This window comes from Novosphingobium pokkalii (genome assembly GCF_014652855.1).
Lineage (GTDB): Bacteria > Pseudomonadota > Alphaproteobacteria > Sphingomonadales > Sphingomonadaceae > Novosphingobium > Novosphingobium pokkalii.
This window is the reverse complement of record NZ_BMZP01000009.1, coordinates 1-57,671: the sequence shown is the minus strand read 5'-3', so window position 1 is coordinate 57,671 and position 57,671 is coordinate 1. Positions and strand designations below refer to the sequence as shown.

Annotated in this window: 37 protein-coding genes (1 of these 37 running past the window's edge); 22 read left to right on the top strand and 15 right to left on the bottom strand. The window is 66.8% G+C overall.

Annotated features, from left to right (window positions below):
* Positions 1 to 588, top strand: the 3' portion of a protein-coding gene (locus IE191_RS11305; RefSeq protein ID WP_191324465.1) for a CocE/NonD family hydrolase. It extends 1,341 nt beyond the left edge of the window; 588 of the gene's 1,929 nt are visible here — the last part of the coding sequence; its start codon lies beyond the left edge, outside the window; it ends in the stop codon at positions 586 to 588.
* A gap of 140 nt (positions 589 to 728) precedes the next feature.
* Here the strand turns inward: IE191_RS11305 and IE191_RS11300 are convergent, their stop codons facing one another.
* The 5 genes from IE191_RS11300 to IE191_RS11280 all read right to left on the bottom strand — a co-directional run bounded on the left by IE191_RS11300 (position 729) and on the right by IE191_RS11280 (position 7,324).
* On the bottom strand, positions 729 to 1,625 hold the full coding sequence (locus IE191_RS11300) for a LysR family transcriptional regulator (RefSeq protein WP_191324573.1): 897 nt from the start codon (positions 1,623 to 1,625) through the stop codon (positions 729 to 731).
* Positions 1,626 to 1,728: 103 nt separating this feature from the next.
* Positions 1,729 to 2,724, bottom strand: a complete 996-nt coding sequence (locus tag IE191_RS11295; protein ID WP_191324464.1) for an aldo/keto reductase — start codon at positions 2,722 to 2,724, stop codon at positions 1,729 to 1,731.
* Between the two features lie 100 nt (positions 2,725 to 2,824).
* Complete coding sequence (locus IE191_RS11290) at positions 2,825 to 3,280, bottom strand: DUF3429 family protein (protein ID WP_191324463.1); 456 nt, start codon at positions 3,278 to 3,280, stop codon at positions 2,825 to 2,827.
* Between the two features lie 59 nt (positions 3,281 to 3,339).
* The gene (locus IE191_RS11285; RefSeq protein ID WP_191324462.1) at positions 3,340 to 5,727 is read right to left on the bottom strand and encodes a membrane-bound PQQ-dependent dehydrogenase, glucose/quinate/shikimate family; all 2,388 of its coding nucleotides are present in this window, start codon (positions 5,725 to 5,727) and stop codon (positions 3,340 to 3,342) included.
* 79 nt (positions 5,728 to 5,806) lie between these two features.
* On the bottom strand, positions 5,807 to 7,324 hold the full coding sequence (locus tag IE191_RS11280; protein WP_191324461.1) for a glycerol-3-phosphate dehydrogenase: 1,518 nt from the start codon (positions 7,322 to 7,324) through the stop codon (positions 5,807 to 5,809).
* A 142-nt stretch (positions 7,325 to 7,466) separates the two neighbouring features.
* On the opposite strand from IE191_RS11280, the gene glpK reads away from it, so the two are divergent.
* The 4 genes from glpK to IE191_RS11260 all read left to right on the top strand — a co-directional run bounded on the left by glpK (position 7,467) and on the right by IE191_RS11260 (position 14,751).
* A complete protein-coding gene (gene glpK / locus IE191_RS11275; protein ID WP_191324460.1) occupies positions 7,467 to 8,966 on the top strand; it encodes a glycerol kinase GlpK in 1,500 nt (499 codons plus the stop codon).
* Positions 8,963 to 10,258 carry an alpha/beta hydrolase family protein gene (locus IE191_RS11270; RefSeq protein WP_191324459.1) on the top strand — a complete coding sequence of 432 codons (1,296 nt, stop codon included), beginning with the start codon at positions 8,963 to 8,965 and terminating at the stop codon, positions 10,256 to 10,258. The genes glpK and IE191_RS11270 overlap by 4 nt, the downstream gene beginning before the upstream one ends.
* Positions 10,255 to 12,138, top strand: coding sequence for a tetratricopeptide repeat-containing sulfotransferase family protein (locus tag IE191_RS11265; RefSeq protein WP_191324458.1), 1,884 nt, complete (start codon positions 10,255 to 10,257; stop codon positions 12,136 to 12,138). Before IE191_RS11270 ends, IE191_RS11265 begins: the two co-directional genes overlap by 4 nt.
* 138 nt (positions 12,139 to 12,276) lie before the next feature.
* Positions 12,277 to 14,751 (top strand): TonB-dependent receptor, encoded by a 2,475-nt coding sequence (locus IE191_RS11260; RefSeq protein ID WP_229815265.1) that lies wholly within the window; start codon positions 12,277 to 12,279, stop codon positions 14,749 to 14,751.
* Between the two features lie 126 nt (positions 14,752 to 14,877).
* Here the strand turns inward: IE191_RS11260 and IE191_RS11255 are convergent, their stop codons facing one another.
* Positions 14,878 to 15,540 (bottom strand): TetR/AcrR family transcriptional regulator, encoded by a 663-nt coding sequence (locus IE191_RS11255; RefSeq protein WP_229815264.1) that lies wholly within the window; start codon positions 15,538 to 15,540, stop codon positions 14,878 to 14,880.
* 138 nt (positions 15,541 to 15,678) lie between these two features.
* A complete protein-coding gene (locus IE191_RS11250; protein WP_191324456.1) occupies positions 15,679 to 16,899 on the bottom strand; it encodes an MFS transporter in 1,221 nt (406 codons plus the stop codon).
* A 124-nt stretch (positions 16,900 to 17,023) separates the two neighbouring features.
* Between IE191_RS11250 and IE191_RS11245 the strand changes: the two genes are divergently transcribed.
* The 5 genes from IE191_RS11245 (at position 17,024) to IE191_RS11225 (ending at position 23,095) form a co-directional block, all read left to right on the top strand.
* Positions 17,024 to 18,136 (top strand): Gfo/Idh/MocA family protein, encoded by a 1,113-nt coding sequence (locus tag IE191_RS11245; RefSeq protein WP_191324571.1) that lies wholly within the window; start codon positions 17,024 to 17,026, stop codon positions 18,134 to 18,136.
* 28 nt (positions 18,137 to 18,164) lie between these two features.
* Entirely contained in the window at positions 18,165 to 19,217 is a 1,053-nt protein-coding gene (locus tag IE191_RS11240; protein WP_191324455.1) for a sugar phosphate isomerase/epimerase family protein, read from the top strand.
* Positions 19,218 to 19,330: 113 nt separating this feature from the next.
* On the top strand, positions 19,331 to 19,948 hold the full coding sequence (locus IE191_RS11235; RefSeq protein ID WP_191324454.1) for a gluconate 2-dehydrogenase subunit 3 family protein: 618 nt from the start codon (positions 19,331 to 19,333) through the stop codon (positions 19,946 to 19,948).
* Between the two features lie 58 nt (positions 19,949 to 20,006).
* Positions 20,007 to 21,692: a GMC oxidoreductase gene (locus IE191_RS11230; protein WP_191324453.1), complete on the top strand. Its 1,686-nt coding sequence runs from the start codon at positions 20,007 to 20,009 to the stop codon at positions 21,690 to 21,692.
* 2 nt (positions 21,693 to 21,694) lie between these two features.
* Complete coding sequence (locus IE191_RS11225) at positions 21,695 to 23,095, top strand: MFS transporter (protein ID WP_191324452.1); 1,401 nt, start codon at positions 21,695 to 21,697, stop codon at positions 23,093 to 23,095.
* A 45-nt stretch (positions 23,096 to 23,140) separates the two neighbouring features.
* Here IE191_RS11225 and IE191_RS21035 read toward each other — a convergent pair whose 3' ends face one another.
* Positions 23,141 to 26,923 (bottom strand): GH39 family glycosyl hydrolase, encoded by a 3,783-nt coding sequence (locus IE191_RS21035; protein WP_229815263.1) that lies wholly within the window; start codon positions 26,921 to 26,923, stop codon positions 23,141 to 23,143.
* A 190-nt stretch (positions 26,924 to 27,113) separates the two neighbouring features.
* Here IE191_RS21035 and IE191_RS11215 point away from each other — a divergent pair, with 190 nt between their 5' ends.
* Positions 27,114 to 29,000, top strand: a complete 1,887-nt coding sequence (locus tag IE191_RS11215; protein WP_191324451.1) for a sialate O-acetylesterase — start codon at positions 27,114 to 27,116, stop codon at positions 28,998 to 29,000.
* 11 nt (positions 29,001 to 29,011) lie between these two features.
* On the opposite strand, the gene IE191_RS11210 is transcribed toward IE191_RS11215, so the two are convergent.
* A complete protein-coding gene (locus IE191_RS11210) occupies positions 29,012 to 31,462 on the bottom strand; it encodes a glycoside hydrolase family 3 protein (RefSeq protein ID WP_444544241.1) in 2,451 nt (816 codons plus the stop codon).
* A 122-nt stretch (positions 31,463 to 31,584) separates the two neighbouring features.
* On the opposite strand from IE191_RS11210, the gene IE191_RS11205 reads away from it, so the two are divergent.
* From IE191_RS11205 to IE191_RS11180, 6 genes are all read left to right on the top strand, one after another.
* Complete coding sequence (locus IE191_RS11205; protein WP_191324449.1) at positions 31,585 to 32,649, top strand: LacI family DNA-binding transcriptional regulator; 1,065 nt, start codon at positions 31,585 to 31,587, stop codon at positions 32,647 to 32,649.
* A gap of 534 nt (positions 32,650 to 33,183) precedes the next feature.
* Positions 33,184 to 36,192, top strand: a complete 3,009-nt coding sequence (locus tag IE191_RS11200; RefSeq protein ID WP_191324448.1) for a TonB-dependent receptor — start codon at positions 33,184 to 33,186, stop codon at positions 36,190 to 36,192.
* Between the two features lie 100 nt (positions 36,193 to 36,292).
* Positions 36,293 to 37,786, top strand: coding sequence for a tryptophan halogenase family protein (locus IE191_RS11195; protein ID WP_191324447.1), 1,494 nt, complete (start codon positions 36,293 to 36,295; stop codon positions 37,784 to 37,786).
* Between the two features lie 17 nt (positions 37,787 to 37,803).
* A complete protein-coding gene (locus tag IE191_RS11190; protein WP_229815262.1) occupies positions 37,804 to 39,342 on the top strand; it encodes a tryptophan halogenase family protein in 1,539 nt (512 codons plus the stop codon).
* A gap of 157 nt (positions 39,343 to 39,499) precedes the next feature.
* Positions 39,500 to 41,836 (top strand): glycoside hydrolase family 31 protein, encoded by a 2,337-nt coding sequence (locus IE191_RS11185; RefSeq protein WP_191324446.1) that lies wholly within the window; start codon positions 39,500 to 39,502, stop codon positions 41,834 to 41,836.
* On the top strand, positions 41,836 to 43,461 hold the full coding sequence (locus tag IE191_RS11180) for an alpha-L-fucosidase (protein WP_191324568.1): 1,626 nt from the start codon (positions 41,836 to 41,838) through the stop codon (positions 43,459 to 43,461). Before IE191_RS11185 ends, IE191_RS11180 begins: the two co-directional genes overlap by 1 nt.
* Here IE191_RS11180 and IE191_RS11175 read toward each other — a convergent pair.
* The 4 genes from IE191_RS11175 to IE191_RS11160 all read right to left on the bottom strand — a co-directional run bounded on the left by IE191_RS11175 (position 43,458) and on the right by IE191_RS11160 (position 49,682).
* The gene (locus tag IE191_RS11175; protein WP_191324445.1) at positions 43,458 to 44,924 is read right to left on the bottom strand and encodes a PepSY-associated TM helix domain-containing protein; all 1,467 of its coding nucleotides are present in this window, start codon (positions 44,922 to 44,924) and stop codon (positions 43,458 to 43,460) included. The two genes, IE191_RS11180 and IE191_RS11175, sit on opposite strands and share 4 nt — an antisense overlap.
* Positions 44,921 to 45,514: a hypothetical protein gene (locus tag IE191_RS11170; protein WP_229815260.1), complete on the bottom strand. Its 594-nt coding sequence runs from the start codon at positions 45,512 to 45,514 to the stop codon at positions 44,921 to 44,923. Before IE191_RS11170 ends, IE191_RS11175 begins: the two co-directional genes overlap by 4 nt.
* Positions 45,511 to 47,802 (bottom strand): TonB-dependent receptor, encoded by a 2,292-nt coding sequence (locus IE191_RS11165; RefSeq protein WP_191324444.1) that lies wholly within the window; start codon positions 47,800 to 47,802, stop codon positions 45,511 to 45,513. The genes IE191_RS11170 and IE191_RS11165 overlap by 4 nt, the downstream gene beginning before the upstream one ends.
* 119 nt (positions 47,803 to 47,921) lie before the next feature.
* Positions 47,922 to 49,682 (bottom strand): DUF5597 domain-containing protein, encoded by a 1,761-nt coding sequence (locus IE191_RS11160; RefSeq protein ID WP_229815259.1) that lies wholly within the window; start codon positions 49,680 to 49,682, stop codon positions 47,922 to 47,924.
* Between the two features lie 154 nt (positions 49,683 to 49,836).
* Between IE191_RS11160 and IE191_RS11155 the strand changes: the two genes are divergently transcribed.
* The 4 genes from IE191_RS11155 to IE191_RS11140 are packed head-to-tail and all read left to right on the top strand — an operon-like array spanning position 49,837 to position 54,090.
* Complete coding sequence (locus IE191_RS11155) at positions 49,837 to 50,967, top strand: fumarylacetoacetate hydrolase family protein (RefSeq protein ID WP_191324443.1); 1,131 nt, start codon at positions 49,837 to 49,839, stop codon at positions 50,965 to 50,967.
* Positions 50,964 to 51,779 (top strand): D-xylose 1-dehydrogenase, encoded by an 816-nt coding sequence (xylB, locus tag IE191_RS11150; protein ID WP_191324442.1) that lies wholly within the window; start codon positions 50,964 to 50,966, stop codon positions 51,777 to 51,779. Before IE191_RS11155 ends, xylB begins: the two co-directional genes overlap by 4 nt.
* Entirely contained in the window at positions 51,770 to 52,654 is an 885-nt protein-coding gene (locus IE191_RS11145) for an SMP-30/gluconolactonase/LRE family protein (RefSeq protein WP_191324441.1), read from the top strand. The genes xylB and IE191_RS11145 overlap by 10 nt, the downstream gene beginning before the upstream one ends.
* Positions 52,655 to 52,677: 23 nt before the next feature.
* On the top strand, positions 52,678 to 54,090 hold the full coding sequence (locus tag IE191_RS11140; protein ID WP_191324440.1) for a sugar porter family MFS transporter: 1,413 nt from the start codon (positions 52,678 to 52,680) through the stop codon (positions 54,088 to 54,090).
* Positions 54,091 to 54,113: 23 nt separating this feature from the next.
* Here the strand turns inward: IE191_RS11140 and IE191_RS11135 are convergent, their stop codons facing one another.
* Both IE191_RS11135 and IE191_RS11130 read right to left on the bottom strand, forming a co-directional pair.
* The gene (locus IE191_RS11135; RefSeq protein WP_191324439.1) at positions 54,114 to 55,238 is read right to left on the bottom strand and encodes a glycoside hydrolase family 5 protein; all 1,125 of its coding nucleotides are present in this window, start codon (positions 55,236 to 55,238) and stop codon (positions 54,114 to 54,116) included.
* Between the two features lie 274 nt (positions 55,239 to 55,512).
* Positions 55,513 to 56,142 (bottom strand): hypothetical protein, encoded by a 630-nt coding sequence (locus tag IE191_RS11130; protein ID WP_229815258.1) that lies wholly within the window; start codon positions 56,140 to 56,142, stop codon positions 55,513 to 55,515.
* A 289-nt stretch (positions 56,143 to 56,431) separates the two neighbouring features.
* Between IE191_RS11130 and IE191_RS11125 the strand changes: the two genes are divergently transcribed.
* Positions 56,432 to 57,616: a GGDEF domain-containing protein gene (locus tag IE191_RS11125; protein WP_191324438.1), complete on the top strand. Its 1,185-nt coding sequence runs from the start codon at positions 56,432 to 56,434 to the stop codon at positions 57,614 to 57,616.
* Positions 57,617 to 57,671 lie beyond the last annotated feature (55 nt).

Below are 57,671 nucleotides of genomic sequence, written 5' to 3'. Positions count from 1 at the left end.
CCGTTCATCCCGCGCCCGATCGACATGGACGATGGCGCGCAGTGGAAGCCGTGGCTGGTGCATGACCAGCGCTTCGTGTCGGGCCGGCCCGACGTGGCCGAATGGCAGACCGCCGCGCTCGACAAGCCGGTGCACATCATGGGCGCGCCGGAGGTGGACCTCTATGCCGCGACCACCGGCACCGACAGCGACTGGGTGGTCAAGCTGATCGATGTCTATCCCAACGACGTGCCCGAATCCGCCGACCAGGGCGGGCGCCCGTCGATGGCCGGCTATGAACTGCCCATTGGCATCGAGATATTCCGGGGCCGCTATGCGAAAAGCTTTGCCCAGCCCGCCGCGCTCAAGCCGGGGCAGGTGGTGCATTATCACTGGGCCCTGCCCAACGTGAACCACGTGTTCCTGCCCGGTCACAAGCTCAAGGTGCAGGTGCAGTCCACGCTGTTCCCGCTCTATGATCGCAACCCGCAGACTTTCGTGCCCAACATCATGTTTGCCAAGCCGGCCGATTATCGCAAGGCCACGCAAAGCGTGTGGTTTGGCGGCGACAAGGCGAGCGCCGTGGTGCTGCCGGTGGTGGCGGAGTAAGGGTTCGAGGGCGGTGCTGGCCGCCCTTCGACAGGCTCAGGACAGGCCCTTCGACAAGCTCAGGGCGAACGGCTCTTGAACTGGGATTTCCGTTCGGGCTGAGCTTGTCGAAGCCCCTTGCAGGCAAGCGCCGCGCGCGGTCAATCGCCGCGATGGCGCAGGGCGTCGACCAGCAGGGCAAAGGCCGGCGAAGCCTGGCGCCGGCTGGGATAATAGAGGTGATAGCCGGCAAACGGCGGGCACCAGTCTTCCAGCACGCGCACCAGGCTGCCGTCGGCCAGGGCATCGGCGACCAGGCCATCGAGGGTCATGGCCAGGCCCAGGCCCGATTGCGCGGCGCGCACCAGCATGCCCGATCCGGCAAACGTCACCTGTCCTTCCACGCGCACGTTCATCACCCGGCCGTCGCGCTCGAATTCCCAGGCATAGAGCCCGCCGGTGCTGGGCATGCGCAAGTTGATGCAGGTGTGCCGGGCCAGGTCGTGCGGCGTCTGCGGCACCGGATGCCGCGCGAAATAGGACGGCGCGCCCACGCAGGCCATGCGCATCGGCGGGCCGACACGCACGGCGATCATGTCGCGGGCGATTGCCTCGCCCAGGCGAATGCCGGCGTCGAAGCGTTCCTCCACGATATCGACGAAGCCGTTGTTGAGGCTGATTTCGACATGGATGTCGGGATAATCGGGCAGGATCCGCTCCAGCGCCGGCCACAGCACGGTGCGTGCGGCATGCTCCGACGTGGTGATGCGGATCGTGCCGGCGGGCTTGTCGCGCAGCCGGGTGATATCCTCGATGCCATAGTGGATCTGGTCGAGCGCCGGCGCCAGCGTGGCGAGCAGGCGCTCTCCGGCCTGCGTTGTCGCCACGGAGCGCGTCGTGCGGGTGAGCAGGCGGACCCCCAGCTTCTCTTCCAGCTTGCGCATCGCGTGACTAAGAGCCGATTGCGACACCCCCAGACGCGCGGCGGCGCGGGTGAAGCTGCGCTCTTCGGCCAGCGTGGCAAAGGCGGCCAGATCGGCGAGGTCGTTGCGACCGATGGACATGGGTGGAACAGGTCTTTCACAGGCGCACGGCCATGCCGGCGAGTGGGGCAGGCTTGCACCATGCCCCACCCTGGCCCTGGCCGCAAAGGCGGTGTGGTTACAGGCCGGTCATGGCTTCGGCCGCCGGGGTATAGCGCGCGCCCCGGACGGGAATGGCCGCCAGGCTTTGCGCGATGCGAGAGAGTTCCTCGGCGGACAAGACGATGTCGGCCGCGCCCAGGTTTTCCTCCAGCCGGTGCAGCTTGGTCGTGCCGGGAATGGGCACGATGAACGGCCGCTGCGCCAGCAGCCAGGCCAGGGCGATCTGCGCCGGGGTGGCGCCGCGCTCGGCGGCAATCGTCTTGAGCCGCTCGACCAGCGCGAGATTGGCTTGCAGGGCCTCTTGCTGGAAACGGGGCAGGCCGGCGCGGAAATCGCCGCTGGCCATGTCTGCCGTCGACGTGATCGCGCCGGTCAGGAATCCCTTGCCCAGCGGCGAATAGGGCACCAGGCCGATGCCCAGCTCGTCGCAGGCCGCAAGGATGCCGTTGTCTTCCACCTGTCGCGTCCACAGCGAATATTCGTTTTGCAGCACGGCCACCGGCTGCACTGCATGGGCCCGGCGCAGGGTGGCGGCGCTCGGCTCGCTCATGCCGAAATGGCGGACTTTGCCTTCGGCGATCAGATCACGCACGGTGCCGGCCACGTCCTCGATCGGCACCTTGGGATCGACGCGGTGCTGGTAGAACAGATCGAGCGTTTCCACGCGCAGCCGCTTGAGCGAGGCTTCGGCCACGGCGCGGATGCGTTCGGGGCGGCTGTCGACGCCGCGCATGGTGCCGGTGTCAGGGTCGATGTCGAACCCGAACTTGGTGGCGATCACCACCTCGCCCTTGAAGGGCTCCAGGGCTTCGCCCACGGTTTCCTCGTTGGTCCAGGCGCCATAGACTTCGGCCGTGTCGAAGAAGGTCACGCCCCGTTCTACGGCGGCGCGGATCAGCGCGATGCCATCGGCGCGGGGCACGGTTTTGCCATAGCCGAAATCCAGCCCCATGCAGCCAAAGCCGAGGGCGGAAACCACCGGGCCACGCTGGCCCAGGTTGCGTGTGTTCATGGCTGTTCTCCTTGCGATTGCGGTGTCGAAGGCGCTTCTATCGCAAGGTGCTTTGATGCATTAGCCGGTTAAATCGGCATAATCTTATGGCTCTGAATCATCAATAGCCGGCCAATACGCCGATCACGACGGTCAGGGTGCCCAGGCCCGTGGCCATCATCGCCCGCAGTGCCAGCCAGCCGGGGGGCAGCGCCATGACCCGCGCAAGCGCCTTGTCGGCCAGCGGGCTGGCCAGGATCAGCAGGCCCAGCGTCACCAGTTCCGGCCCCGGCCAGGGCGCGCCGACGCACCAGGGCAGCAGCATGGCCCAGCCGACCAGGCTGGGCAGCACGGCCAGCAGGTGAAACCAGGGTGCCTTCACCCCGCCGAGCAGGCCGGCCATCCACCACAGCCCGCCCAGGAACGAGAGGATCAGCGCGGCATAGCAGCAGGCGGCGGCCAGCGCCGTCCAGCGGGCTTCGCCGCCAGACAGCGCCATGAACAGGCAGAACGCCTGGGGCAGGATGCCGGCAAGGCCAAGGACAACAAGCGGGCGGGGCAGGGATGCGATGGACATGGTCCTGAGCAAAGCACTATCGGAGCCAACCCCGGCAAGCTGACCTTTCGACATGCGCGTCACGTTCTGGGCAGGGCATAGGCGATGATCGAATCGCCCAGCTTCGTGCCGAGAGATCCGTGGCCGCCAGCCACGACCACCACGAACTGCCGCCCGCTGGCCGGCGACCGATAGGTCATCGGCGTGGCCTGCGCCCCGGCGGGCAGGCGCGCGCGCCACAGCACGCGGCCGGTGGTGGTGTCATAGGCGCGCAAGTAATAGTCGAGCGAGGCGGCCATGAACGACAGGCCACCGCCGGTCATCATCGGCCCGCCGAGCGAGGGCACGCCCAGCTTGAGCGGGATCGGCAGCGGCGTTTCATCGCGGATCGTGCCATTGGCGTGGCGCCAGGCGACCTTGCCCGTCACCAGGTCGATCCCGGCGACATAGCCCCAGGGCGGCGACTGGCAGGGAAGCCCGAGCCGCGACAGGAACGGCCCCATCGACACCGCATAGGGCGCCCCGGCATTGGGGCTGTTGCCATGTTCGGCCGAGCCACCGCGATCCGAAGCGCCAGACGGGCCACCCTTGCCGCCCTTGGTGCCGGGGCCTTGCGGGATCAGGCGATCGACGAAGGCCATGTAGTTGGGGTGGGCAAAGGCCACCTGGCGCACCGGGTCGATCGCCAGCCCGCCCCAGTCCATCACCCCGAAATTGCCGGGAAAGACCAGCGTGCCGCGCGTGGAAGGCGGGGTGAACGGCCCTTCGTGGCGATAGCGGCGAAAGGCGATGCGGCAGGCCATCTGGTCAAACAGCGTGGCGCCCCACATGTCTGCCTCGCGGATGCGCGGCGGCATCAGCGAAATGGCCGAGACCGGCTGCGTGGGCGAGGTGAAATCGCCCGGCGCCGCGCCACCGGGCACGGGCACTTCGCGCACCGGCTGGATCGGCTGGCCGGTGCGGCGGTCGAGCACGAAGATGTTGCCGGTCTTGGTCGATTGCACCAGCGCGGGCACACGACCTTTTCCGGGAATGGTCAGGTCCACCAGCGCGGGCTGGGCGGGTACGTCCATGTCCCACAGATCGTGGTGCACGGTCTGGAACACCCAGCGTGGGTGGCCGGTCTTGATGTCGAGCGCCAGGATCGAGGTGGCGAAGCGTTCGGTTTCGGGCGTGCGGCGCCCTCCCCACTGGTCGATCGCGCCCATGCCCATCGGCAGGTAGAGCAGGCCGAGGTCTTCGTCGGCCGCAGCCGTGCTCCAACTGTTGGGGGTGGAAGGCACGGGCGGATGGTCAGGCCCGAGCGGCGCGGTGTCTTCCGGGCGGCCGGGATCGAAAGCCCAGACCGGCTTGCCGCTGGCCACGTCGAACGCCTGGATCGCGCCCGAGGGCATGTGGACCGAAGCGTTGTCATAGATCGCGCCACCCACCACGACGAGACCGCGGGTGACCAGCGGGGCCGAGGTGAACTGGAACCAGCCGGGCTGGAGCCCCGGGCCGGTGACGGCAAGGTTGACCGCGCCGCCCTGGCCAAAGCCTGTGCACAGCCGCCCGGTGTGCGCGTCGAGCGCGATCAGGCGGGCGTCGGCCGTGGCCATGATGATGCGCTGCGGGCACGAGCCATCGGCGCTGCGCGTGGCGCCCGGCCAAGTGGCATCGTGATAGGAAACGCCCCGGCAGGTCAGGTGCTGGACATGGGCCGGAACCTTCAGGTGCGGATCGAACCGCCAGCGTACCGCGCCGGTTTCGGCGTCGAGCGCCAGCACCATGTTGTGCGGCGTGCAGGCATAAAGCGTGTCGCCCACCTTGATCGGAGTCAGCTCATAGGTGATTTCTTCGGGGTCACCGGCCCGGCGGGTGTCGCCGGTGTCCACGCGCCAGGCTTGCTTGAGGCCGGTGACATTGGCCGGGGTCAACTGCGCCAGGGGCGACCACTTGGTGCCGGCCCAGGTGTGGCCATAGGCGAGCCAGTCCCCCGCGTCGGTGCCTGCCGCGAGCGCCGGGGCAGGGCCGCGCGCGCCGGGCAGGCTGCCGTCCCATTCATGCGGGCTGCGCGTCATCGCGGCCACGCCGACGGCGCCCGCGAGCAGCAGCGCCAGCGCCAGCGGCCCGGCCTTGCGCCACCAGCCCGGCTGTCCTGCCGGCAGTGCGCGGGTGATCCACGGCATCAGCAGCAGCACGCCGAGAACGAAGATCACGTCGCCGCGCGGGACCAGTGCCCACCAGTCAAGCCCGGTTTCGGCCAAGGCCCAGCCGAGTGTCGCCAGTACCAGCAGGGCAAAGAGGTGGAGCGCAGCCACCTGGCGCCGCCATAGCAGCACGGCGCAGGCCAGCATAGCCAGCCCGGCCAGGCCATGGAACCAGGTGCCGCCCTCGATGGCGAGCCAGGCACCGCCCAGAACCAGCACCACGCCGCACAAGGCCAGAATGATGCTCATGATCGCCAGTGCCGGCGCGGTTTTCCACATGCCCGAAGTTTCCCTGTTCGCGCCGATGGTTATCGCGCGTTCAGGCCCCCAACGAAGCGAAGCGGATGCTGTTCCGCGATCAGGCTGGCACCCTTGTGTATGCGGCGATCCACGCCTCGATGGCCGGGGCGGCCTCGGCTGGCGCATGCAGGCCCAGCTTGCTGCGCCGCCACAGCACGTCCTGCGCGCTGCGCGCCCATTCGTGCTCGACCAGATAGGCGAGTTCGGCAGCGTGCAGACCGCCGCCCAGATCGGGGCCAAGATCCTGGCTGGACCGCGCCTCACCCAGGACAAGCCGCGCTCGCGTGCCATAGGCGCGGGCCAGGCGGCGCAGCAGCGGCAGCGGCAGGCCCGGATAGTCCTGTGTCAGCCGGTCGAGGAAAGCCTCGAAATCGGCAGCCGGAATGTCGCCGCCGGGCAGGGCAGCGCCGCCAGTCCAGGCCGGCCCGGCCTGAGGGAAGAACGGCGCGAGGCGGCCCATGGCATGCTCGGCCAGCTTGCGGAACGTGGTGATCTTGCCGCCGAACACGCTGAGCATCGGCGCCTGCCCCTCGGCCGCATCGAGATCGAGCACATAGTCGCGCGTCACGGCCGAGGCATTGGCAGCGTGATCGTCATAAAGCGGGCGGATGCCGGCATAGCTCCACACCACGTCGGCGGGCGTGACCGCGCGGTCGAAATAGGCCGAGACGGTTTCGCACAGATAGGCGGTTTCGTGTTCGGCAATGCTGGCGTGGGCCGGTGGGCCGGTCCAGGCCTCGTCGGTCGTGCCGACCAGCGTATAGACACCCTCGTAGGGGATGGCGAAAACCACGCGGCGGTCGGGGTTCTGCAACAGGAAGGCATGGTCGCCGGGATAGAGGCGCGGCACCACGATGTGGCTGCCCTTGATCAGCCGCACCCCGCGATCCTGCCGCGCCCCGGCGCTGCGCTGAAGCACGTCCTCCACCCAGGGACCAGCGGCGTTGACCAGGGCACGGGCTTCCACCACGCGCTCTTCCCCCTGGTGCGCGATGGTGGCCTGCCACAGTGGGCCGGAGCGCCGGGCGGAGACCAGGCGGGTGCGGGTTTCGATCCGTGCCCCGCGCGCGGCCGCGTCCATCGCGTTGAGCACGACCAGGCGGCTGTCTTCCACCCAGCAGTCGGAATAGACGAATGCCTTGCGTGCGGCGGGCTTGACTCCCTCGCCCAGCGGCGAGCGGGCGAGATCGACGGTCTGCGTGGCGGGCAGGGCCTTGCGCCCGCCGATGTGATCGTAAAGGAACAGGCCCAGGCGCACCATCCACGCCGGGCGCGGCGAATGCAGTTGCGGCAGCACGAAGCGCAGCGGCCAGATGATGTGCGGCGCCATGCCGAGCAGCCGCTCGCGCTCGATCAGCGCCTCGCGCACCAGGCGGAATTCGCCATATTCCAGATAGCGCAGCCCGCCGTGGATCAGCTTGGTGCTCGCGGCCGAGGTATGGCTGGCCAGGTCTTCCTGCTCCACCAGCAGCACGGACAGGCCACGTCCGGCCGCGTCGCGGGCGATTCCGGCGCCATTGATGCCGCCGCCCACCACGAGAAGGTCATAAGCGCCGGTTGCCTGCGAGGTCGTCATGCGTCTTTCCTGCCGCAGTTGCTCTTGCCAGCCAAGAAGGATGACATGAAAGCAAAGGCAAATGCCTATACGAGATAGGGCAATGAGCCGGATGGCGCATAGCATCCCCTTGGGGAAAGAACAGGCAAGAGCAAGGAGGATCATGACGCAGGCAACCCACGTCCTGGCCATCGACCAGGGCACGACATCGACCCGGGCCATCGTGTTCGATCGGGCCGCCCGTGCCGTGGCCACGGCGCAGGCCGAATTTGCCCAGCACTATCCTGAGCCGGGCTGGGTGGAGCACGATCCCGAAGACATCTGGCGCGATTGCCTGGCGACGGCGCGCGGGGCGCTGGCGAAAGCCGGCGTGGGCGCAGCGCAGATCGCCGCGATCGGCGTGACCAACCAGCGCGAGACCGTGGTGGTGTGGGACCGCGCCACGGGCGCCCCGATCCATCGCGCCATCGTCTGGCAGGATCGCCGCACCGCCGAAACGTGCCTGGCGCTTCGCCAGGATGGCATGGGCGAGCTGGTTTCCGCGCGCACCGGCCTGGTCCTCGATCCCTATTTCTCGGGCACCAAGCTGGCCTGGATTCTCGACCATGTGCCCGGCGCCCGCGCGCGGGCGGAGCGGGGCGAGCTGGCCTTCGGCACGATCGACTGCTTCCTGCTGTGGCGCCTGACCGGCGGGCAGGTGCACGCCACCGACGTGACCAACGCCGCGCGCACCATGCTCTATGACATCCACCGCCAGGCCTGGGACGAAGACCTGTGCCGCCTGCTGCGTGTGCCGATGGCGATCCTGCCGCAAGTGCACGACAATGCCCATGTCTTCGGCACGACCGCGCCGGGGCTGTTCGAGGCGGCCATTCCCATCGCCGGCATGGCCGGAGACCAGCAGGCCGCGCTGTTCGGCCAGGCCTGCTTCGCGGCGGGGCAGGCCAAGTCGACGTATGGCACGGGCTGCTTCATGCTGCTCAACACCGGGGAAACCGCGTTCACCTCGCGCAGCGGCCTGCTGACTACGCCGGCCTGCCGGATCGACGGGCGGATGACCTATGCGCTGGAAGGCTCGATCTTCGTGGCTGGCGCGGCGGTCAAATGGCTGCGCGACGGCATCGGCGTGATCACCCATGCCCGCGATACCAACGACATGGCGACCCAAGTGCCCGACAGCCACGGCGTCTACATGGTTCCCGCCTTTGCCGGGCTGGGCGCGCCCTATTGGGACCCGGATGCGCGCGGGGCGATCTTTGGCCTGACGCTCGGCAGCACCCAGGCGCACCTCGCCCGCGCCGCGCTGGAGGCGGTGGGCTACCAGACGCTGGACCTCGCCCGCACGATGGAGGCCGATGGCGCGCGTTATCCCGCTGCGCTGCGCGTGGATGGCGGCATGGCGGCCAACGACTGGCTGTGCCAGTTTCTGGCAGACCTGCTGGAAACTCCGGTGGAGCGGCCCGCGCATCTCGAAACCACCGCGCTGGGGGCGGCATTCTTTGCCGGGCTGGCCACCGGGTTCTGGTCGGGCCAGGCGGAACTGGCGGCCACCTGGGCATGCAGCCGCCGGTTCGTGCCGGCCATGGCGGCGGCGCGGCGCGACACGCTGGTGGCCGGCTGGCGTGATGCCGTGGCGCGCACCTTGTCGCGGCCGGCGGCGTGAAACGGGCGCTGATCGGGCTCGCCCTGGCGCTCTCCGCGCCGGTTGCCCCTGCTGTGCCCGCGCCCGCGCTGCTTCCCGCCGAGCCGGGCCTGCCCGAACTCGCCGCGCCGGGTGCGTTCACGCCGGGCACGATGACGCGCACGATCGTGGCGGCAGACCAGCTCGATGCCGCCGCCTCGGTTGCGGCGGGGCAGGTGGTGCGCGGCACTCGCACGCTGCCGCTGCGCATCTGGTATCCGGCGCGCGCCGCTGCCGCGGCCTCGCGCGTGACTTATGCCGCCAGTCTCACCGCCGAGCCGCCGCACCCGCCGGTGCACTTCACCATTGCCGGCAGCGCCGTGGCCGATGCGCCGCCGGCCGGGCAGGGCTTCCCGCTGGTGGTCCTCTCGCATGGGTTCGACAACGATCCGGCGATGCTGCGCTGGCTGGGCGAGAACCTGGCGAGCAAGGGCTATGTCGTGGTGGCAATGGCGCATCATGATGGCCCGATCACCGATCCGCGCCAGGCCCTGCCGATGATGCTGCGCCGCCCGCTGGACATTGCCCTGACGCTGCAACGCCTGCGCGCCGGCCTGCTCGGCCCGCTGGCGGATACCCGCGCGGTGGCGCTGGTCGGCTATTCGTTCGGCGGTTATGGCGTGCTGACGGCGGCGGGCGCGCGGCTCGATGCCACCGGGCCATGGCTGGCCCGCCTGCCGGCTGCCTTGCGCACGGCCTATGCCGGCGATGGACCGGCGGCTGCCGACCTGCGCGTGCCCGGCGTGGCGGCGGTCGTGGCGATTTCCCCGGCGGGCGGCGGCGCGGCCACGGCCTGGGGTGCGGGGCTGGGCCAGCTTCACGCCCCGCTGCTGGTGCTGGCCGGCACCGCCGATCGCACGGTCGGCTATGACCCTGGCCCGGCCAGCCTGTTTGCCGCCGCCACCAGCAGCGATCGCACATTGCTCACGTTCGAGGGTGCCGGACACGCGCTGGGCACCGATCCTGCCCCGCCGCAGATGCGCCAGGCGCTGTGGGACATGGACTGGTTCGAGGATCCGGTCTGGCGCAAGGCGCGCCTCAACGGCATCAGCCTGCATTTCATCACCGCGTTCCTGGGCCTGCACTTGCGCCACGATGCGGCGATGCAGGCCTATCTGTCGGTGCCGCAGGAGCGCTCCGACGGCGCCGCGTGGAAAGGCGCCGAAACGCCCTATGCCGCCGTCAGCCAGGGGGGCGACAACCCGACGTGGAAGGGCTTTGTCCGCAACCATCAGAACGGCCTGATCCTGCGCCATCTCGCGCCCATGCCATGAGCATAGACCGGGCCAAGGCGCTGCTGAGCCAAGACCCGGCGACCGCGCGCGACCTGGCGCTGGCTGCGGGTCCGGGGGCAGAGGCATGCTTCGTGGCGGCGGCGGCCACGCGTCGCTGCGGCGATGCGGCCGGGGCGCTGCGCCTGCTGGCACGCCTGCCTGCGTCGCGCGCCTGGGGTATCGCCTATGAACGCGGCGCCGCCCACGCCATGCTGGGAGAGGCGAGCGCGGCGCTGGCGGCGCTGGACCTGGCCCACCGCCTCAACCCGCAGTCGGCCGTGGCGGCCCACGCCCTCGCCGCGCAGACGACGCTGCTGGGAGAGCCATTGCCTACCGCCCTGGCCCAGGCCCGTGCGCAGGTTCTGGCGCAGGCATCTACGCTGACCGGCATCGACCGTACCGATCCGTGCTGGCTGCACCTGTTGGGCCAGGCCAACCTTGCCGAGGGCAACCTCGACGCCGCCGAAGCGCTGTGGCAAGCCGCACTGAATCGTGCACCGGCCTTCGACGCTGCCGCGCTCGACCTTGCCATGCTGTACGAACGGCAGCAGCGTGGGCCGGAAGCGCAAGGCTTGGTCGCGCCGCTGGTGGCGCGCCATCCCGGCAACGCCGCGCTGCATGGCCTGCACGCGGCAACACTGCTTCACGCTGGTAAGGTGGAGGCGGCACTGGCCGCGTTCGACGCCGCGCTGGCACTCGCCCCGCAGGACGCCGGGCTGTGGCATGCGCGCGGCCATGCGCTTGCCGCTGCGGGAGACGCGGACGGTGCGATCCGTGCCTATCGCCAGGCGCTGGCCCTGCGACCCGATCAGGCCGAGCCCTGGTGGAGCCTGGCCAATCTCAAGACCTTCCGCTTTTCGCCGGAAGACCGCGTTGCGATGGAAGCGGCGCTGGCCGATCCCGGCCTCCTGCCGGGGCAGGCCGCGCACCTGCATTTCGCGCTCGGCCGGGCACGGCTCGATGCCGCCGAAGCGGAGCCCGCGATGGCCCATTTCCACCGCGCCAATGCGCTGCGCCGCGCGCAAGTGCCATTCGACATTGCCGCGCACGAGGCGTTCGTGGCCGGCACCATCGCCACCTGCACGCCCGCGTTCCTAGCTGCGCGGGCGGACTGGGGTGATCCACGCGAAGGGCCGGTGTTCCTCGTCGGCCTGCCGCGCAGCGGCTCCACGCTGGTCGAGCAGATCCTGGCCAGCCACCCGGCGGTGGAGGGGCTTTCCGAACTGGCTGATTTCACTCTGCTGGCGCGGCAATGGACCGGCCGCCTGATCCGCGAGGGCCGCGCCCATGATCGGGTCTCGGCGCTGGCCGCCATGCGCGCCGACGAGGCGCGGGCCCTGGGCGAGGCCTATCTGGCGCGGGTGGCGCGGCTGCGGCAGACCGACCGGCCGCTGTTCGTGGACAAGGCGCCGGGCAACCTGCTGAACCTGCCGCTGATCCGCCTGGCTCTGCCGGGCGCGCGCATCATCCACGTACGGCGCGATCCGATGGCTTGCGCTTTTTCGCTTTATACCCAGGATTTCGCCGCCGGGCAGGGCTACAGCTATGATCTTGTCACGCTGGGCCGCTATTGTCGCCGCGCGGCGGAGCTGGCCGCGCACCTGCATGAGGCCATGCCCCAAGCGATGATGTCGGTTGCCTATGAAGATGTGGTGGACGATCTGGAAGGCCAGGTGCGGCGCCTGCTGGCGCACTGCAACCTGCCCTTCGCGCCCGAAACGCTGCGCTTCCATGAAAACCCGCGCGCCGTCCGCACGATCAGCGCGCAGCAGGTGCGCCAGCCGCTGCACCGCCAGGGCCTGGCGCGCTGGCAGGCCTGCGCGCCGTGGCTTGGCCCGCTGGCCGAGGCATTGTTAACGGGGGATGACAAAATCCGATGAGCGCATGCGATTAACACAGTTGTTGCCGGCCAGCTTGGTGCGAAGCTGGCATGGCTCACAGACGAGTACCGGCCCACGCGGCCGAGCGGGTGGCGAGCGCCCGCACGGGGAGTCAAATCAAATAGTGCGAGGGGTATAATGAACAATCGTGAACTCCTGACCGCCATGCACCGTGCGCGCCTGGCCGCCCGGCTTCTGGCAACAACGGCCATCCTGTCGTCCGCCGCGCTGGCCGCGGCACCCGCCCTGGCCGAGGACCAGGCATCGCAGCCAAGCGGCAAGATCGAGGATATCGTCGTCACCGCCAGCCGTTCCGGCGCGGAATCCGTCCAGAAAGTGCCGATCGCCATTTCGGTGGTGAATGTCGACACGATCACCAAGTCGGGCCAGGGCAACCTGTCTGACCTGCAACGCTTCGTGCCGTCGCTGTCGATCACCGAAAGTGCGCCGGGCTTCAACAAGTTCAACATGCGCGGCCTGTCCACCGGCGGCTATCGCACGTCCGACACCTCGGACCGCCCGCTGGTGGCGGTCTATCTCGATGACACGCCGATTTCGGTGCAGGGCCAGACCCCCGATCTCAAGGTCTATGACCTGGAGCGCGTGGAAGTGCTGCGCGGGCCGCAGGGCACGCTCTATGGCGCCGGTTCGATGGCCGGCACGGTCCGTTTCGTCACGGCCAAGCCCCGCGCCGACGAAGTCTCCGGCTCGATCGAAGGCACGGCTGCCACCACCGAACATGGCGCGGCCAGCGGCAGCGTGCGCGGCATGGTCAACCTGCCCTTGGTGAAAGACCAGTTGGCCGTGCGCGCCAATGTCTACATCGGCCGCGACGGCGGGTTCATCGACAATGTCGGCGCCTATGCCGGGCAGAACCGCAACAGCAACACCACCGAGCAGGCCCGCGTCGCCCTGCGCTGGACGCCCAGCACGGCCTTCACGTTCGACGCCGCGTTCACGTATGAACACAGCAAGGCCAACGGCCTCAACACCGGCATGAGCGGCCTGGCGGACTACACCACGTTCACCAATGGCCCGGAAGGCACCAGCGACAAGTTCCGCCTCTACCAAGCCTCGGCTGACTATGACCTGGGCGGCGTGCACCTGATCGTCAGCGGCGCGCACACCGATCGCGACGTGGGCTATCTGGCCAGCACCGAGCCGACGATCGGCTATTTCTTCCAGGACTACAGCGGCGGCACCCTGCCGGTCAGCAGCACGACCTATCCGCTCTACAAGGCGCCCACCAGCTTCGATCCGGCGGTCAGCAAGCTGATCCCCTACGAACAGTACATGATCAACCAAAAGATCAAGGACACCATGCTGGAAGCGCGCCTGGCGTCCGACAGCACCGGCCCGCTCAAGTGGACCGCCGGCGTGTTCTATGAAAAGCAGATCCGCCACCTGGTGCAGGACATTCCCGTCGCCGGGTTCGATACGCTGTCGTACATGAACTATTTCTACGGCCCGTTCCCGCAGACGGCCAATGGCCTCTACGATTCCAAGGCGGTGGACAAGGCCTTCAATTCCAACGACATCTTCTCCGGCCTTCAGGACACGAACGAGCATCAGTTCGCCGCCTATGCCGATGCCACCTGGCACATCACCGACAAGCTCGACCTGTCGGGGGGCCTGCGCTACTTCAACTTCAAGGAAAAGTACTACCTGTTTGAAAGCGGCGTCTATGGCGTGATCAACCACGTGCCGCTGGAACAGAACGCCACGCTCAAGTCCAACGGCGTGAACCCGCGCGCAAACCTGTCGTACAAGGCCAGCCAGGACTTCATGGTCTATGCCGAAGTGGCCAAGGGCTTCCGCTATGGCGGTGCCAACCAGCCGGTGCCGATCGGTGACAGCGGCATTTCGCAGACCTGCAAGAACAACCTCGCGTCCTACGGCTACAGCTCGGCGCCCAACACGTTCGGGCCGGACAAGCTGTGGAACTACACCATCGGCGAAAAGGCGCGCCTGGCCGATGGCAAGGTGACGTTCAACGCCAGTGCGTTCTGGATCGACTGGAGCGACGTGCAGACGCGCCTGCTGCTCGACTGCTCGTATTTCTTCACCGACAACAAGGGCAAGATCCGCTCCAAGGGCCTGGAGCTGGAAACCACGGTCAAGCTCAGCCCCGAACTCACCTTCTCGGGCTTTGCCTCCTACACCGACTCTCGCGCGAACGGGAACATCCCGACCGTCGGCGCCTTTGACGGCAACCGCACGCCCTACTTCCCGCAATGGACCGCGTCGGCCTCGCTGTTCTACGATCGCATGATCGGCACCGACCAGGCGATCCACATCCGCGCCAGCTATCAGTACCAGGGGGATCAGTTCACCACCTTCAACCCCTACAAGACCAAGATCACCAACGGCCAGTTGGTGACCGATGGCCTCAGCGCGACCTATGCGCGCATTCCCGAACAGAACAATGTCAGCGCCTCGATCAGCTATGACATTGGCCGCATCGAAATCGGCCTGTTCGGCAACAACCTGGTCAACGGCGTGAAATACGTCGATGTGGCGCGGGCGACCTATTACAAGGTCTATCAACCCGGCGACCGCATCGCCTGGGCGCGCCCCCGCACCATCGGTGTGCGCGCACGCTATACATTCTGATCTTTTTCCAGGGTCAAACCGACGGGGCGGGAAGCACACGCTTTCCGCCCCGTTGTGTTTGGCAAGGGCCGATGCGCTGGAGCGGCAACAGATGGAGCCCTTGTTCACGCCCCACCGCCTGCCGCCTCACGACGCCTGGAAATAGGCGGCGCACATGCGCGCCAGTTCGCGCTTGAGCACGTTCCAGTCGTAGTTGGTCACCGACTCGCTGCTGGAGCCCAGGCTCAGTTCGCGGGCAAGGGTGGCGAAGATGATGTGGTGGGCGGCCTTGGCGCAGACTTCCGGGTCGGGCACGGCGAAATCTCCGCGATAGGCCATGAAGGCGGCGACGGCCTTGGCCTCTGCATTGTTGGCCGTGCGCTTGCCCAGCAGCGAAATGGGCGGATCGTGCTCGGCCCGCATCATCGTCAGGCGCAGCAGCGGGGCGTTGTGGCGCAACACTTCGGCATAGGCTTCGACATAGCGCGGCACGAATTCCTGGAGCGTCGCGCAGCTTGCGGCCAATTCGGCCAGCATCGCGTCTTCCTGTTCGGCCAGGGTCTGCGTCGCCTGGTAGAGCACCGCGCGCACCAGGCTGTCCTTGTTTTCAAAGCGCAGGTAGATCGAACCGATCGAGACCTTGCCCCGGCTGCTCACTTCCTGAAGCGTGAAATCCTCGTTGCCGCGTTCCAGCATCAGGGTGCGGGCAGTGGCCAGCATGCGTTCGAGCGAAGCCTTGCTGCGGCCCTGGAGTGGGACGCGGCCGAGGCTTTCGAGCGAGAATTCGGTGGCGTCCGCCGTGGCGGACATGTCCTGCGACATCAAGGCAACCCCATGCTGGCGCCGGCCGACACGACCGGGCTTGTCCCCGGGCCATAGAGCCAATTGGCGCCTGCGCCAACATGCCAGTCACACCCCTGCCACAATCCCGGCCGGGGCCAGAGCAGCTCAGGCGGGCAGCGGCATGGGCTGCCGCCGCATGGCTAGCAGCGCGCCCATGGCGGCAGCGACAAGGGCAATGGCTCCGGCGGCGAGGAATGCCATCTGCATCGAGCCGAGCGTGCGGGCGGCCAAGCCGACCAGGATCGGCGACACCGCCTGGCCCAGGAAGAAGCAACTGGTCCACACCCCCATGCCGCGCCCGCGATGGCGGAACGAGAACTTGGTCTGCGACCAGGCAATCAGCGCCGGAACCGCCATGCCCGCGCCGGTCTGTTGCAGCACCAGCGCCACCTGCATCTGCACCACGTTGTGCGCCAGGCCCACGCCGCCCAGGCCAAGCGCGAAGAACAGCAGGAAAGTGGCGATCTGCACGGCGTTGCTGTAGCGCGAAACGATGCGGAACAGGATCGAGCCGGCCAGGATGAAGAAGCTGGGCACGAACGTGGCCTTGCTCACTGCCATCGGATTGGTCACGCCCACTTCGGCCCAGGCGATGCTGCCGTTCACGATGAACACGTAATAGAGCATCGAGCAGAACAGCGTGAGGCTGCCCACCAGGATGGCGGTCGCCATCGGAAAGCGCTCGTCCGACGCGGCGGTGGCCGCCGCGGGCCCCACCGTGGCGGCCTGCTGATCGGGGTGGCGCGGTTCGAAGATGCACAGATACATCGCCACGAAAATCGGCAGGGCGACGAGATAGACCAGGAAGCTGCCGTTCCAGCGCCAGGCCGCCACGGCGGCGACGAGCAGGAACACCAGCGACTGGAACAGCGGGCCGACCAGGCCTTGCAGCATCAGCCAGGTGCGGCGCTCGCCATCTTCCCAATAGTCCGCAATCAGAGTGTTCACGATGGTCAGGATGCCCGCTTCGCATACGCCGAGCAGCAGGCGCGAGGCGAAGATCACGTCAAGGTTTTCGAGGAAGAACGGCAACGTGCCGACAATGCCGTAGAAGAACGTGCAGGCCAGCAGCAGCGGACGGCGGCCGAATCGATCCACGAACAGCCCGGCAAACGGCGCCAGCACGGCGATGGCATAGCCCGGTGCGGTCACCATCGCCGGCACGCGGATCGCCGCGTCGGGCACGTCCTTGAAATGCTGGATGATCGCCGCGACCACCGGGAACATCGCGATGATCGCGAAGACCGGCAGGAAGCCGGCCACGATCATCGTCGCGCCTTGCGGTTTGAGCGTGAGCGAGGCGTAAAACTTGCGGGCAAGCTGCATGCGATATTCTCCCGTCGGGGCCGTTCAGCCGCGGCCGTTCCTGCTTGACGGCAGGTGCCCTATCAAACTAGAATCAGTATTACAAACGAAACCGCGTGGGGAGAGTGTGTTGCGACGTCTGAGGATGGGCATGATCGGTGGCGGGCCCGGCGCGTTCATCGGCCCGGTGCATCGCTATGCAGCGGAAATGGACCGTGAGATCGAACTGGTCGCCGGGGTCTTTTCCAGCGACGCCGGGCGCAGCCTGGCTGCCGCCGATGCCTATCGCACCGATCCCGCGCGCGCCTATCCCACGCTGGAGGCGATGTTTGCTGCCGAACGGGCGCGGCCGGACGGCATCGATTTCGTCACGATCGTCTCGCCCAACCACCACCACCTGCCCGCCGCGCGCGCCGCACTCGCCGCGGGCCTGCCGGTGATGACCGACAAGCCGCTGACCGCCACGCTGGCGCAGGCGCACGAACTGGCCGGGCTGGTGCGCGCGGCCGGCCTGCCGTTCGGCGTGACTTATACCTATTCCGGCTATCCCCTGGTGCGCGAGGCGCGTGCCCGCATCGCGGCCGGGGCGCTGGGCGCGATCCGCAAGATCGTGGTGGAGTATCCGCAAGGCTGGCTGGCCGGGGAAGCGGTGGGCAAGCAGGCGGAATGGCGGGTAGACCCCGCACGCGCCGGGCTGGGCGGCTGCATCGGCGACATCGGCGTTCATGCATTTCACCTGGCTGAATTCATCAGCGGGTTGAAAGTCACCCATTTGCTGGCCGATCTCGGCGCGGTTGTGCCCGGCCGGGCGCTGGACGATGATTGCACTGTGCTGCTGCGGTTCGCCGGTGCTGACGGTAGCGCCGCGCGCGGCGTGCTGTTGGCGAGCCAGATCGAAGTGGGCGAGCGCAACGGCTTGCGCATCCGCCTCTATGGCGAGAAGGGTGGGCTGACCTGGCGCCAAGAAACGCCCAACGCGCTGGAATGGGCGACCCTCGATGGCCGCCACGAGATCGTCCATGCCGGGGGCGGCCTGCTCGGCCCCGATGCCCTGGCGCGCACGCGCACCCCGGCGGGCCACCCCGAGGGCTATCTGGAGGCCTTTGCCAATCTCTATCGCGATTTCGCTGCCAAGCTGCGGGGTGAGCCGGCCCCGCTGCTGCCCGGATTGGACGATGGCCTGCGCGGCATGGCCTTCATCGCCACCGCTGTGGAAGCCAGCCGCGCGGGTGCCGGCTGGGTACCCCTGACTGTCTGACGCATACCGTTTCAAGGAGGCTTTGGCCATGAAGACCATCAAGGGACCGGGCGTGTTCCTGGCCCAGTTCGCGGGCGATGCCGCGCCGTTCAACAGCCTGGACGCGATCGGCAGCTACATGGCCGGGCTTGGCTACAAGGGCGTGCAGATTCCCAGTTGGGACAAGCGCCTGTTCGATCTGGACCTGGCGGCGGAAAGCCAGATCTATTGCGACGAGGTCACCGGCCTGCTGGCCGACAAGGGCCTGGCGATCACCGAGCTGTCCACCCATCTCCAGGGCCAGCTCGTGGCGGTGCATCCCGCGTTCGACGCGCAGTTCGATGCCTTTGCCCCGGCCGCGGTGCACGGCAATCCCGCCGCGCGCCAGGCCTGGGCCGTCGAGCAGGTGAAGAAAGCAGCGGTGGCCAGCCGGCGCCTGGGCCTTGCTGCCCATGCCACGTTTTCTGGCGCGCTGGCCTGGCCCTATTTCTATCCCTGGCCAGCGCGCCCGGCGGGCCTGGTCGAAGATGCGTTCGACGAACTGGCGCGGCGCTGGCGACCGATCCTGGATGTGTTCGACGAAAACGGCGTCGACGCCGCCTATGAAATCCACCCCGGCGAAGACCTCCACGATGGCGCCACCTTCGAGATGTTCCTCGATCGCGTCGGCCATCATCCGCGCGCCACGATCCTCTATGATCCCAGCCATTTCGTGCTGCAATGCCTGGATTACCTGGCCTATATCGACATCTATCACGAGCGCATCCGCTGCTTCCACGTCAAGGATGCCGAATTCCGGCCCAACGGCCGCAGCGGGGTCTATGGCGGCTATCAGGGCTGGGGCGATCGGCCGGGCCGCTTCCGTAGCCTGGGCGACGGGCAGGTCGATTTCCCGGCGATCTTTGCCAAGATGGCGCAGTACGACTTTCCCGGCTGGGCCGTGCTGGAATGGGAATGCGCCCTCAAGCATCCCGAGCAGGGCGCGGCCGAGGGGGCGCCGTTCATCGCCCGCCATATCATCCGCGTGACCGAGCATGCGTTCGACGACTTTGCCGCCGGTGGGGCCGATCGTGCGCTCAATCGCAAGCTGATGGGGATATGAAGTTCCCATCGGCGCCGCATGGCCAAATGATCACTTGACAGTTCATAAATAGAATAACAATTCGTCTTTTAAATTGGCCCGGTGCACAAGGGGCCACGTCAAAGCGAGGATGCATGACCGAAACCGCCGACATGGGATGGCAGCGCCGTGATTTCCTGGCCGGGCTTGCCCTGCTCGGGCTGGCCGTTGGCCCGGCGGCCGCCGTGGTGGCCGCCACCAAGGCATCTGCGGCCAGCCAGCCAGCGCAGCAGGCCCTGATGCGCGATGTGGCGCAGATCGTCATCCCGCGCACGGATACGGCGGGCGCGGGCGATGTCGGCGCGGGCAGTTTCGTGTTGCTGGCACTCGAGCACGGGCTGGAAAACGCGCACAAGCCGGTGACGGAACCGGCACTGGCGGGCTTTGCCGGTGCCGATGGGCGGTTCGATCATCCCCGCTGGCTGGCGCAGGAACTGGACCGCCGCACCGGTGGCGATTTTGCCCGTGCTGCCCCTGCTGCGCGCCGGGCGGCGGTGGCCGGGCTTGACCGCGATGCCTTTGCCCAGGTGCCTACCGCGCAGCCCTGGCACACGATCAAGAACCTCATCCTGATCGGTTACTACACCTCCGAAGTCGGCGGATCGCAGGAACTCCAGTACGAGCTGGTGCCCACGCGCTTCGATCCCGACCTGCCGATGACGCCGGCCACGCGCGCCTATTCGAGCGACTGGACGGCAATCGACTTCGGCTGACCGCGGTGCCGCGCGAAAAGCGGTGCGATACCAAGAATTTGACGGACAGGATTTTCCCATGGATTTCGACGCGATTGTGGTGGGCTCGGGCATCACCGGCGGCTGGGCGGCCAAGGAGCTGACGCAAGCCGGGCTCAAGGTGCTGATGATCGAGCGCGGCCGCGAAATCCGCCACCAGCAGGACTATGACACCGAAACCAAGGCGCCCTGGGACATGCCGTTTCGCGGGCAGGGCGATACCGCGCTCTACGAACGCGAATACCCGGTGCAGATGCTCAACCGCCATTTCACCGAGTTTACCGAGGGCCACTTCGTCAACGACGCGCAGAACCCCTACCAGACCACGGACGATACCGATTTCACCTGGTTCCGCAGCTATCAACTCGGCGGCCGCTCGCTGACCTGGGGGCGCCAGTGCTATCGCTGGTCTGACTATGACTTTGGCGCCAATGCGCGCGACGGGCACGGGACGGACTGGCCGATCCGCTATGCCGACTTGGCCCCGTGGTATGACAAGGTGGAAAGCTTTGTCGGCGTATCCGGGGCGAAGGAAGGCCTTGCGCAATTGCCCGATGGCCAGTTCCAGCCGCCTATGGCGCTCAACGTGGTGGAGCAGCACACCCGCGCCGAGATCGCCAAGCGCTGGCCCGAGCGGTGCCTGACCATCGGCCGCACGGCCAACCTGACCGAAGGCAAGCCGGACGAAGGGCGCGCGCCTTGCCAGTATCGCTCGATCTGCGCGCGCGGCTGCTCGTTCGGTGCCTATTTCTCCACCCAGTCCAGCACCCTGCCGGCAGCGACGGCGACCGGCAACCTGACCGTGATCACCGACGCGGTGGTCGAAGCGGTGGACTATGACCCCGCCACGCGGCGGGCGCGCGGCGTGCGCTATTTCGACACCAAGACCCGCACCCACAAGACCGCCAGCGCGCGGCTGGTGTTCCTGAACGCCGGCGCATTCAATTCGGTGCACGTGCTGCTCAATTCCGCCAACGAGGCCATGCCGCAGGGCCTGGCCAATTCCAGCGGCGTGCTGGGCACCCATATCATGGACCATGCCAACACCTTGTCGGCAGCAGCGATCATGCCGGGTTTCGAGCGGCACACCACGTTCGGCAACCGCCCAACCGGGATCGTCATCCCGCGCTATCGCAACATGGACCGCATGGATGGCATCGGCCACACGCGCGGCTTCTCGTTCCAGGGCGGTGCGCTGCAAAGCACCTGGACCCAGGGCAAGCGGCTGGAAGGCGTGGGCGAAGACTACAAGGCCACGCTGCGCCGCCCCGGCCCGTGGCGCATGGTGCTGGTGGCCTTTGCCGATTGCGTGCCGCGCGCCAGCAACCGCCTGACACTCGACCGCAGCAAGACCGACGCCAATGGCCTGCCGCAGCTCAAGATCGAATTCGCATATGGCGCGGAAGAACATGCCGCGCTGGCGCAGGCCAAGGTCGAAGCCGCCGAAATGCTCACGGCGGCCGGTGGCCAGGTGATCATGGGCTTTGACCGGCCGGGCGCGGGCGGCAGTTCCATTCACGAAATGGGCGGCGCGCGCATGGGCCGCGATCCCAAGACCAGCGTGCTCAACCAGTGGAGCCAGGCGCATGACGTGGCCAACCTGTTCGTCACCGACGGCGCGCAGATGAGTTCCTCGGCCTGCCAGAACCCGTCGCTGACCTATATGGCCCTCACCGCGCGGGCGGCCGATGCCGCCCTATCGATGCTGCGCGAAGGCAAGATCTGATCGTGCGCGATCCCCAAAGCCTGACGCACCGGCAGAAGACGCTTGCCCTGGTGACGCTGATCATCGCCCTGGTGCTGGAGATCGTCGACATGACGATCGTCAACACCGCGCTGCCGGCGATCAAGGCGAGCCTGGGCGCCGATGCGCAGGCCTCGCAATGGATCGTGGCGGGCTATTCGCTGGCCTTTGCCGTGCTGCTGATGGCCGGCGGGCGGCTGGGCGACACGTTCGGCTATCGCCGCATGTTCCTGTTGGGGGTGACCGGGTTCACTCTGGCATCGGCGGCCTGCGGGCTGGCCCATACCGGCACGGCGCTGGTCGCCGCGCGCCTGTTGCAGGGCGCGACCGGGGCGGTGATGGCGCCCCAGGCGATGGCCATGGTCCAGGTCATGTTCGCGCCGCTGGAGCGGGTTTCGCGCATGGCGCTGTTCGGCGTGATCGGCGGCCTTGCCGCGATTGCCGGGCCGGTGCTGGGCGGCATCCTGATCGAGGCCAACCTGTTCGAGCTGGGCTGGCGCGTGGTGTTCCTGATCAACCTGCCGGTGGGCATCGGCGCGGTGATCGCCGGCCTGCTGTTCCTGCCCGAGGCGCGCTCTGGCCGGCCGGCGGGCTATGACATCGTGGGCATGGTGCTGTTCGGCCTGGCCATGGCCGCGCTGCTCCACCCGCTGATCGGCGCGGCGGAAAGTGGGCAGGTGGGTGGCGCACTGTGGCCACTGCTGGCCGTGGCGCCGCTTGGCGCGCTGGCCTGGCGCCACGCCGGCCAGCGCGTGCGCGCGGGCAAGCCGGCGCTGTTCGATCCGGCGCTGTTCACCATTGCCAGCTTTCGCCAGGGCCTGGCGCTGTCGATCGTGTTCGGCGCGGTGGGATCGGGCTTCCTGCTGGTGTTTGCCTTTGCCATGCAGGCCGAACGCGGCCAGACGCCGCTGTTCACCGGCCTGCTGCACATGCCCTATGGCCTGGGCGCGATGTTCGGCATCGGGGTGATGAGCCGCAACCTGCTGCCCAGGCTGGGCCGCTGGGTGCTGGTGATGGGCGCGGGCGTGATGCTGCCGGCCACGGCGCTGGTGCTGTGGGGAATCACGGCGGTGCACCTGCCCTGGCTGGTTGTCGGCCTGGCCCTGATGCTGGCGGGTGCGGGCATGGGGATGACGGCAGGCTGCCTGGGGCCGGTGGTGGTCTCGCGCGTGGAGCGCGACCATGCCGGGGCGGCCAGCGCCTTGCTCAAGACCAGCCAGCAGTTTGGCGCTGCGCTCGGCGTGGCCCTGGTCGGCAGCCTCTATTTCGCCGCCGGATCGCGCCATTTCGCGCCTCCGGCGCTGGCCGCGCTGGCGGTGATCGCCACGCTCCAGGTGCTGTGCATGGGCGTGGCCTGGCGCCTGCCGCACAAGCTGTTTGACTGAACCGGAAGGCGGCACGGGCCATTCCCGCGCCGCCTTCCGAGGGTATCAGCCCTGCGGTTCGAGCGTGGCGAGCGTCACGTCGTTGCTGTGCATCGGGACTTCGCGCACCAGGGTGCCATCGGCGCCGACGGTGACGGTCTCTGTCGTTTCAGGCTTGTCCTGCGCCTGGGCCTGGAGGCTGGCCAGTTGTGCCGGGGTCAGCTTTTCCGGCGCACCCATGTCGATATAAGCGGAATAGGCATCGTTGGCACGATAGCCGGTGCGGCGCAGGGTGTAGCGATAGCGGCCCGGCGCGAGGTGGCTGAATGCCAGGCGCACCGGCGCGGACGGGGCATTGGGCACCAGCTTGCCATAGAAGCTGCGGTTGCTGGTGGGTTGCACCGGTTGCTGGAAATCCCAGACCACCGCCGCCACCGTGTTGCCCTGCGCGGCGATCCAGCTTTGCCGGTCGGCCGAAGGCACGCTGTGCCCCTGCAAGGCGTGGAGGTACTTGTAGGCAAACCATGCCGGCTTGCGGATGCCGTCCTTGGTCATCAGGCCAAAGCCGCCATGGAATTCGGTGGTGGGCGGCCCCGGCTCCTCGAACAGGTCGGAATAGACCCAGTAGCTCATCCCTTGGGCGGCGCCCTGCACGCTTTTCAGCTTGGAGAGGATGTAGGGCGCGCTGATGTAGGAATCGTGGACCAGATCGCGCGGGGTGTAGCTGGTGCTCCATTCGGTGAAATAGAGCGGCAGCCCCGGAAAGGCGGAATTCTCGATCTGCTGGCGCACGCGCAGCACGTCGTCGGTGATCGCGCCGGGCGAGGGATCGAGCTTGGTGTCGTCCTTGCCCATTTCATCCAGGAAGCCGCCGTTGACGCCATAGGTGTGGGTGGTGACGAAATCGATCGTGCTGCCCTTCTGCTTCACGAAGGCGAGCAGTTCGGGCACCCAGGCTGCCCCGGCGGTGGAGGGGCCGCCCACCTTGAGCGCGGGATCGATCGCCTTGATCGTCTGCGCGGTGAGCAGATAGAGATCGAAATAGGCCTGCTGGTCGGCCTTTTCCCAGAAACCGGCCAGATTGGGCTCGTTCCACACTTCGAAGAACCATTGGCGCACGTCGTCCTTGCCATAGCGCGCGATCATGTGGCGCACGAAGGCATCGATCAGGTCGCGCCACGGGCCGGGCTGCGGGTGCGAGGTATTGCCTTTCCAGTAAAAGATCGTCTGGTCCGACGTCTTGAGCGCGTCGGGCGTGAAGCCCAGCTCGACAAACGGGCGCAAGTGGCGCGCCTTGAGATCGTCATAGAGCGCATCGATCGCGGTCCAGTCGTAGACGATCTTGCCGTTGACGCGCTTCACCGTGCCCAGGGCATCGTGAAAGATGTCGTGAAAGCGGATGGTGCGAAAGCCGAGTTCCTCGCTGGCGATCTTGAGCTGCGCCATGTTCTCGGGCCGGCGCAGCGTGCCGGGATAGTCCGAGCCGATCGAGAGGTCGAAGAAACGATCGACCGGCCCGCCATCGCGCGCCACGTCGATGGCGATCTGGCGGGTTGGCGCGGGGCCGACGGGTGCTGCTGCGGCTGCAAGCGGCTGGGGCAGGGGCTTGTTCGCCGGCATGCCGACCATCACGCCGCGCCCATGCGGCGCCAGATAGAGCGTGCCGGGATCGAGCATGTCGCCGGCAATGGCGCGCAGCGTGCCAAACTGCTGGTCCGGGCTGTTGATCCGCACCCAGTTGGCGCCGGCATCATCGGATCGCCACAAGCCTTCCTGGCCTTCGACCTTGCCCCACAGGAACACCGCGGGATAGCCATCCTTGACCACGGGCGCGCCAAAGCTGACGAGCCAGGCTTCGGTTACCTTGCGCACCTGCGTGACCTTGGTCTTGCTGTCGGGCGAGTGGAACAGCCCCATCGGCATGGCCAGCCACAAGTCGCGCAGGCGGCCGGGCACCACTGCCAAGCTGGCCTGTTGCCAGCTTTCCACCTTGGGCAGGCCTTCGATCAGCGGCTTGAAGCTGGCGCCGCCATCGCCGCTCGCCAGCACGCTGGAACTGGCCTTGTCATAGACATAGAACAGCCCGTCGCCGGTCTTGTCGGCCACGGGAAGGTACGATGCGTCGCTGCGCGCGACGATGCCGGTTGATGGCTTCCAGTTGCGGCCCATGTCGGTGGACACATAGAGGCCGTCCTTTTCCGGCGCCCAGACCAGCGTGGTGCCCTTGGCGGAAATCGCCGCCACGCCCGGCCCGCGCCAGCTCTCCCCGGCGGCGGGCTGGCGCCAGGCCGATCGCTCGAACGGCGTCCAGGTCAGGCCGCCGTCGGTCGAGGTATAGCCATGGGTGGGCGCGCGATCGGCCAGGCGCACCAGATGGCCGGGATTGGCACCGGCATAGTCGATGCTGAAATTGGTCTCGTTGGCCGGAGTGAACAGCGACTTGCGCGGCGGCGTGCGGGCGAGATCGTCCCAGCCCGCGCCGGCCACGTCGCCAAAGGCCGCCAGCAGCGTTGCGCCGCCGGTGGGCGACACCATTTGCAGCGTGGCCGCTTCTTCCAGGTTGGCCACGGTGAAATCGAAATCCACCGGCTGGTCGGCCTTGGCACTGGCCAGGTTGCGGCTGATCCACAGGCCATAGCCGGTGCCATAGATCATTTCGTCCGGCTTGAACGGGTTGAACTTGAGATCGGCCACCCAGTGGCCCATCCGGTCCTCGCCCTTCAGGTAATCGACCAGCCAGGGATAGCCCTTGGGGCTGTGACGCGCCCGCGTGGACAGCGCGCTCCAGTGCGCGCCGCCATCGCGCGACAGATAGATGTCATCCCCCGGTGCCCAGCGGTCGATCGTCGAGACCGCCAGCGTGCCGTCGCTCGACAGGTCGATGCCGGAAAAGCCGCCCAGGAGGCCGGGCGCCGGGGGCTTGGGCGTGATCTCGTGCCAGTGGCCATCCTTGCCATCGCGCTTCCACACCGCGCCGGTCTTGACGTTGGACGGGTTGAGGCCGCTGGCCTGGTCACCGCCGGCGAACGTGACATAGGCACTGCCATCGGGCCCGAACACCATGTGTTGCGGGACCATCGCCGGCAGGCCCGGCACGGGCGCAAAGCTGGCGCCGCCATCATGGCTGACCACCAGCGCGCCCGAGCCGTCGGTCGATCCCGCCCAGACCTGGTTTGCCACGGCCGGATCGGCGGCGACCAGGCTGAAGCCGGTGATGCCCGCGCCGGTGCGGGCAAAGCTGCGGCCGCGATCGGTGCTTTTCCACAAGCCATCGCGGTTGGAGCCGAAATAGAGCACATCGCCGTTGCGCGGATCGACGGCCAGGCGCTCGCCCGAGCCACGCCCATCGGAATTGCCGCCCACGCCGATCGGCAGTTCGGTCTTCTGCCAGGTGCGCCCGCGATCGTCGGAGCGCAGGATGGCGCCCTTGCGGCTCCATTGCGACAGGTAGAGCCCGGTGGCGGCATAGACGCGATCCGGGGCATTGGGATCGACCGCGAAGCTGAGGATGCCCATCAGGTCGCCATCGTCCTTGCCCAGGTGATCGAGCAGGGGAATCCAGCGCCGCGCTTCGAAATCGTAGCGATACATGCCGCCGATGTCGGTGCGGGCATAGAGAATGCCCGGCGTGCGTGGGTGATAGAGGAACCCGTCGACGAACCCGCCCGCGCCGAATGGCACGGTCTGCCAGTGATAGGGGCCGCTGGCGAGCGGGGTGGCGGGGGCAGGGGCCGCTGCGGGAGCCGGTGCCTGCGCCTTGGCGGGCAGGGCCAGGGGCAGCGTTGCGGCCAGCGTCAGGGCCGAGGCCATCGTGCGCCAACTGGTCGTGCGGATATGGATTCCGGGCATCGCAAGCTCCTTCCCTGGCCGGCCGGTCCGCAGGGCGGGCACGATGCGCGGCTTGTTTTCGTTTCCTTGCGGCAAGACATAAATTGCGCTCGAAATGCCGTCAAGATAGCGCTAACAATACTCCGAGAAACAATTGCCCGCGCGCCATCGATGTGGTGCGGGGCGTGACTGAGAGGAGCCCGAAACCGCCATGGTCCTTGTTCCCATTTCCGCGCGCGCGGCGCTGGCGAGTGCCGTTGCGCTTGGCGCGGTTCCGCTGGCGGCACAGGCAGCGCCCTTTGCCCTGGCCCCGGTGCTGACCGACAACGCCGTGCTGCAACGGGGCGTGGCAGTGCCCCTGCGCGGCACCGGCGAGCCGGGCAGCGTGGTTCACGCGCGGCTGGATGACGGCGCGACGCTTGATGCCACAGTCGCGGCTGACGGCACCTGGCAGATCGCGCTACCACCGCAAGCTGCCGGGCCGGGCCATGCCCTGCATTTTGCCACGTCCACCGGCCAGCAGGCGCAGCTTGGCAACCTGGCCTTTGGCGACGTGTTCCTGTGCTCGGGCCAGTCCAACATGGAATTCACGCTGCGCCATGCGACGAATGCCGATGCGACCATTGCTGGCAGCGCCAACCCGGACATTCGCCTGTTCAACGTGCCCCGGCAAAGCAGCCTGACGCCGCAGGGGCAGTTTGGCGCGCCCGTCGCGTGGGCGCCCGCCGGGCCAGCCAGCACGCCCGATTTTTCGGCGGTCTGCTATTTCATGGGGGCGGATATCCAGGCCACGCGGCACGTGCCGGTGGGGCTGATCGCGGCGTCATGGGGCGGGTCGATCATCGAGGACTGGATGTCACCGGCGGCGCTGCGCCAGGCCGGCGGCAACGAAGAGGGCCTGCAACTGCTGGCCCTGCGCGCGCGCGATCCGGGCGCGGCCGAACAGGCCTGGACCGGCAAGGTCGCCGCCTATTTCGCGCGCACCGCAGGCAAGGGGCCGGGGCGCCCGGCCGACGTGAGCAAGCTGTGGGAACAGTGGGGCGATCCGGCCTATGCCCAGTTCGATGGCACGGCGACCTATACCGCCACCGTGCAACTGAGCGCGGCGCAAGCCAAGGCCGCCCGTGCGCTGCGCCTGGGCGTGGCCGACGATATCGACCAGACCTTGGTCAACGGCCGGACCGTGGGCGCTTCGGTCGGCTGGAACACGCAGCGGCACTATGCGCTGCCGGCAGGCAGCCTGCACGCGGGCGTGAACACCATCACCGTCCATGTTCTCGATACTGGTGGCGGTGGCGGGCTGCATGGTGACAAGCCGCCCGCGCTGGAACTGGCGCAGGGCGAAGTTTCCTTGCCGCAATGGCGCGTGGTGCAGGGCGCGCGGCTGGGCACGGCGGGCAAGATCCCGATGCCGCCGTGGATCGCGGCGAGCGGCTTGACCACGCTGTACAACGGCATGATCGCGCCGCTGGGCGATATCCCGCTGGCCGGTGTGGCCTGGTACCAGGGGGAATCCAACGCGGGTGATGCAGTGGGCTATCGCGGCCTGCTGCGCGCCCTGATCGCCGATTGGCGCGCGCGCTTTGCCACGCGGCCGTTCGGCATCGTGCAGATCGCCGGCTATGGCGCGATGGCGCCAGGGCCGGTCGATGCGTTCTGGCCGAAAATCCGCGAGGCGCAGCGCGATGTTGCCGCCGCCGATCCGCAGACAGGCCTCGCCGTGACGATCGATGCGGGCGACCCGGACGATATTCATCCTACCCGCAAGAAGCCGGTTGGCCATCGCCTGGCGCTGGCGCTAGCAGGCAAGCCGGTGGCCGCCTTGCCCGTGGCGCAGCGCAGCGAAGGCCAGGTGCGCCTGCGCTTCAACCGCCCGTTGCAGGTGATCGGCGATGCCGTGCCGATCGGCTTCGAGCTGTGCGACGCAGGCCAGCATTGCCGCTATGCCTCGGCGCGTCTGGACGGCGCCGACACCGTGGTCCTCCCGGTGCAGGCCGGAGACGCCACGGTGCGCTATCTCTGGGCAGACAGCCCGGTGCCCAACCTGTTCGATGCAGATGCCAGCCCGCTCAGCCCCTTTGCCATGCCCCTGCCGTGAGGTGAAAGGACTCAGTCCTTAGGGCAGACCTGGCCGCTCGGATCGCCCGACAGCCGCGCTTCGGCCAGGGCAATGGCAAAGCCGCCGTGCGCGGCAAGGCCGAACACCTGGTCGATCTTGTCCACCTGAAGCCCGCGCGCGGCAAAGCACGACAATGGCACGCGCAGCGTGTGCCATTGTCCGTCAGCGGGTGCGATCACGCCGTTGAGCGGCACGCTGGCGGTCTTGCCCTGCGCGCCCAGTTCCAGCGCCACTGGCCCCTGCGGCGCCTGGTCCACGCGATAGGTCACCTGCATCACCATCTGCGCGTTGACTTCGCGCATCCAGTTGAGCGGGGCGCCGGTGACGCGCGCGGCGCCGCCTTGGCCCGGTGCCCAGGCCAGACGCAGCGCGCCTTCCTGGATGGTGGCGCTATCCACCTTGCTGGCGGCGATGCCCGGCGCCAGGCTGAGCCGGAACGGGGCCGGTGCCGCCGCGCGGCTCAGGAACAGCGTGGTATTGGCCGCCCCGGCATCGAGCCCGGGCGCTTCGTCCAGTCGGCCGACACGGCCGCCCTTGGCATAAGTCAGCCCATAGCCGAGCGGGAACAGCGGATCGTAGCCGGGCTTGCCCTGGTTGAGCGTGAATTGCCCAGCAGTCTTGGGCCAGGAAAACGACAGCGTGCCGTGGAAATCGGTGCGCGGCTTGCCATCGGCGGTGCCGACCAGCACATCGGCCACGCCGCCGCCCTCGCTGCCCGGTAGCCACGCCGCGACAAAGGCGTCGGACTGGTTGAGTTCCGGGTTCACCCACAGCGGCCGTCCCGACAGGAACACCGAAACGGTGGGGATGCCCGCCGCGCGCAGGCGCTTTAGCAGGGCCAGCGCCTGCTTGTCGCCCGACTGGAATTCCAGCGTCTTCACATCGCCCACGCCTTCGGCATAGGGCGTCTCGCCAAACACCACCACGGCCACGTCGGGCTTTTGCGTGAAGCGTCCGTCCGGGCTCAGCGTGGCGGTGCCGCCGGCGGCCTGCACCGCTTCGGCCAGCCCGGCATAGATGGACTGCGCATGGGGAAAATCGGCGTTGGTATTGCCTTCGCCCTGCCAGCTCAGCGTCCAGCCGCCCGATTGCAGGCCGATATCGTCGGCCGCTGGCCCCGCCACCAGCACGCGGGCCTTGGCGCGCAGCGGCAGCACGCCATCGTTCTTGAGCAGCACCAGCGATTTGCGCACCGCTTCGCGCGCAATGGCGCGGTGTTCGGGCGAGCCCATCACGCGCGCGTCGTCGGCCAGCGGGCGGGCGGGATCGAACAGGCCAAGGCGGAATTTCACGCGCAGGATGCGGCGCACGGCATCGTCAACCCGCGCCATCGGGATCTGGCCGGCGCGCACCTCGCGCACCGTGTTGTCGAACAGGCCTTTCCAGCCGTCGGGCGCCATGGCCATGTCCAGCCCGGCGTTGAAGCTGGCCGGGCAATCGTCCTTGGCGCAGCCGGGCACTTGCGCGTGGCCGTTCCAATCGCCCACGACAAAGCCGGTAAAGCCCATGCGCTGTTTCAGCACATCGGTCAGCAGGCTGCGGTTGCCGTGCATCTTCTGCCCGTTCCAACTGTTGAACGAGGCCATCACGGTCATCGCCCCGGCGCGGATGGCATTGGGATAGCCCGCGTTGTGGATCGCGATCAGTTCGCTTTCCGGCACTTGCGTGTTGCCCTGGTCGATGCCGTCGCTGGTGCCGCCATCGCCCAGGAAATGCTTGACGCTGGCCGCGACGTGCCCGGTCTGGATGCGGTTGTCGGCGCCCGGTGCGCCTTGCAGGCCTTCCACCATGGCCCCGGCATAGGCGCGCACGATCTCCGGCCGTTCGGAATAGCCTTCATAGGTGCGGCCCCAGCGATCGTTCTGCGGCACGGCGAGCGTGGGGCCGAACGCCCAGTCGATATCGGCTGCGGCGGTTTCCTGCGCGGTGGCCTGGCCGATGCGGCGGACGAGATCGGGATCGTGCGCCGCGCCCAGCGCTATGTTGTGCGGGAAAAGCGTGGCCCCAACCACGTTGTTGTTGCCATGCACCGCGTCGATGCCGAAGATCAAAGGGATCGGCACATGACCGGGGCGCGCTTCCATGGCGACGGCGCGAAACGCGCGGGCGGTGCCGACCCACGGCCCGATCGGCGAACGATCGGGCGCATCGAGCGGCGGCGTGCTGCCACCGGCCAGGATGCTGCCGAGCGGATAGCGGCGCAGGTCTTCGGGGCGGATAGTGGAGAGATCGGCCTGGATCATCTGGCCGATCTTTTCCTCCAGGCTCATGCGCGCGAGCATGGCGGTGATCTGCTGTTCCACCGCCGGATCGGGGCGCAGCCCGCTGGTGACGGCGGGCCACTGCGCGGGATGCGCCACTTGCGCCTGCGCGGGGCTGGTGCCGATGGCGCAGGCCAGCAGGCTGGCGACGAAGAGTTTGGTCTTGCGGGTCATCCTCATCCGATCTTGATTGGACGGCGCGCGTCCTGGCCGATATTTTCCGTTAGGTAGCGCTACCAACAACCGCTGTGCAACCCTTGTTTTGCTTGCATGGCAGTTTTGCCAAGCGTAGGACCGCTGGGATGACAGAGCAGGACAATGGTCGCGCGAAGCGGGGGCAGCGCAGGGGAGCGCGCGGGCCGACGGTGGCCGATGTTGCGCGCCTGGCGCAAGTGTCGCCGATGACCGTGTCGCGCGTCGTCAACAATGATCCCAAGGTGCACGATACCACCCGCGCCAAAGTGGAAAAGGCCATCGCCGAACTCGGCTATGTGCCCAATCTGGCTGCGCGCAGCCTGGCCGGCGGCCGGCAATGCCGCATCGGCCTGCTCCATTCCAACCCGAGCGCGGCCTATCTCAGCGAATTCCTGGTCGGCTCCACCGAGCAGGCCAATGCGATGGGCGCGCAATTGCTGGTCGAGCATTTCGAGGAAGAGGCCAGCCGGGACGCGCTGGCGGCCAAGCTCCTGTCGCACCGCGTCGATGCCGTGCTGCTGCCGCCGCCGCTCTCGGACGACGTGCTGCTGCTGGAATGCATCAACCGCGCCGGCATGGCCATGGCCCAAGTGGCCACGGGCGCGCCGTCTCCGCTGGCCCATGCCGTGACCATCGACGACGAAGCCGCCGCCTATGCGCTGACCACGCGCCTCGTCGGGCTGGGACACAAGCGCATCGGCTTCATCGGCGGCGCCCCCAACCAGACCGCCAGCGCCCTGCGCCGCAACGGCTATCGCCGCGCGCTCGATGTGGCCGGGATCGATGCCGACCGGCGCCTGGAAACCACCGGCGACTTCACCTTCCGCTCCGGCATGGATTGCGCCCTGGCCCTCCTCGCGCTGGAAGAGCGGCCCTCGGCCATCTTTGCCAGCAACGACGACATGGCCGCCGCGACCATCGCCGCCGCGCACCGCATGGGCCTTGACGTGCCGCGCCAGCTTTCCGTCTGCGGCTTCGACGATACCGCTTCGGCCACCAACGTCTGGCCCGAACTCACCACCGCGCGCCAGCCGGTGGCCGACATGGCCCGCGAAGCGGTACGCCTGCTGGTCGACAGCGTGTTCGACGCCAAGGCGCGCACCCCCCGCCACGTGCGCGTGGATTTCTCGCTGGTGCTGCGCGAGTCCGATGCCTCCATGCGCGCGAGCTGAACCAGCTCTGGCGGTGATGGCAACCTGGCGGTGGGCGGCCTGGCCCGTGGCGGGTAATCAACAGTATCAGGTTCTCAGCCATGCTGCGCGAAAAGAACCTTCGCGACCGTTGCTGCAAAGCCACACTTTTTGGCGCTGGTTTAGCGCTCTCGCAATGGTCGGGTGGTTATGATGCGTTGCACCAATCGTGCCGTCAAATTGCACTGATCTCATTGATATTATAAATATAAGTGATTGAATTATAATCATTGATGCACGGCGGCAAAATGTTGCCGTTTCCCTGCCGCCGAAGTCTGCGGGCGTGCGCGGCGGCCTGCGTTGCAAAATGTTGATAATGGGATTTGCGAATCATGATGTAAAATGGTAGCGTTACCGCAGATGATTGGCTCCGTAACGTAGAGTCATCCGGAGAGGCGCCAGGGGAGGGAACTTCTGATTTCATGCCATGCGACAGCCATCCCGCAGGGATAGCGCTGGCATCATCTATCTGAAAAAATCCAATTTATTCCAAATATCGCTTTACTGGGAGGGGTTATGCACGAAGTGTTTGTGCGCAGCACGCGTCGCAGCACGCGCAAGATCGGTTTTCTCGTCACGTCCAGCCTGGTGATGGCTGCGTCGCTTGCCGCTGGTACGGCCCATGCGCAGGAGGCGGCAAAAGCCGCTGCCGATGCCACGGCTGACAAGGCTGCCGCCGAAGAGCCGAACGTGCCGTCGATCATCGTTACCGGTATCCGTGGCTCGCTGAGCAACGCGCTCAACACCAAGCGCAATTCGCAAGTCATCGTCGACTCGATTTCCGCGCAGGATATCGGCGCTCTGCCGGACCGCACCGTCTCCGAAGCGCTTCAGCGCGTGCCTGGCATCACGATCCAGCGTACCGGTGACGTCAACACTCTGGAAGGCAGCGACCCCGGCCGCGTGCCCGCCGAGGGCGGTGGCGTATTCATCCGCGGCCTTTCGTGGACGCGCAGCGAAATCAACGGTCATGACGTGTTCTCGGCCAACAGCGGCCGTGGCCTGAGCTTTGAAGACGTCTCGCCCGACCTGATGGGCGCGGTGGACGTGTACAAGACCCCTTCGGCAGACATGGTGGAAGGCGGCATTGCCGGCATCGTCGATCTGCGCACGCGCAAGCCGCTCGATTCCAAGAACTTCATCGCAGTTTCGGGCGACTGGAACTATGCCGACAAGCGCAAGGAAGGCTTCTTCTCCGGTAACGCCGTGATCAGCCACCGCTGGGACACGCCCGGCGGCACGGAAATCGGCCTCCAGCTTTCTGCTTCCACCGGCAAGACCGGCAACCGCACCGACGCGGTCCAGACCGGTTCGATCAGCACCACCACGCTGACCTCTGCACAGTCTGGCCTGCCGGCCGGCACCACCGTGGCTCTGCCGAGCGGCCTCGGCTATCGCTCGGTAGAATGGACGCAGGTGCGCCACTCCTATGATGCGGTCTTGCAGGTCAAGCCCTCGTCCAGCCTGCTGTTCACCTTCGAAGGCATGATTGCCAAGGTGACCCCGCGCGACACCGAAAATGCCGTGCAGATCAACGATCAGTACGGTGGCTTCAACCTCGATCCCAGCTTCACGTTCACCGGTCCCAACCACACCCTGGCGACCGGCACGTTGACCAACGCGCAGCTCGTCTATGACACCCGCGTGGGGCAACAGGACAAGGTCACGCGCGAATTCTATGGCAGCATGTTCTGGACGCCGACCGACCACCTGACGGTGAGCGTGGACGTCGATCACGTCAATTCGCACGCCAGCGTCTACAGCATGACCGCTTTCGACGGATTCGGCCTCAATGGCAACCGACCGACCGTGGCGTTCGATCTGACCGGCAAAACGCCCAGCCTCAAGTTTACCGAAAATGGTCTGAGCCTGAGCGATCCGGCCAACTATTTCTGGTATGCTGCCATGCAGCACAACGAAAACAACCGCGCCTCGTCGTGGGCGGAACGCGCCGACGTGACCTATACGCTGGATGAAGGCAGCTTCTTCAAGGCGTTCAAGGTCGGTCTCCGCAACACTGCCAAGGATCTGGTCACGCAGTCGACCAACTACAACTGGGGTCTGCTGAGCACCGCCTATTGGGGTGGCGGTACGCCGGTCTATCTAAACCAGGATCCCGGCAACGTCGGGCTGCCGGGCCAGACTTCGCAGCTCAAGTTTGGCAGCTTCATGGGCGGCAACGTGAGCGTTCCGGGCGGTTGGTTCCCCTCGGTTGGCCTGCTCGACAAGGGCGCGGCCAATGCCTACAAGTATCTGGTGACCACCCAGGGCGGAAATGGTGGCTGGTCGCCGCTGACGGACGATGCCTTCAACGGCAGCGCCGGCTCGAACAACGCCTATGGCACCAACACCCAGACGGAAAAGACCCTGGCCGGCTATGCCATGGCCCGCTTTGGCGACGAAGGCGGTCTGCTGGGGCGTTTCGATGGCAACATCGGCGTTCGTGTGATCCGCACGCGAACCACCGCTGTGGGTGCAATCTTCCTGCCCACGCTGAGTTCCGGCTCGTCCAACTCGCAGACTGCCAGCAATTGTATCGCGCAACATGGCGCCGATGCCTGCGCTGCTCTCGTGGCGGCGGCAACGTTCGTTGGCGATGGCAGCAAGACTCCGGTCGATGCCCGCAACAGCTACACGGACGTCCTGCCCACGTTCAACTCGCGCTTCTACCTCAACGACAAGACCATCCTGCGTTTTGCGGTGGGCAAGGCGATCTATCGTCCCAGCTTCACCGATCTTCAGGCGAACCAGACTTACAACTTCAGCTTCCAGACGGACGGTTATACGCCGGCGGTAACCGCGCCGCGTACTCTGACGGGCGGCAACCCTTACCTCAAGCCGATCCGCGCGTGGAATTTCGACGCCAGCTTCGAATACTATTTCGGCAAGGCCAACGCCGTGACGTTCGCCGCGTTCTACAAGGACGTGACGAACTACATCAGCCCGCAGGCTTCCACCGTCACGCTGACGCGCAACGGGGTGACTCAGGATTTCCAGGTCAACATTCCGGTCAATGGCGGGCATGGTACGATCAAGGGCTTCGAGGCGGGTTACACCATGTTCTTCGATAGCCTGCCTGGCGCGCTTTCGGGGCTTGGCTTCAACGGCAACTATACCTTCATCCAGAGCACCGGTGGTCGCAACCCGTCCAACCCGCAGCTCTCGCCGGGCAGCCTGCTCCCAGGCAACTTGCCGATGCAGGGCCTGTCCAAGCATTCCTTCAACGCTGCCTTGCTCTATGAAAAGTATGGGGTTTCGGCGCGACTGGCCTATAACTGGCGCTCGGAATACCTCGCCAATGCAAACGGCGCGAATGTCAACCAGCCGGTCTGGAACGAAGCCTATGGCCAGTTGGATGGATCGTTCATCGTCGACGTGAACAGCCACCTCAAGGTCGGCGTCCAGGCGCAGAACCTGCTCAAGGCCAAGACCTATATCGACGTAGGCCCGGCCAGTCTGCACCCGCGCTATGCCTGGGAAGAAACCGACCGCCACGTCGCCTTCCTGGTTCGCGCGAAGTTCTGATCGCGCGGGCGTCTTGCTCCACAGTCCCGGCTCTGGTTAGATTGCATCTCTGCTGCCAGCAGAGATGCAAGACCAGGGCCGGCACGGTGAAGAGGGTTCGATGAACGAGGCAGCCATCCGATCGATCACCATCCTGGGCGGTGGCACGGCCGGTTGGATGGCAGCCGCGCTCCTGGCCAGGACATTCGATCGCCAGGCCATGCGCATTACGCTGGTCGAGTCCGAGGAAATCGGGATCATCGGGGTCGGTGAAGCCACCGTGCCGCTGTTCCGCCATTTCAACGAAACCCTGGGCGTGGACGAGCACGCTTTCCTGCGGGAAACGATGGGCAGCTACAAGCTGGGCATCGAATTCTGCGATTGGGGACGGATCGGCAACACCCACTTTCACGGCTTTGGCGATTACGGCGAGCCGATTGCCGGCGTTGCCCCCCATCACCACTGGCTGCGGCTGTCGCGTGCCGGCGATACTGCGTCGATCGACGACCATTCCGCCCCCTATGCCTTGGCGCAGCGCGGCAAATTCGCTCCGGCCGATCCGCGTCAGCCGCGCTACGCGCATGCCTATCATTTCGATGCCGTACTTTATGCGCGCTATTTGCGTGGCCTAGCCGAAGGATGGGGCGTAACGCGCGTGGAAGGGCGGGTGGTGGACGTCCCGCTCGATCCGCAAACCGGACATATCCGTTCGCTTGTTCTGGCCGATGGGCAGGTGGTCGATGGCGAGTTCTTCATCGATTGCACCGGCTTTGCAGCCGAACTGATCGGCAAGAGGCTGGACACGCCCTATGTCGACTGGTCGCATTGGTTGCCGTGCGACAGCGCGATCGCCGTGCCATCAGCGCGCCACGACGCGCCAGCGCCGTTCACGCGCTCGACCGCTCTGGCCGCAGGATGGCAATGGCGCATTCCTTTGCAGCACCGCGAGGGAAATGGCATTGTCTATGCCTCTGCCCACATGGCCGATGCTGCGGCCGAGGCGGCCTTGCTGGGCAGCCTCGGCGGGGCGCCGTTGGCCAATCCCCGGCGTTTCCGCTTTACCGCCGGCCGCCGCGAAGCGTTCTGGCGGCGCAATTGCGTGGCCCTGGGCTTTGCCAGCGGGTTTCTGGAGCCGCTTGAATCCACTGGTATCCAGTTGATCCAGAACGGCGTTGGCCGGTTGATCGAATTCTTTCCCGATCGTCATTTCGATCCGCGCTTGGCTGCCGAATACAACCGCGTGTGCCAAGTGGAATGGGATCGCATCCGCGATTTCATCATTGCGCACTATTGTGTGTCGCAACGTGCGGAGCCGATGTGGCAGGCGGCCCGGGCGATGGTTCTGCCCGACACGCTGCGGCACAAGCTGGAAACCTGGCAGGCCAGTGGCAAGCTGCCGCTGCTTGATGGCGAATCCTACATGGAGCCGAGCTGGGTTGCGATCCTCTTGGGCAATGGATTCCTGCCGCAGCGGCACGATCCGCTGGCGGAACGCCTGCCGCTCGACATGGTGCGCGCCCATATGGACCGCCGCCGCGAAGACCTTGTTCGCCTGGGCCGGTCCGCACCCGACCATCGCTTTTACCTTGATCGTCATTGCCGGGCTGCGGCCTGACCGAACGGATCATTTTCATGCCCGAAATCACGATGGCCCCGCCCCACATCCGCTCGATCGTCATTGCCGGGGGCGGCACCGCCGGCTGGATGGTGGCCGCTGCGCTTTCCCGCACGATTGCGCCACACCGTTGCCGGATCACGCTTGTCGAATCCGAAACCATCGGCACGATCGGCGTCGGTGAGGCGACCATTCCCCCGATCCAGACGTTCAATCAGGTGATCGGGCTGGACGAGGCAGCGTTTTTGCAGGCGACCAAAGGCACGTTCAAGCTGGGCATCGAATTTGCTGGCTGGCGGTGCAAAGGGCATCGCTATTTCCACCCGTTTGGGCGGCAGGGCAACGATTTCGGCGGCACGCAATTCCACCAGCACTGGTTGCGCGCACAGGCTTTGGGTGACGACACGCCGTTCGGCGAATTCTCGTTGAACGAAAAGGCCGCCTATGCCGGACGGATGCGCCGGCCCGATGCCGATCCGCGGTCGGTCTATGCCACGTTCGCCTATGCCTATCATTTCGACGCGGCGCTCTATGCGCAGCATTTGCGCGCCTTGTCGGAAGCGCGCGGGGTGGAGCGTCGGGAAGGGGTGATCGACGAAGTCGTGCTTGATGGCGAGACCGGACGGATCGCCAGCCTTCGGCTCGACGATGGCGGCATGCTGGATGGCGATCTGTTCATCGATTGCACCGGGCTGCGCAGTCTGTTGCTGGGCGAGGCGTTGGGCGTGCCGTTCGAGGATTGGACGCGGTACCTGCCGTGCAACCGTGCCTTGGCCGTGCCGACCGACTGCATTGATCTGGACCGTCCCTATACGCGATCAACTGCGCACAAGGCCGGCTGGCAATGGCGCATCCCGTTGCAACATCGCATGGGCAACGGCATGGTCTACAGTGCCGAGCACTGGAGCGACGAGGAAGCGCACGATGCGCTGATGGCCAATCTCGATGGCCGGCCACTGGCTGATCCGCGTCCAATCCGGTTCACCACCGGTCGGCGGGCACAGAGCTGGGTGAAAAACTGCGTGGCCATCGGCCTGTCGGCCGGTTTCCTCGAGCCATTGGAATCGACCAGCATCCACCTGATCCAGATTGCCGTGGCCAAGTTGTTGAACTGGTTTCCCGATATGGGGTTCGACGCGATGACAATGGCCGAGTACAATCGCCAGATCGCCAATGAATATGATCGTATCCGCGATTTCCTGGTCCTGCACTATCACGCCAACGAGCGCAGCGATGAACCGTTCTGGCACCAGTGCCGAACTGCTGCCATGCCAGAGTCCCTGGCCGAGAAAATGGCCCTGTTCCGCCGCACGGGACGCCTGCTTGCACGCGACAGCGACTTGTTCCAGGATGCGAGCTGGCTCGCCGTTCTGCTGGGCCAAGGCATCATGCCACAAGCTTATGATCCGTTGACCGAAAGCCTCCGCCCTCTGGAATTGGACCAGATGCTGTGCGGGATGCGGCAACTGATCGAGCGGGCTTCGGCGGCGATGCCCACGCAACAGGCCCATCTGGCCGGGATCGGCGGCGTCATGCGCGAGCCGGCGCTGGGCTGATCTCCTGCGCCTCGCGCCGTTCCGGCGCCATAACCTGTTGCCAAGCATGATTACACGGCATAATGATAGCGCTATCAAAGCCACGCAATGATGACCGCACGCCACGCGCGGCTCCAAGCGTGGGCAAGACGCAAGAACACGGGAAGGGACCAGTTGCATGAAGGCCAAGGCTCGGACATTCACGCTTGCACTGCTGTTGCAGGCCGGTTGCGCACTGCCGGCGCTGGCGGCGCCGATGGCGGTGCTCGATCGCAATGGCGCGGCAGTCAGCATCGAGCCCTATGCGCCCAATATCGTGCGCGTGACGCTGGCCACCGATCCCGATACGGCGCGCAGCGGGCCGGGTGAAGGCCCCAATGCCAAGCCCGATGCCGCCGGTTGGACTCACGTCAGCGAAAACGGGGCCGATGTGTTCCGTTCGGGCGATCTGGAAGTGCGCGTGGATGCGCAGCCCTGGCCCAGCGCGCCGACGATGATGGCGCGCTATTTCGCGCCTTCGCTGCCGCCGGTCTCGATCGGCTTTGCCCGTGCCGGCGGCGTGCCGTTGACGCGCATGAACAGTTGGGAAATGAGCCCGCACGACGTGGCGGGCGAGCACACGTTCCGCGTCGGCGCGAGCTTTTCGACCACGGCCGACGAGCATTTCTGGGGCCTGGGGCAAAACCAGCAGGGCTTCGCCGATCTGCGCGGGCGCACCATCGATTGCCGCCACAACTATGACGCGCCCGAGGGTGAAAGCGTCTGCGTGCCGTTCCTGGTCACCAACAAGGGCTATGGCATCGTCTGGGACAATCCTTCGGCGACAACGGTTTCGGCCGGGGTGAACGGCAAGACGCGCTGGCAGTCCAACGTGGGCGAGCGGGTCAGCTTCTTCCTGATCACGGGGAAGACCACCGACGAGATCTATGCCGGCTATGCCCGCCTGACCGGCGCCACGCCGCTGCCGCCCAAGGCCGCGCTGGGCCTGATCCAGTCCAAGGCGCGCTATGAGACGCAGGCGGAACTGCTCGACATTGCCAAGGGCTATCGCGCGCGCAACCTGCCGCTCGACGTCATGGTGCTCGACTGGTTCTACTGGACCGCGCTGGGCAACCTCGACATCGACCGCCACGCTTTCCCTGATCCCAAGGGCATGAATGCGCAATTGAATGCCATGGGCATGCGCTCGCTGATCAGCGTGTGGCCGCGCTTTGAAAAGGTTTCCAAGAACTTCGACACGCTCGCGGCCAAGGGCTGGCTGCTGCATGACAAGGACGGCAAGCCGGTGGACGGGCTGCCGATCCGTTCCGACCGTGCGGGCGCGCTGATCGATCCCACCGTGCCGGCCGCGCGCAAGTGGTTCTGGAGCCAGATCCGCGACAATATCCTGAGCCAGGGCTTCGACTGGACCTGGCTGGACGAGACCGAGCCGGACCTTGTGCCCGATGGCTATTTCTATTCGATCGGTTCGGGGGATCGCTACCACAACCTGTTCCCGCTGCTGCACACGCAGAGCGTGGCGGATGGTTCGGCGCAGGACCGGCCGGACAAGCGCAACATGATCCTGTGCCGCGCGGCCTATCTCGGTGCGCAGCGCAATGGCTGCCTGTTCTGGTCGAGCGACGTGGACGCGACCTGGGAAGCCTTGCAGCGGCAGATCCCCACCGGCATCAACGCGACTGCTTCGGGCATGACCTATTGGAGCAGCGACACCGGCGGCTGGCAGTGGCCGGCCAGGCCCTATCTGGGTGGTGCTGGTGAAGCGACGACCGCGCCGCTGGTCGATCCGGCCGGGGCCACGGCGATGGCGCCGGATTACAAGGATTACCCGGAGCTCTTCGTGCGCTGGTTCCAGTACAACACGTTTACCCCCACGCTGCGTATCCATGGCCAGCGGCCGGGCACTGCGCTGTGGCAATATGGCCCGGCGGCCGAGGCGATCCTGGCCGATACGCTGCGCCTGCGCTATGCCCTGCTGCCCTATACTTATGCCGCCGCGCGCCATGCCTATGACACGGGCGCACCAATCATGCGCGGGCTGTTCATGGATTTCCCCGCCGATGCCCAGGCACTGACGGTGAAGGACCAGTACATGTTCGGCCCCGCGTTCCTGGTGGCGCCGGTCACCGTGCAGGGGCAGACGCATCGCCCGGTCTACCTGCCCAAGGGCACCGACTGGTACGACTGGTGGACCGGCCGCAAGTTTGCCGGCGGCCAGACGATCGAGGCCGACGCCCCGATCGCGCATATCCCCCTGTTCGTGCGCGCGGGCAGCGTGGTGCCGCTGGGTACGCCGATCCTGTCCACCGCGCAAAAGCAGGGCATTGCCAAGCTGCGCGTGTTTGCCGGGGCCAACGGCGAAGCCATGCTCTATGACGACGATGGGCAGACCAACGCCTACAAGACCAGCCAGGCCGGCAAGACCGTGGTGCGCTGGAACGACGCGGCCGGGCAGATCGAATGGCCGGCCGGCAAGGGCAGCGTGGCGCGGCCGCCGGTCGAGGTGGTGCGCTGATGGCGGGCGGCGGCGGATTGCGCGCCAGCCGGCGCGGCGTGCTGGGCGGCAGCCTGGCCAGCCTGGCGCTGGGCGGCACGGCCAGTGCGCGCAATGCGTTGCCGCCCGATCTTGCCCGGATCGGTGCCGACTATCAGGTGCCGGGCTGGTTTTCAGACGCCCGTTTCGGCATCTGGGCGCACTGGGGGCCGCAATGCCAGCCGGAAAAGGGCGACTGGTATGGCCGGCTGATGTATATTCCGGGCACGCCGGCCTATCAGCACCATCTCAAGACCTATGGCCACCCTGCCGACACCGGCTTCATCGACATCATCGACCAGTGGCGCGGTGAGCACTGGGATCCGGCCTATCTGGTGCGGCGCTACAAGGCGGCGGGTGCGCGCTATTTCATGGCGATGGCCTGCCACCACGACAATTTCGACCTGTTTGCCAGTGACCATCACGCCTGGAACAGCACGCGCGCCGGGCCGCGCCGCGATCTCATCGGCGGCTGGGAAAAGGCCGCGCGTGCGCAGGGTCTGAAGTTTGGCGTGTCCAACCATGCCAGCCACGCCTGGCACTGGTGGCAGACGGCCTATGGTTATGACGCCGAAGGCCCGCGCGCCGGGCAGCGTTATGATGCGTGGAAGTTGCGCGCCGACCAGGGCAAGGGCCAATGGTGGCAGGGGCTCGATCCCCAGGCGCTCTACACCGGGCCGAACCTGGCCCCGCCCGATGGCTTCACCACCGAGGCGGCCATGGGCAAGTGGCACGACGCCAACGATGGCCAATGGCTGGAAAACACCCCGCCGCGCAATCCCGCCTTCGCCGCGCGCTGGCTGGCGCGGCAGAAGAACCTGGTCGAACGCTATCGGCCCGACATGGTCTATTTCGATGATTATGGCCTGCCGTTCGAGAACCTGGGCGTGGAAGCGTTGGCGCATTACTACAACCAGGCCAAGGTCTGGCACGGCTCGGCCGATGTGGTGCTGACCGCCAAGCGCCTGAGCGAGGTGCAGCTCCGCGCACTGGTGGAAGACGTGGAGCGCGGCTATGCCGCCGACATTCGCCCCATGCCCTGGCAGACCTGCACCTGCATCGGCGACTGGCATTACAACCGCGACCGGTTCGAGCAGAAATCGTATGTGCCCGCGCTCCAGGTGATCCAGCGCCTGCTCGACGTGGTGTCGAAGAACGGCAACCTGCTTCTCTCGATCCCGCTGCGCGGCGATGGCACCTATGATGCCGAGGAAAGCACGATCCTGGACGGCATCACCGCGTGGATGGCCGTGCATGGCGACGCGATGATCCACGGCAGCCGCCCGTGGCGCCGCTATGGCGAAGGGCCGACCAAGCTCGACACCGGGATCATGGCCGAAGGCAAGTCCGGCCCGTTCACGGCGCAGGATATCCGCTTCACCACCAAGGGCGGCGCTCTGTTTGCCGCGATGCTGGCCTGGCCGGAAGGCCCGGTGAAGATCGCTTCGCTGGGGACTTCGGCGGGACAGGTGGCTGCGGCCCACTTGCTGGGCGGCGGGCCGGTGCCGTTCCGGCAGGAGGCCGATGGCCTGGTGCTGACCCTGCCGCCGCGCCCGGCCGGTGCCCTGGTGCCGGTGGTGCGGCTTCAGGGGCCAGGGCTGGTCTAGATTTTCCGAAGCGGTCGGCCCCAGAGCAGGGCCGCCGCGCCACCGATCACCAGCACGGCATCGACGGTGGTAATCGGGCCGAGCATGGCATGGGCGCAGCCGAGCGTGACCAGCACGGCGCCCATCGCCTGGCGCAGCATCCGTCCCAGGCTGAGGCCGGGCAGGGGCACGACGCCGGCCACGGCCACAAGGCCCAGCGTCAGGCCCAGCCAGGCCTTGGCGAGCGGTGCATCGGGCCGCGTCAGGGCGAGAGCGGCGGTGAGTGCCAGGGCCAGTGGCTGGCCCCAGGCGATCACAGCCCAAATCCGTTCCCAACCCGGCGCGGCACGCCCGCGATCGCGCCGGCGGGCCAGCCAGATGGTGATGCCACTGGACGTGACCACGCAGAGCGCGAGGCCGAGCAGGCCATAGACTACGCGCACCGGTGCGCCGCCGAACCAACCGAAGTGGACTTGGCCGATCCCGCCCAGCACCTTGATCCCGGTGGACAGGTCTTGCGGGTGCTCTTGCGCCGCGATGCGCCCGGTGGCGTCGAATTGCACGTCGTCTTGCGGCACCAGGTTGCGGGGGCGGATGCCGTGGACCGACACGCGCATGTCGGCGCGACCGGGGCGCTCGATCACCACGCTTTGCGGGCTGGCGCCGGGCATGGCCGCATGGGCGCGGGTGAGCAGCGTGGCCAGATCCGGCATCGGCATGGCCCGCGCATCGGCCGGCGGTGGCGGATCGATGAACAGGCGATAGACCTGCTGCCGATCGCCGCGATAGAGCAGCAGCGCCAGCGCCGCGACGATCAGCGTGCTGAGCCCGAGCAGCGCCCCGGTCAGCGCGAGGGTGGCGTGAAACGGCAAGGCCCACACGCCCAGGCGATTGTGCCAGTCGGCCTGAGCCAGGCGCCGCGATCCGCCCAGGCGCAAGTGGAACGCATCGCGCACCACGCGTGGATGGGCCAGAACGCCCGAGACCAGCGAAGACAGCAGCGCCACGCCGGTCAACCCCACCAGGAAGCCGCCCCAGGCGCGCGGCAGATGCAGGTTGACGTGCAGGTGCAGCAGGAAATCGCTCCAGCGCGCGTCGAGCGGCACCAGGGTGCCATCGCTGGCCACGGCCCAGGTCTGGTCGGCGCGATTGCCGCGATAGGCCATGAGCACGGCGCCGGCCTTGGCCGGGGTGGGATAGGTGAGCGACAAGGTGGCGCCGGGCGGGGCGGCTTGCGCGGCCTGGGTGAGGGCACGACCGGCTGCGGCGTCGCTCAGCGTGGTGACCACCGGCGCGCGCGGCACTTCCCAGTGTTGCAGATCGGGCGTGAAGACGGTCAACGCACCGGTGAGGCAGACGAGATAGATCACCCCGGCGAAGGCGATGCCTAGCGCGCCATGGCCGCTCAACACTGCGCGCACGGTTTCGGGCGATAGTGGCCAGCGCCAGGCCTTGCCGCTTCTGGTGTTCCGCTCGCCGCTCATGCCGCACCGCCCAGTGCCGCGATGCCGAGGCCCAGCAGACTGGTGCCGACCAGCACGGCCAGCGCGCGCAGCAGGCGCCGGTCCGCGAGCGTCCAGGTCATGGCGAGGCCCCACAGCACCGGCATGGCCAGACCGCTCAGGACAATGCGCGTGCGCGGGTCACCGGGCAGGTAGACCGCCAGGCACAGCGCCAGCGCCAGCGCCGCGACCATGCCCAAGGGCCCGGCAAGCAGCACGCGCAAGACCCCGCGCCACAGCCGCGCGCGCTGTTCCAGGGGTTCGGGCGCGGCATCGCCGACGACCGCCTCGGCGCGGGGCATGCGCGCAGGCTGGCGCTGCACCCGGCCTTGCCAGATCACGGCCAGTGCGCCCGCCGACTGCATGGTGGCCGCCAGCGCCAGGCCCTTGATCGGGCCGATCGCCAGCATGGCCAGCACGGCGGCACCGATCAACACCATCCAGCCGCCTGCCACCAGCGGCACGATCATGCCCTGGCGATGGCGCCACGAACGCCGCAACATCGCGGCACTGCCAGCACCGGCCAAGGCCAGCGCCAGTCCCGAGGGCGCCAGTCCCGCTAGGGCGATCACCAGTGCAGCCCCGCGCCGATGCCGAAGGTCTGCGGGTCACCTAGCACGGCGATATGCGCGGCGGCATAGCTGTATTGCTGATACTTTTCGTTCAGCAGGTTGCGCGCGAACACGAACAGGTTCCAGTGGTCCGCCTGATAGCCGACCTGGCCGTTGACCACCGTGCGTCCGCCGACTCGGCTGGCGGCCTGGTTCTGGCCGGTGCCGGTGTAGACCGCGCTGCGGTAGTTGGCATTGAGATTGCCGCTGATCGGCCCGTGCCGCGCATTGATGCCGCCCGCCAACGTCCAGCGCGGAGCATAGGGAAACTCGGTACCGGACAAGAGCAGCGTGCTGCTGGCGCCGGTGGGCAGCGTGAAATCGTCGAACTTGGTGCGGGTGTGCCCGGCCGAGGCATAGACATCGACGGCCTGGGACAGGCGGGCGCTGGCTTCCACCTCGAACCCGTAGAGGTGCGAGCGGGCGGCGTTGACGGTGTTGTAATCATAGGTGTTGTCGCTGAAATAGGCGACGACCTGCTGGTTCTTCCACGTCATGTAAAAGGCATTGGCATTGATCACCAGGCGGCCGCCAAGCCATTTGGAGCGCAGCGAAGCCTCGTAGTTCCAGCTATATTCGGGGTTATAGGCGACCAGCGTGGCGCGCGCCGGGTTCTGGCTCGATCCGCCCGAGCGGTAGGCGCGCTGCACGGTCAGAGCCGTGGTCAGGTCTGGCGTCCAGTCCATGCTGATGCCGGCCTTGGGCAGGAAGGCATGAAACGTGCGCGTGCTGGCGGCCATCGGCGCATTGGCATCATCCACCAGGCCGAGCACCCCGGCATTCACCGCCGCGACCAGCGGGGCATAGCCCGCCCCGAGGAAACTGGTGTCAGGCAGCGTGCCGGTGAAGGTCGCGGTGGTCTGGGCGGCATAGCGGTTACGCTCGCGATCGAGGCGGAAGCCGCCGATCAGGGTCAGGCGATCGGCCACGCGCCAGCGCGCGTCGCCAAACAGCGCCATGGTCTCGACCCGCTCCGGCTGCGATGCGGCATAGGCGACCGGGATGACCGGCAGCACCTGGGCATAGGCGCTGGCGATCGTGGCGGCACTGCTGGCGCCGACGTAGGGCGCGAGCAGGCTGGTGATCGTGCCGGTGGGCGTGGTCACGTTGACCTGGCTGCGCGCGGTCAACCCGCCGGTGCGGCGATAATACCACGCGCCAAGCAGGGCGCTCAGGTGGTTGTCTTCGTAATTGAGGCGAAGTTCCTGAGTCAGAGTCTTGAAACGATAGATATTGTTGATCGTGGAGAGATTGGCGGCGGTATTGTCGGAGTCCGCCACCGATTGCACGCGCGAGCGGTTCCATGATGTCGCGCTCGACAGCTTGAGGCCATCGGCCAGCGGCACGCCCAGCTTGAACAAGGCAATGTCGCTGGCAATCCAGCCGCGATTGGGTTGATCGGCCGTGGACGTCCGGTTGTCGTAATAATCGGGCACGTCGGTGCGGGCATATTGATAGAGATAGCCCCCTTCGCGGCGCACGCGATTGTAGCTGGCCACGGCTTCCACGCCGGGCAGGGCGCTGGGCGTCCATTTCAGCTTGCCGCGCAGGTTGAGCGACTCCATCGCATCGTCGTAGCCGCCGCGCGTGACGTTGCGGATCACGCCCCGGTTGGCGCGGCGTTCGGCCGACAGGCGCAGGCCGAGTTCGTCGGCGATCAGCGGGCCACCGAGCGCGGCGGAAAAGGTGCGATCGTTGCGATCGGTCCACAACACGCGCGCATCGCCGCTCCAGCGATCGAGCGAAGGATCGCGCGTGGTGATGACAATGCCGCCGGCCAGCGCGTTGAGCCCCTGGATGGTCGATTGCGGCCCGCGCAGCACTTCCACCTGCTGCACGTCCCACAAGTCGGTAGGGCCGCCATAAAGCGCCTGGCGCGGGATCGGCGCACCATCGACATAGACGCTGGCGGTATCGGCCTGGCCGCCGCCGCCTACGCCCGAATTGGTGATGCCGCGAATGGTGAACCCGGCCGAACCATAAGTGTCGCTCAGGTTCGCGGTGCGGGCATAGACGTCCTGGATCGACAGCAGGGTTTCGCGGGCGATCTTTTCGGGTGTCGTCACCGCCACGCTGGTCGGGGTGTGCTGAAGCGTGCGTGCCGCCTTTTCCCCGGTCACGACGATCTCGCCCGGTGCGATGGCCGGCCCGATGACCGGCGCTACCTCGGCCTCTTCGGCGTGCAGGCCGGTGGAAGCAAGGAGCGCAGCGAGCGTGCTGCCGGCGAGCAAGGCGTGAAATCGGGTCAAATGCGGAGCCTCCCTGTTACGGGTCGGCTCGTGGCTCAAACGGTAATGAGAGTCAATCGCATTATCATGAGGAAGTGCTCAGGCGCTTATTTGCGATGCGGGCCTGTCGCGCCTGGATTTCATGTGGTGCTGGAACCGCCGCCGCGCCCGATCAACGATCGGTAGCGGCCGACAGCACCGTGGTCCCCTTGATCCGGGCATAGCGCAGCCGCAACACCTGAGGGATGCCGGTGAAATTGAAGCCGTAGTCGATCTGGTCTCCGTTCCACACCCGGTCGAACACCCAAGTGCGTGCCGCCCTTGCCATCGGGCGCATAGTGTCCTTCTTCGGCGCGCAGCAGCATGAGGGTTTCGCCTGGAGCGGGGTCGGCCAGATCGAACGAGACGCGCGTGTCGAAACCGGTGACGAGAAATTCGTCCGGCCCTAGCTGGGCAATCGCCGCACCGCCGGTCGGTTGCGGATTGCCGCGCGGCGGATCATAGGCGAACTGGTCCTGCCCAAAACCAAGCGTTACCTTGTAGCGGCCGATGATCAGCTCGCGCTTGTGCGCGGCGGCGGGATCGGTTGGTTCGCTGGCGGCGTGGACCTGTCCTTGCGCAGCGGCCCTGGCCCAGATCGACTGCATCGGCGCGAACAGGTGATAGAGCCGCGCAAACCCGTTGACGGTGCCGTCGATCGACTTGGCGCCCAACGGGAAGTTGTAATAGCCTGTCTCGTCCATCCCGAACGGCGAAAAACCGATCGCGCCTTTGCCCAGCGCGTCCCAGAAGAACCGCGCATATTCCGTGGCATTGCCGATTTCGGCCAGCATCAGCGGATTGTCGCGCCGGGCGTAGAGATCGAGATAGGCGTGCACGGCCTTTTCATCGCGTTTGTAGATATCGGGCACCACCAGATCGAGCGCCGGGGCTGCCACCTTGTAAAGCCCGATCACATGATGCACCGGACCCCCGCTGGAATAAGTGGCGGCATTCTGCCGGCCGAACGGCGCGGCGAGCGAGGCGTTGGCATACATCGGCAAGGCCTTTTCCGCCTTGCCGGCGCTGGCCACCGTGTTGAGATAGCTGGCAGTGTACCAGGCCTGGAAATATTCGTCGGCGTCGCTGCCGAAAGCCTTGGCCCAGCTCGATCCGGCCGGCTTGCCATAGTGCTTGAGCAGGGCCGGGGCGGCTGGCTCGGCGAAGAGCTTTTGCGCGGCGGGCGAGAAATCGCGCACGTTGCCGTAACTGCCCACCTCGTTTTCCACCTGCACCATGATGACCGTGTTCTGCGGATCGACCTGCGCGACATGATGCATCAGCGCGGCAAAGGCGCGGGTATCGGCCTTGAGTGTTTCGGCGCCGAGTGGTGACAGTGCTTCGTGCACGGTGCCCCGCGCCGTCAGGTTGTGGGGAAAGCGCTTGGGATCAAGCTTCACCCATTCGGGGGTGTAGGACGGGCCGGTGTTCTTCCACGTGCCGAACCACAGCAGCACCAGGCGCTTGTCGTGCTTGCGCGCTTCGCCGAGCAGGTGGTCCACCCAGGAAAAGTCGAACTGGCCTTCGCGTGGTTCGATTTGTTCCCATGCGACCGGGATTTCCAGGGTGTTGGCGCCCATCGCGTCGAGCGTGGGCCAGACTTGCCTGAGCGGCGCGGGGTAGTTGCTGGAATTGTTGGCCTGCGCGCCCAGCATCAGGAACGGCGCGCCATCGACCACGAGCATGGCGCCCCTGTCCGTGCGTTCGATGCGGGGCAGCGGGGCAGGTGCCTGGGCCGTTTGTGCCGGGGCGGGCAGCGGTGCCGCCACAGCAGCCAGCCATCCCGCCGCACTTGCCATCATGCCGGCAAGCCTGCGGCGTTGCATGGCGCGACGCAGGGCAAACGAGGGGGCATCTGTCATGGCGGTCTCCGGGGCGGCATGCTGGCGCCAAGATTGGAACATGCGATCTATTTTGTGTATCGCCACGCCAAAACCACTTGACAGTCGATGGGTTTGCATGATGGTAGCGCTATCAGAATTTGTCAATGAATGCCCGAGGGTTGGGGAGAAGGAAATGGACGGGGTTTCATCCATCGCAGCGCTGCTGCCGGCAGACTGGGAATCCGGGCGATTCCTGGGGCGGGTGGAAACGCCGGCCGGGCCGAGCCCGATTCTTGTCGAAGGCGGCGTCGCCTACGACATGTCGCGCGTGGCGCCGACTGTGTCCCAACTGGTTGAAAAGTTGCCGCTCAATGCCGCGGCCGGGGTGGCGCTGGGGCGGCTCGATTCGCTCGAACAGCCGCTGCTCAGCCCGGTCGACCTGCAATGCGTGAAAGCCTGCGGCGTCACCTTCGCCACGTCCACGCTGGAGCGGGTGATCGAGGAACGCGCGCGCGGTGATGCCGGCAAGGCGCAGGAAATCCGCGCCCGCATCGAGGATCGTGTGGGCGGTTCGATCCGCTCGGTGGTGCCCGGCTCGGCCGAAGCCGAAGCGCTCAAGGCTTTGTTGATCGAGGATAGCCTCTGGTCGCAGTATCTCGAAGTGGCGATCGGGCCTTACGCCGAAGTCTTTACCAAAGCGCCGGTGCTGGCCACCGTCGGCCCGCTGGCCGAGATCGGCGTGCGCAGCGATTCCACCTGGAACAATCCCGAACCCGAAGTGGTCCTTCTGGTCGATGCCGGCGGCGCCGTGGTCGGCGCGACGCTGGGCAATGACGTCAACTTGCGCGACATCGAAGGGCGCAGCGCGCTGCTGCTGGGCAAGGCCAAGGACAACAACGCCTCGTGCTCGCTTGGGCCGCTGGTGCGCCTGTTCGATGAGGGTTTCACGCTGGACGATGTGCGCCAGGCCGAAGTCGACCTGCTGATCGAAGGCACCGATGGCTATCGCCTGGAAGGCCATTCGAGCATGAACCAGATCAGCCGCGATCCGCTCGATCTGGTCCGCCAGACGCTGAGCGAGCATCAGTATCCCGATGGCTTTGCCCTGTTCCTGGGCACGCTGTTCGCCCCCGTGCAGGATCGCGACGATCCCGGCCGGGGTTTTACCCACAAGGTGGGAGACGTGGTGACGATCGCTACGCCGCGCCTGGGCAAGCTGGTCAACACTGTCGTCACCTGCCCGCAGGCCACGCCCTGGACCATGGGCATCGGCGGGTTCTTCGCCAATCTGGCCGCGCGCGGCCTGCTGGGTAACGCGGCATGAGCGGGGTGATCGACGCAGCAGCGGCCCGCGCACCCGTGGCGGGTGAAAGCGCCGGCCGTGCAATCTATCCCAGCCTGGCGGGCAAGCGGGTGTTCATCAGCGGCGGCGGCAGCGGCATTGGCGAAGGCCTGGTCGAAGCGTTCGTGGGCCAGGGCGCGCGCGTCGTGTTCTGCGACATTGCGGTGGATCAGGGCGAAGCCGTCGCGGCGAGGCTGGCGCAGGGCGATGCGCCCGCGCCGCTGTTCCTGGAATGCGACTTGCGCGATTCCGGCGCGATTGCCGCCGTCATTGCGCGCGCCGAAGCGCATCTGGGCGGCATCGACGTGGTGATCAACAATGCCGGCAACGACGATCGCCACAGCGTGGAAGAGGTTACGCCCGCCTATTGGGACGAGCGCATGGCGGTCAATCTCAAGCACCAGTTCTTCGTGACGCAGGCTGCCGTGCCGGCGATGAAGCGCGCCGGCGGTGGCGCGGTGATCAACCTCGGGTCGATCAGTTGGCATCTCGGTCTGCCCGATCTGGTGATCTACCAGACCGCGAAGGCGGCGATCGAAGGGTTGACGCGCGGCCTGGCGCGCGAGCTGGGCCGCGACAACATCAGGGTCACCGCGATCATTCCCGGCAACGTCAAGACGCCGCGCCAGGAGCAATGGTACACGCCCGAGGGCGAGGCCGAGATCGTGGCGTCGCAGTGCCTCGATGGGCGCCTGGTTCCGGCCGACGTCGCTGCGCTGGCGCTGTTCCTGGCCTCGGACGATGCGCGACTGATCACCGGCCACGAATATTGGGTGGACGCGGGATGGCGCTGACCCTTCCCGGCGCAAGTCCGGAACCGGTCTGGCCGTTGGGCGCCACCCTGGGCGAAGGCCCGGTGTGGGTGGCGCGCGATGCGGCGCTCTGGTTCGTGGACATCAAGGCCCCGGCGATCCACCGCTTTGTGCCGGAAACTGGCGCCACGGCCACCTGGACCGCGCCGGCCCAGATCGGCTGGGTGCTGCCCTGTGCCGATGGTGGCCTGCTCGCCGGGCTCCAGAGCGGGGTGCATCGCTTCGATCCGGCAACGGGCGATTTCGCCTTGGTCGTCGCGCCAGAGGCGCACGTACCGGGCAATCGCCTGAACGATGCCACGGTTGCGGCCGATGGCGCGGTGTGGCTCGGTTCGATGGACGATGCCGAAGCGGCCGACAGTGGGTTGATCTATCGCCTCGATGCGCAGGGCTGTGTCGACAGCGGCTTGCCGTCGGTTTCGATCACCAATGGCCCGGCCTTTTCGCCCGATGGCACCACGCTCTATCACCACGATACGCTGGGCCGTCGCATCTGGGCCAGCACGATCGAGGCGGGGCGTGTGACGGCAACGCGGCTGTTTGCCGAGATCGAGGACGGCGCGGGCTATCCCGATGGCCCGGTGGTGGACGCCGATGGCTGCCTGTGGGTGGGCCTGTTCGCGGGCTGGGGCGTGCGCTGCTATGACCCTGCGGGAAAATTGATCGGCGCCGTTCCATTTCCCGTGGCGAACGTCACCAAGATCGCATTCGGCGGGCCGGACTTGCGCACTGCCTATGCCACCACCGCCACCAAAGGCCTGAACGCGGCGGAGCGCGCGGCGCAGCCCTTGGCCGGGGCGCTGTTTGCCTTCGATCCGGGTGTCGCCGGATTACCGGGCCATCTGGCCAAGGTTTAGAACGAGATATGGGAGAGGGAACAATGGACGAGACGGCAGGGGGCGCAGTCAACATGCGCCTGATCGGCGCGATCGTGGCCGTGGCCACCATCGGCGGCTTCATGTTCGGCTATGATTCAGGCGTGATCAACGGCACGCAAAAGGGGCTGGAAGCGGCGTTCGATCTGGGCAAGGTGGGCATCGGCATCAATGTCGGCGCCATTCTGGTCGGCTCGTCGATCGGGGCGTTCGGCGCCGGGCGCCTGGCCGACAATATCGGCCGCCGTGGCGTGATGAAGCTGGCGGCGCTGCTGTTCCTGGTCAGCGCGATCCTGGCCGGGGCGGCCGGCTCTTCGGCCGTGTTCATCTTTGCGCGCATCATCGGCGGCCTGGGCGTTGGCGCGGCGAGCGTGATCTCTCCGGTCTATATCTCCGAAGTGGTGCCGGCCAATGTGCGCGGGCGCCTGTCGAGCGTGCAGCAGGTGATGATCATCACCGGGCTGACCGGCGCCTTTGTGGTCAACTATATCCTGGCCCATGTCGCCGGGGAATCGACCGCGATCCTTTGGGCCGGGCAACCGGCCTGGCGCTGGATGTTCTGGCTCCAGGCGCTGCCGGCGGCTATCTATTTCGTGGCGCTGCTCGGCATTCCCGAAAGCCCGCGCTATCTGGTGGCCAAGGGGGATGAAAGCGGTGCCCATGCCGTGCTCACCCGCCTGCTCGGCACGGCCAGTGCCACGCGGATCGTTGGCGAAATCCGCGAAAGCCTGGCGGCCGATCATCATCGCCCCAAGCTGTCCGACCTGATCGACCGCGCCACCGGCCGCATCCGCCCGATCGTCTGGACCGGCATTGGCCTGGCCGTGTTCCAGCAGCTCGTCGGCATCAACGTGGTGTTCTATTACGGTGCCACGCTGTGGCAGGCGGTCGGCTTTTCCGAAAACTACGCCTTGCAGACCAATATCCTGTCGGGCGTGGTTTCCATCGCCGGGTGCCTCGCCACGCTGCTGCTGGTCGATCGCGTCGGGCGCAAGCCTTTGTTGCTGATCGGTTCGGCGGGCATGGCGGTGACGCTGGGTATTGTCGCCTGGGCCTTTTCCACGGCGGTGCACGGGGCCGATGGCGGCGTGACGCTGCCGGGCAGCAACGGCGTGATCGCGCTGTTTGCTGCCAATGCCTATGTCGTGTTCTTCAACATGAGCTGGGGCCCGATCATGTGGGTCATGCTCGGCGAAATGTTCCCCAACCAGATCCGTGGCTCGGGCCTGGCGGTGTCCGGCTTTGCCCAGTGGATCGCCAACGCGGCGATTTCGGTCAGCTTTCCGGCGCTGGTGGTCTCGCCGGGGCTGGCGATCACCTATTCGTTCTATGCCGCCGCAGCGGCGGTGTCGTTCGTCTTCGTGCGCGCCATGGTCAAGGAAACCAAGGGCGTTACCCTGGAACAGATGCAGGGTTGAACCTTGCGGCCCGTGGCCCGGCGTCAGTGCCGGGCCGCTGGTTCGTGCAGTCCGATGGCGCCAAGCATGCCGGGTTTCCATTGCCCCTGCTTGGCGTCGTAGAACGGAAACGTGTTGACATAGGCCCAGACGCAGATCGGTACGCCGGCCGGGCGGAAGGCCTGGAACACGGCGCGATAATAGGCGGCGCGCTGCGGGCCGGGGATCGATTCATAGGCGCCGGTTTCGCCCATTAGCGGGATCTTGCCGGTGCGCAGGCTGTAGGCGCGCACTTTCGCCACGTTCTGCGCCAGGCGTTCCCTGTCGCTGTCCGATCCGAACGCGCGGCCAAGCGGCGGGGAAGGGGAGACCCACGAGGCGCCCTGGTGGGTGAAATCGAACGGGTCGTAATAGTGGAACGTCGGCCAGACCTGCGGATCGGCCGGCAGGTTCAGCGTGGCCAGCGAGTCCACGCCGCTCCAGTGTTCGCCGCCGATGATCACCGGCCGATCCGGATTGTGCCGGCGGATCGCGGCCAGCGCCGGCGCGAACGTGGCCATCAGGTTGGCGTTGGTCAGCGCGTGGTTGGGCTCGTTCTCGATCTCGAACCACAGCCGGCTGCGCGGGCGCGTGGCATAGTGATCGCCCAGTTGCTGCCACACGGCGGCGAGCCAGGGTGCGGCCGCGGCGGGGTCTTCGTTCACGGGATCGAAATTGTGGCTGTTGAGGATGACTTTCAACCCGGCATCCAGCGCACCATCCACCACCTGATCCACGCGTGCCAGCCAGGCGGTATCGATCGCATAAGGCGGGGTGGATGCGCTGTGGCTCGACCAGTTGACCGGCAGGCGCACGGTCTCGAACCCGGCGGCCTTGATCCGGGCGAAATCCGCCGGGGTCAGGCGGTTGCTCCTGATTTCACCGCCACGCGCCATGTCGAGATGGTTGCCCAGATTGATGCAGGCACCGACCGGCAGCGAAATCGGCGCTTTGGGGGCGCGCGGTCGAGCCTTGGCCTGGGCCGGCATGGGCGTGACCGCCAAAGCGAGAAAACCGGCGCAACTCGTGATCCGGCTCAGCCAGGAATGGCGCAGCGTGGCAAGAGACATGATCGGTACACTCCAGGGATTGCCGCAACCGGCACAGCACAGGTGGTCCATCGCGATCATGCCCGTTCCATGCACGGACGGTAAGTGCTTTTCATCGCGACCTATTTTTCCATGAATATTGCATAATAAAGGTTATGTTAAATGAAGCCATGAAATGAGTTGCGTGAAATGCAACTGGGATTGTTTCCTTCGCACTTGCGCAATAGCACGAAATCACCCATTTGGAGCAGGCCTTTCAGGCATCCTCTCCCAAACTCAAAAAGGCCAGCCTTCGGGCTGGCCCTTTTTTTGCCTGAAATCCGCCCGTGTCGTGATGGCTGGCGGCCAAACCGGTTCAGACCGCCTTGCCCAGCGCGCGCTTCACGGACGGTATGATAGTATAAACCGCCTCGCGCTGCGCCCCGCGATTTTCGTGATCGACGCAATAGCCCTGGTAATGGCGCCGGATTAGCCCGGCGCGCACCAGATCCGAGACCGCGCGGCTCACGTTGGTGCGCCCGGAATGGCGCAGCCGGTCGCGCAATTCGCTGGCCACGGCTTGTTCGGCCTGCGCCGGATCGACCGGCAAGGCACCCTTGCGGGCCAGATCGGCGCGAACCTGTTCCACCACGGCCCGGCGCCGGGCGTCGCGTTGTGCCATCGGGATCAACGCATCGCTGAGCCAATCACGCACCGGGATCGCCTGGCCCCCTTCGCGCACGTAGGGGCCGGCGCTGTCCGTCGATCCGGCGGCGCGGGCAATCAGGTTGAGCACCATGAAGGTATAACGCGGCCGGCTGGAAACTTCGGCCAGGCGCTCCAGCACTGCCGGCAGGTCAAGGTCGCGATCGGGCTGGCTGATGCCGATGGGATTGCCCGCTCCCGCCACCGCGCCCGTGCCCGCACCGCGCCGGCGCATGCGCCGCGGCCCGCGCGAAGGCGCGGCGGCGGGCGGGTCTGAAGCGAACAGATCGGGCTGAAACATGCGAACATTTCAAGCACAAAGCGATGCTCTTGTGAATCCCCTGCAAGCCATCCCGCGGCCGGCCATGTCGATTAGCCATTGGTGACACTTTACCGTCGGTGGTGGGTAAAGTGTCAGGCATGGCTTTCTGCGCGTAAAAAACCGCACCAGCACGGTTGCGTCGTTAGCATTCCGTTGAAACAAAAGCGCTATGGCCTATCGTCGGCTCGAATATCGTTTGGCCGCCGTAGAGGATGTCAAGGCGCGCGCTCCCAAACCAAGACGGAGCCAGGGCAAGCGGAGTTGGTCGATGACTTTGCTTTCCGAATACCTTGATGCCGGGACATTGTTGATCATCAATGGCCTGATCGCCTTGCTCTCGGTACTGGCGCTGGTCTTTGCCGCGCTGCGCATCGCCAATCCCGAAGACCGCCGCGGCGCGATGTTCCTGGCGGCTGGCTATGCGCTGATGGCGCTGGGCTTCGGCGTGCTGATTTCGCCTATTTTCATTCCGGGATTAGGTAGCGGCGCCTTGTGGGGCAACGCTTTGCTCGACCTCGGCACGATAGCCAACTTCCTGGCGCTCAATGCCATATTCCATCGGCGCGGGGCAGAATTCTGGGTGCTGCCAGCAGCGATCGTCATGGCGATTGCCGAATTGGCGATCGTGGCGCGGATCGGCCCGGACATGCGCGCCATGGTTGCGTTGGGCGCGGGGTTGCGCGCGTGCGTGACCATGGCGACCGTCTTTTCACTGTGGCACTGCAACGATCCGTCGCGGCGTCCGATCGCCTTGATCCTGGCCGGGTTTCACGGTGCGTGGGTGGTCATGCTGGTGCTGCGCATCGCCTGGTGGCTGGGCAACGACGCAAATGGCGTTGGGCACGATCCGACATCGGCGTTCGGGTTGACCGCGCGGCTCTTGCTCACCTGGGCGATCACCCCATGCTATCTGTGGATGATCAAGCGCGAAGTGGATGCCGAATTGATCCGCTATGCCCGGCAGGATCCGTTGACCGGCGTCGCCAACCGGCGCGTGGTGTGGCAAATGGGCGAGGCCCGCTGCAACCGGGCACGGGGCAAAGTGGGCGTGATTGCCATCGATATCGACCATTTCAAGCATATCAACGACCGGTATGGCCATGGCAGCGGCGATGCCATGCTGAGGCTGGTGGCCGATGTGCTGGCGCAGAACTTGCGCAGCGGCGACGTGCTCGGCCGCATCGGCGGCGAGGAATTCCTGATCCTGCTGGCCGACGAGGCTGTAGAGATGCGCGCGGCCTTGGCCGAGCGGCTGCGCCAGGCGGTGGCCGATGCCGCGCTCACCCTGCCCGATGGCCAGCCGCTGTCCTGCACGATCAGCCTGGGCCACGCGGCCGTGGCCCTGCCCGGCCCGGGCTGGGATGCAACCGTCCAGGCCGCCGACCGCGCGCTCTATGCCGCCAAGCATGGTGGCCGCAATCGCGTGATGGATGCAGCGCAACTTGCCGCCTAGCACTACTTTGGCAGATTATGCATTGGCGGGTCGCTGGGGCGGCATCCGCAGTGCG

Excerpts from the sequence above, each read along its gene's own strand:
- IE191_RS11145 (WP_191324441.1), top strand. The coding sequence starts at position 51,770 with ATGGCGCTGACCCTTCCCGGCGCAAGTCCGGAACCGGTCTGGCCGTTG.
- IE191_RS11195 (WP_191324447.1), top strand. The coding sequence starts at position 36,293 with ATGAACGAGGCAGCCATCCGATCGATCACCATCCTGGGCGGTGGCACG.
- IE191_RS11190 (WP_229815262.1), top strand. The coding sequence starts at position 37,804 with ATGCCCGAAATCACGATGGCCCCGCCCCACATCCGCTCGATCGTCATT.
- IE191_RS11240 (WP_191324455.1), top strand. The coding sequence starts at position 18,165 with ATGAAGACCATCAAGGGACCGGGCGTGTTCCTGGCCCAGTTCGCGGGC.
- IE191_RS11185 (WP_191324446.1), top strand. The coding sequence starts at position 39,500 with ATGAAGGCCAAGGCTCGGACATTCACGCTTGCACTGCTGTTGCAGGCC.
- IE191_RS11250 (WP_191324456.1), bottom strand. The coding sequence starts at position 16,899 with ATGCAGCTTGCCCGCAAGTTTTACGCCTCGCTCACGCTCAAACCGCAA.
- IE191_RS11200 (WP_191324448.1), top strand. The coding sequence starts at position 33,184 with ATGCACGAAGTGTTTGTGCGCAGCACGCGTCGCAGCACGCGCAAGATC.
- IE191_RS11290 (WP_191324463.1), bottom strand. The coding sequence starts at position 3,280 with ATGTCCATCGCATCCCTGCCCCGCCCGCTTGTTGTCCTTGGCCTTGCC.
- IE191_RS11180 (WP_191324568.1), top strand. The coding sequence starts at position 41,836 with ATGGCGGGCGGCGGCGGATTGCGCGCCAGCCGGCGCGGCGTGCTGGGC.
- IE191_RS11235 (WP_191324454.1), top strand. The coding sequence starts at position 19,331 with ATGACCGAAACCGCCGACATGGGATGGCAGCGCCGTGATTTCCTGGCC.
- IE191_RS11210 (WP_444544241.1), bottom strand. The coding sequence starts at position 31,462 with ATGAGGATGACCCGCAAGACCAAACTCTTCGTCGCCAGCCTGCTGGCC.
- IE191_RS11230 (WP_191324453.1), top strand. The coding sequence starts at position 20,007 with ATGGATTTCGACGCGATTGTGGTGGGCTCGGGCATCACCGGCGGCTGG.
- IE191_RS11125 (WP_191324438.1), top strand. The coding sequence starts at position 56,432 with ATGACTTTGCTTTCCGAATACCTTGATGCCGGGACATTGTTGATCATC.
- IE191_RS11285 (WP_191324462.1), bottom strand. The coding sequence starts at position 5,727 with ATGTGGAAAACCGCGCCGGCACTGGCGATCATGAGCATCATTCTGGCC.
- IE191_RS11215 (WP_191324451.1), top strand. The coding sequence starts at position 27,114 with ATGGTCCTTGTTCCCATTTCCGCGCGCGCGGCGCTGGCGAGTGCCGTT.
- IE191_RS11175 (WP_191324445.1), bottom strand. The coding sequence starts at position 44,924 with ATGAGCGGCGAGCGGAACACCAGAAGCGGCAAGGCCTGGCGCTGGCCA.
- glpK (WP_191324460.1), top strand. The coding sequence starts at position 7,467 with ATGACGCAGGCAACCCACGTCCTGGCCATCGACCAGGGCACGACATCG.
- IE191_RS11130 (WP_229815258.1), bottom strand. The coding sequence starts at position 56,142 with ATGTTTCAGCCCGATCTGTTCGCTTCAGACCCGCCCGCCGCCGCGCCT.
- IE191_RS11135 (WP_191324439.1), bottom strand. The coding sequence starts at position 55,238 with ATGATCGCGATGGACCACCTGTGCTGTGCCGGTTGCGGCAATCCCTGG.
- xylB (WP_191324442.1), top strand. The coding sequence starts at position 50,964 with ATGAGCGGGGTGATCGACGCAGCAGCGGCCCGCGCACCCGTGGCGGGT.
- IE191_RS11205 (WP_191324449.1), top strand. The coding sequence starts at position 31,585 with ATGACAGAGCAGGACAATGGTCGCGCGAAGCGGGGGCAGCGCAGGGGA.
- IE191_RS11160 (WP_229815259.1), bottom strand. The coding sequence starts at position 49,682 with ATGACAGATGCCCCCTCGTTTGCCCTGCGTCGCGCCATGCAACGCCGC.
- IE191_RS11280 (WP_191324461.1), bottom strand. The coding sequence starts at position 7,324 with ATGACGACCTCGCAGGCAACCGGCGCTTATGACCTTCTCGTGGTGGGC.
- IE191_RS11245 (WP_191324571.1), top strand. The coding sequence starts at position 17,024 with ATGGGCATGATCGGTGGCGGGCCCGGCGCGTTCATCGGCCCGGTGCAT.
- IE191_RS11140 (WP_191324440.1), top strand. The coding sequence starts at position 52,678 with ATGGACGAGACGGCAGGGGGCGCAGTCAACATGCGCCTGATCGGCGCG.
- IE191_RS11265 (WP_191324458.1), top strand. The coding sequence starts at position 10,255 with ATGAGCATAGACCGGGCCAAGGCGCTGCTGAGCCAAGACCCGGCGACC.
- IE191_RS11295 (WP_191324464.1), bottom strand. The coding sequence starts at position 2,724 with ATGAACACACGCAACCTGGGCCAGCGTGGCCCGGTGGTTTCCGCCCTC.
- IE191_RS11255 (WP_229815264.1), bottom strand. The coding sequence starts at position 15,540 with ATGTCCGCCACGGCGGACGCCACCGAATTCTCGCTCGAAAGCCTCGGC.
- IE191_RS21035 (WP_229815263.1), bottom strand. The coding sequence starts at position 26,923 with ATGCCCGGAATCCATATCCGCACGACCAGTTGGCGCACGATGGCCTCG.
- IE191_RS11155 (WP_191324443.1), top strand. The coding sequence starts at position 49,837 with ATGGACGGGGTTTCATCCATCGCAGCGCTGCTGCCGGCAGACTGGGAA.
- IE191_RS11260 (WP_229815265.1), top strand. The coding sequence starts at position 12,277 with ATGAACAATCGTGAACTCCTGACCGCCATGCACCGTGCGCGCCTGGCC.